The sequence below is a fragment of the Pseudomonas sp. 18058 genome, from assembly GCF_902706155.1.
Lineage (GTDB): Bacteria > Pseudomonadota > Gammaproteobacteria > Pseudomonadales > Pseudomonadaceae > Aquipseudomonas > Aquipseudomonas rustica.
On record NZ_CACSJY010000016.1, the window covers coordinates 57,672 to 114,814 of the forward strand.

51 protein-coding genes, 4 tRNA genes and 1 pseudogene (2 of these 56 cut by a window edge) are annotated in these 57,143 nt (G+C 56.2%); 33 read left to right on the forward strand and 23 right to left on the reverse strand.

Features of this window, described 5'->3' with window-relative positions:
• Together GVL50_RS11210 and GVL50_RS11215 are read right to left on the reverse strand one after the other, a co-directional pair.
• Positions 1-177, reverse strand: partial view of a PAS domain S-box protein gene (locus tag GVL50_RS11210; protein ID WP_159812946.1) — the start only. It extends 3,102 nt beyond the left edge of the window; 177 of the gene's 3,279 nt are visible here — the first part of the coding sequence; the start codon lies at positions 175-177; its stop codon lies beyond the left edge, outside the window.
• A 69-nt stretch (positions 178-246) separates the two neighbouring features.
• Positions 247-1,137 carry a LysR family transcriptional regulator gene (locus GVL50_RS11215; RefSeq protein WP_053118923.1) on the reverse strand — a complete coding sequence of 297 codons (891 nt, stop codon included), beginning with the start codon at positions 1,135-1,137 and terminating at the stop codon, positions 247-249.
• A 147-nt stretch (positions 1,138-1,284) separates the two neighbouring features.
• Between GVL50_RS11215 and leuC the strand changes: the two genes are divergently transcribed.
• From leuC to GVL50_RS11330, 23 genes are all read left to right on the forward strand, one after another.
• Positions 1,285-2,703, forward strand: a complete 1,419-nt coding sequence (gene leuC, locus GVL50_RS11220; protein WP_159812948.1) for a 3-isopropylmalate dehydratase large subunit — start codon at positions 1,285-1,287, stop codon at positions 2,701-2,703.
• A gap of 10 nt (positions 2,704-2,713) precedes the next feature.
• Positions 2,714-3,358 (forward strand): 3-isopropylmalate dehydratase small subunit, encoded by a 645-nt coding sequence (leuD, locus tag GVL50_RS11225; RefSeq protein ID WP_053118928.1) that lies wholly within the window; start codon positions 2,714-2,716, stop codon positions 3,356-3,358.
• A 76-nt stretch (positions 3,359-3,434) separates the two neighbouring features.
• The gene (locus GVL50_RS11230; RefSeq protein ID WP_159812950.1) at positions 3,435-4,202 is read left to right on the forward strand and encodes a class I SAM-dependent methyltransferase; all 768 of its coding nucleotides are present in this window, start codon (positions 3,435-3,437) and stop codon (positions 4,200-4,202) included.
• Positions 4,203-4,256: 54 nt separating this feature from the next.
• Positions 4,257-5,339 (forward strand): 3-isopropylmalate dehydrogenase, encoded by a 1,083-nt coding sequence (leuB, locus tag GVL50_RS11235; protein WP_159812952.1) that lies wholly within the window; start codon positions 4,257-4,259, stop codon positions 5,337-5,339.
• 66 nt (positions 5,340-5,405) lie between these two features.
• Entirely contained in the window at positions 5,406-6,518 is a 1,113-nt protein-coding gene (asd, locus tag GVL50_RS11240) for an aspartate-semialdehyde dehydrogenase (RefSeq protein WP_008083209.1), read from the forward strand.
• 244 nt (positions 6,519-6,762) lie between these two features.
• Positions 6,763-7,773, forward strand: a complete 1,011-nt coding sequence (locus GVL50_RS11245; RefSeq protein WP_159812954.1) for an aspartate-semialdehyde dehydrogenase — start codon at positions 6,763-6,765, stop codon at positions 7,771-7,773.
• Between the two features lie 208 nt (positions 7,774-7,981).
• Entirely contained in the window at positions 7,982-10,648 is a 2,667-nt protein-coding gene (locus tag GVL50_RS11250; protein ID WP_159812956.1) for a FimV/HubP family polar landmark protein, read from the forward strand.
• A gap of 269 nt (positions 10,649-10,917) precedes the next feature.
• On the forward strand, positions 10,918-11,742 hold the full coding sequence (gene truA, locus GVL50_RS11255) for a tRNA pseudouridine(38-40) synthase TruA (RefSeq protein ID WP_178124179.1): 825 nt from the start codon (positions 10,918-10,920) through the stop codon (positions 11,740-11,742).
• A 65-nt stretch (positions 11,743-11,807) separates the two neighbouring features.
• Positions 11,808-12,428, forward strand: a complete 621-nt coding sequence (locus GVL50_RS11260) for a phosphoribosylanthranilate isomerase (protein ID WP_159812960.1) — start codon at positions 11,808-11,810, stop codon at positions 12,426-12,428.
• Positions 12,429-12,784: 356 nt separating this feature from the next.
• Positions 12,785-13,705 carry an acetyl-CoA carboxylase, carboxyltransferase subunit beta gene (accD, locus tag GVL50_RS11265; protein WP_008083214.1) on the forward strand — a complete coding sequence of 307 codons (921 nt, stop codon included), beginning with the start codon at positions 12,785-12,787 and terminating at the stop codon, positions 13,703-13,705.
• Entirely contained in the window at positions 13,702-15,009 is a 1,308-nt protein-coding gene (folC, locus tag GVL50_RS11270) for a bifunctional tetrahydrofolate synthase/dihydrofolate synthase (RefSeq protein WP_159812962.1), read from the forward strand. The genes accD and folC overlap by 4 nt, the downstream gene beginning before the upstream one ends.
• On the forward strand, positions 14,993-15,655 hold the full coding sequence (locus GVL50_RS11275) for an SPOR domain-containing protein (protein ID WP_053118944.1): 663 nt from the start codon (positions 14,993-14,995) through the stop codon (positions 15,653-15,655). Before folC ends, GVL50_RS11275 begins: the two co-directional genes overlap by 17 nt.
• Positions 15,656-15,753: 98 nt before the next feature.
• Positions 15,754-16,314, forward strand: coding sequence for a CvpA family protein (locus GVL50_RS11280; protein ID WP_053118946.1), 561 nt, complete (start codon positions 15,754-15,756; stop codon positions 16,312-16,314).
• A gap of 41 nt (positions 16,315-16,355) precedes the next feature.
• Positions 16,356-17,861 (forward strand): amidophosphoribosyltransferase, encoded by a 1,506-nt coding sequence (gene purF / locus GVL50_RS11285; protein WP_053118948.1) that lies wholly within the window; start codon positions 16,356-16,358, stop codon positions 17,859-17,861.
• Between the two features lie 148 nt (positions 17,862-18,009).
• Complete coding sequence (locus tag GVL50_RS11290; protein WP_159812964.1) at positions 18,010-19,221, forward strand: O-succinylhomoserine sulfhydrylase; 1,212 nt, start codon at positions 18,010-18,012, stop codon at positions 19,219-19,221.
• Positions 19,218-19,994 (forward strand): SDR family oxidoreductase, encoded by a 777-nt coding sequence (locus tag GVL50_RS11295; RefSeq protein ID WP_159812966.1) that lies wholly within the window; start codon positions 19,218-19,220, stop codon positions 19,992-19,994. Before GVL50_RS11290 ends, GVL50_RS11295 begins: the two co-directional genes overlap by 4 nt.
• Before the next feature lie 215 nt (positions 19,995-20,209).
• Positions 20,210-20,285, forward strand: a tRNA-Val gene (locus GVL50_RS11300).
• Positions 20,286-20,340: 55 nt separating this feature from the next.
• Positions 20,341-20,417, forward strand: a tRNA-Asp gene (locus GVL50_RS11305).
• 93 nt (positions 20,418-20,510) lie between these two features.
• Positions 20,511-20,587: transfer RNA gene (locus GVL50_RS11310), tRNA-Asp, on the forward strand.
• Positions 20,588-21,061: 474 nt separating this feature from the next.
• Positions 21,062-23,893, forward strand: a complete 2,832-nt coding sequence (locus GVL50_RS11315; protein ID WP_159812968.1) for a xanthine dehydrogenase family protein molybdopterin-binding subunit — start codon at positions 21,062-21,064, stop codon at positions 23,891-23,893.
• Entirely contained in the window at positions 23,886-24,425 is a 540-nt protein-coding gene (locus tag GVL50_RS11320; RefSeq protein WP_053118958.1) for a (2Fe-2S)-binding protein, read from the forward strand. The genes GVL50_RS11315 and GVL50_RS11320 overlap by 8 nt, the downstream gene beginning before the upstream one ends.
• 2 nt (positions 24,426-24,427) lie before the next feature.
• Positions 24,428-25,663: a cytochrome c gene (locus tag GVL50_RS11325; protein ID WP_159812970.1), complete on the forward strand. Its 1,236-nt coding sequence runs from the start codon at positions 24,428-24,430 to the stop codon at positions 25,661-25,663.
• A 1-nt stretch (position 25,664) separates the two neighbouring features.
• Positions 25,665-26,636, forward strand: a complete 972-nt coding sequence (locus GVL50_RS11330) for an XdhC family protein (protein WP_053118962.1) — start codon at positions 25,665-25,667, stop codon at positions 26,634-26,636.
• A 130-nt stretch (positions 26,637-26,766) separates the two neighbouring features.
• On the opposite strand, the gene GVL50_RS11335 is transcribed toward GVL50_RS11330, so the two are convergent.
• The gene (locus tag GVL50_RS11335) at positions 26,767-28,050 is read right to left on the reverse strand and encodes an FAD-binding oxidoreductase (RefSeq protein ID WP_053118964.1); all 1,284 of its coding nucleotides are present in this window, start codon (positions 28,048-28,050) and stop codon (positions 26,767-26,769) included.
• A gap of 183 nt (positions 28,051-28,233) precedes the next feature.
• Between GVL50_RS11335 and GVL50_RS11340 the strand changes: the two genes are divergently transcribed.
• A tRNA-Val gene (locus GVL50_RS11340) sits at positions 28,234-28,310 on the forward strand.
• A 154-nt stretch (positions 28,311-28,464) separates the two neighbouring features.
• Here the strand turns inward: GVL50_RS11340 and GVL50_RS11345 are convergent.
• The gene (locus GVL50_RS11345) at positions 28,465-28,995 is read right to left on the reverse strand and encodes a hypothetical protein (protein ID WP_159812972.1); all 531 of its coding nucleotides are present in this window, start codon (positions 28,993-28,995) and stop codon (positions 28,465-28,467) included.
• Between the two features lie 520 nt (positions 28,996-29,515).
• Between GVL50_RS11345 and GVL50_RS11350 the strand changes: the two genes are divergently transcribed.
• Together GVL50_RS11350 and GVL50_RS11355 are read left to right on the forward strand one after the other, a co-directional pair.
• Positions 29,516-29,947, forward strand: coding sequence for a hypothetical protein (locus tag GVL50_RS11350; RefSeq protein ID WP_159812974.1), 432 nt, complete (start codon positions 29,516-29,518; stop codon positions 29,945-29,947).
• Between the two features lie 55 nt (positions 29,948-30,002).
• On the forward strand, positions 30,003-30,371 hold the full coding sequence (locus tag GVL50_RS11355) for a Rap1a/Tai family immunity protein (protein WP_159812976.1): 369 nt from the start codon (positions 30,003-30,005) through the stop codon (positions 30,369-30,371).
• A 60-nt stretch (positions 30,372-30,431) separates the two neighbouring features.
• On the opposite strand, the gene GVL50_RS11360 is transcribed toward GVL50_RS11355, so the two are convergent.
• The 4 genes from GVL50_RS11360 to GVL50_RS11375 all read right to left on the reverse strand — a co-directional run bounded on the left by GVL50_RS11360 (position 30,432) and on the right by GVL50_RS11375 (position 33,724).
• Complete coding sequence (locus GVL50_RS11360) at positions 30,432-30,650, reverse strand: hypothetical protein (protein ID WP_159812978.1); 219 nt, start codon at positions 30,648-30,650, stop codon at positions 30,432-30,434.
• Between the two features lie 76 nt (positions 30,651-30,726).
• Positions 30,727-32,052 (reverse strand): hypothetical protein, encoded by a 1,326-nt coding sequence (locus GVL50_RS11365; protein WP_159812980.1) that lies wholly within the window; start codon positions 32,050-32,052, stop codon positions 30,727-30,729.
• A gap of 330 nt (positions 32,053-32,382) precedes the next feature.
• A complete protein-coding gene (locus GVL50_RS11370; RefSeq protein WP_116657253.1) occupies positions 32,383-32,937 on the reverse strand; it encodes a tyrosine-type recombinase/integrase in 555 nt (184 codons plus the stop codon).
• 556 nt (positions 32,938-33,493) lie between these two features.
• The gene (locus GVL50_RS11375; protein ID WP_116657254.1) at positions 33,494-33,724 is read right to left on the reverse strand and encodes a helix-turn-helix domain-containing protein; all 231 of its coding nucleotides are present in this window, start codon (positions 33,722-33,724) and stop codon (positions 33,494-33,496) included.
• Between the two features lie 168 nt (positions 33,725-33,892).
• Between GVL50_RS11375 and GVL50_RS11380 the strand changes: the two genes are divergently transcribed.
• Positions 33,893-34,660, forward strand: a complete 768-nt coding sequence (locus GVL50_RS11380) for an OfxX fusion product (RefSeq protein ID WP_159812982.1) — start codon at positions 33,893-33,895, stop codon at positions 34,658-34,660.
• A gap of 124 nt (positions 34,661-34,784) precedes the next feature.
• Here GVL50_RS11380 and GVL50_RS11385 read toward each other — a convergent pair whose 3' ends face one another.
• The 8 genes from GVL50_RS11385 to GVL50_RS11420 all read right to left on the reverse strand — a co-directional run bounded on the left by GVL50_RS11385 (position 34,785) and on the right by GVL50_RS11420 (position 41,043).
• Positions 34,785-34,988, reverse strand: a complete 204-nt coding sequence (locus GVL50_RS11385; protein ID WP_159812984.1) for a hypothetical protein — start codon at positions 34,986-34,988, stop codon at positions 34,785-34,787.
• A gap of 49 nt (positions 34,989-35,037) precedes the next feature.
• Entirely contained in the window at positions 35,038-35,580 is a 543-nt protein-coding gene (locus GVL50_RS11390; RefSeq protein WP_159812986.1) for a hypothetical protein, read from the reverse strand.
• A 15-nt stretch (positions 35,581-35,595) separates the two neighbouring features.
• The gene (locus GVL50_RS11395) at positions 35,596-35,973 is read right to left on the reverse strand and encodes a hypothetical protein (RefSeq protein WP_159812988.1); all 378 of its coding nucleotides are present in this window, start codon (positions 35,971-35,973) and stop codon (positions 35,596-35,598) included.
• A gap of 1,415 nt (positions 35,974-37,388) precedes the next feature.
• Positions 37,389-38,285: a helix-turn-helix domain-containing protein gene (locus tag GVL50_RS11400; RefSeq protein ID WP_159812990.1), complete on the reverse strand. Its 897-nt coding sequence runs from the start codon at positions 38,283-38,285 to the stop codon at positions 37,389-37,391.
• 531 nt (positions 38,286-38,816) lie between these two features.
• Positions 38,817-39,239, reverse strand: a complete 423-nt coding sequence (locus tag GVL50_RS11405) for a Rha family transcriptional regulator (protein WP_218586037.1) — start codon at positions 39,237-39,239, stop codon at positions 38,817-38,819.
• Positions 39,229-39,636 carry a hypothetical protein gene (locus GVL50_RS11410; RefSeq protein WP_159812992.1) on the reverse strand — a complete coding sequence of 136 codons (408 nt, stop codon included), beginning with the start codon at positions 39,634-39,636 and terminating at the stop codon, positions 39,229-39,231. The genes GVL50_RS11405 and GVL50_RS11410 overlap by 11 nt, the downstream gene beginning before the upstream one ends.
• 10 nt (positions 39,637-39,646) lie before the next feature.
• On the reverse strand, positions 39,647-39,961 hold the full coding sequence (locus GVL50_RS11415; RefSeq protein ID WP_159812994.1) for a Rha family transcriptional regulator: 315 nt from the start codon (positions 39,959-39,961) through the stop codon (positions 39,647-39,649).
• A 125-nt stretch (positions 39,962-40,086) separates the two neighbouring features.
• Positions 40,087-41,043 carry a site-specific integrase gene (locus tag GVL50_RS11420; protein WP_159812996.1) on the reverse strand — a complete coding sequence of 319 codons (957 nt, stop codon included), beginning with the start codon at positions 41,041-41,043 and terminating at the stop codon, positions 40,087-40,089.
• A 930-nt stretch (positions 41,044-41,973) separates the two neighbouring features.
• On the opposite strand from GVL50_RS11420, the gene GVL50_RS11425 reads away from it, so the two are divergent.
• The gene (locus GVL50_RS11425; RefSeq protein WP_053118966.1) at positions 41,974-42,429 is read left to right on the forward strand and encodes a DUF2214 family protein; all 456 of its coding nucleotides are present in this window, start codon (positions 41,974-41,976) and stop codon (positions 42,427-42,429) included.
• A gap of 220 nt (positions 42,430-42,649) precedes the next feature.
• Here GVL50_RS11425 and csrA read toward each other — a convergent pair whose 3' ends face one another.
• On the reverse strand, positions 42,650-42,844 hold the full coding sequence (gene csrA / locus GVL50_RS11430) for a carbon storage regulator CsrA (protein WP_003179932.1): 195 nt from the start codon (positions 42,842-42,844) through the stop codon (positions 42,650-42,652).
• A gap of 250 nt (positions 42,845-43,094) precedes the next feature.
• Between csrA and GVL50_RS11435 the strand changes: the two genes are divergently transcribed.
• Together GVL50_RS11435 and GVL50_RS11440 are read left to right on the forward strand one after the other, a co-directional pair.
• Entirely contained in the window at positions 43,095-43,463 is a 369-nt protein-coding gene (locus GVL50_RS11435; RefSeq protein ID WP_053118968.1) for a sporulation protein, read from the forward strand.
• Between the two features lie 86 nt (positions 43,464-43,549).
• The gene (locus tag GVL50_RS11440) at positions 43,550-44,449 is read left to right on the forward strand and encodes a siderophore-interacting protein (protein WP_159812998.1); all 900 of its coding nucleotides are present in this window, start codon (positions 43,550-43,552) and stop codon (positions 44,447-44,449) included.
• Between the two features lie 54 nt (positions 44,450-44,503).
• Here the strand turns inward: GVL50_RS11440 and GVL50_RS11445 are convergent.
• Together GVL50_RS11445 and GVL50_RS11450 are read right to left on the reverse strand one after the other, a co-directional pair.
• Positions 44,504-44,830: pseudogene (locus tag GVL50_RS11445) on the reverse strand (endonuclease); the annotation flags it as partial.
• A gap of 189 nt (positions 44,831-45,019) precedes the next feature.
• Positions 45,020-46,297, reverse strand: a complete 1,278-nt coding sequence (locus tag GVL50_RS11450) for an RES family NAD+ phosphorylase (RefSeq protein WP_159813000.1) — start codon at positions 46,295-46,297, stop codon at positions 45,020-45,022.
• Between the two features lie 921 nt (positions 46,298-47,218).
• Between GVL50_RS11450 and GVL50_RS29015 the strand changes: the two genes are divergently transcribed.
• Genes GVL50_RS29015 through GVL50_RS11465 form a run of 3 tightly spaced genes read left to right on the forward strand, consistent with a single transcriptional unit; the run spans position 47,219 to position 49,309 of the window.
• Positions 47,219-47,653: a hypothetical protein gene (locus GVL50_RS29015; RefSeq protein WP_256671853.1), complete on the forward strand. Its 435-nt coding sequence runs from the start codon at positions 47,219-47,221 to the stop codon at positions 47,651-47,653.
• A 35-nt stretch (positions 47,654-47,688) separates the two neighbouring features.
• Positions 47,689-48,654: a hypothetical protein gene (locus tag GVL50_RS11460; RefSeq protein ID WP_159813002.1), complete on the forward strand. Its 966-nt coding sequence runs from the start codon at positions 47,689-47,691 to the stop codon at positions 48,652-48,654.
• Positions 48,635-49,309: a hypothetical protein gene (locus GVL50_RS11465; RefSeq protein WP_159813004.1), complete on the forward strand. Its 675-nt coding sequence runs from the start codon at positions 48,635-48,637 to the stop codon at positions 49,307-49,309. The genes GVL50_RS11460 and GVL50_RS11465 overlap by 20 nt, the downstream gene beginning before the upstream one ends.
• A 162-nt stretch (positions 49,310-49,471) precedes the next feature.
• Here the strand turns inward: GVL50_RS11465 and GVL50_RS11470 are convergent, their stop codons facing one another.
• The 4 genes from GVL50_RS11470 to GVL50_RS11485 form a co-directional block, all read right to left on the reverse strand.
• Positions 49,472-50,503, reverse strand: coding sequence for an AAA family ATPase (locus GVL50_RS11470; protein WP_159813006.1), 1,032 nt, complete (start codon positions 50,501-50,503; stop codon positions 49,472-49,474).
• Positions 50,488-52,056, reverse strand: coding sequence for an ATP-dependent endonuclease (locus GVL50_RS11475; RefSeq protein ID WP_159813008.1), 1,569 nt, complete (start codon positions 52,054-52,056; stop codon positions 50,488-50,490). The genes GVL50_RS11470 and GVL50_RS11475 overlap by 16 nt, the downstream gene beginning before the upstream one ends.
• A 146-nt stretch (positions 52,057-52,202) precedes the next feature.
• Entirely contained in the window at positions 52,203-54,569 is a 2,367-nt protein-coding gene (locus GVL50_RS11480) for an RNaseH domain-containing protein (protein WP_159813010.1), read from the reverse strand.
• Positions 54,569-57,143, reverse strand: the 3' portion of a protein-coding gene (locus GVL50_RS11485) for a hypothetical protein (protein ID WP_159813012.1). It continues 497 nt past the right edge of the window; 2,575 of the gene's 3,072 nt are visible here — the last part of the coding sequence; its start codon lies beyond the right edge, outside the window; the stop codon is at positions 54,569-54,571. The genes GVL50_RS11480 and GVL50_RS11485 overlap by 1 nt, the downstream gene beginning before the upstream one ends.

Consider the following 57,143-nt stretch of genomic DNA (forward strand, 5'->3'; position numbering starts at 1 on the left):
CGTGCCCCGCGACCAACTGATCTGCCCGCGCTCGATGTCCCAATACCAGGCGCCGAGCCGGGCGCCGTTGAGCGCCGCGAGCAATTGCGGCGCACTTTCCCAGCTCTGCTCGGAATGCCGTGGATCAATTGCCTGAATGCGCGGCATCGGCGGGATACGGTCAACAGATTTGGGCATTGGTTACGGGCCTTGAGCTGGTTTATGCGTTAGGCACAGGGAAACGCGGCTCTATAGGAGTAGCACAAGTCAGCCGAGAGTCCCTGGCAGATCGATTTGTGCGTCCAGCAAGGCCATAAAGGCGCGAGCCGCGTTCGATAGCGTCCGTTCAGTGTGCAAGATATAGCCTAGCTGGCGCCGCAGCTGTATGCCCGGCAAAGCGATGCTTGCCACCTGATCATCGAGCATCGTGCGCGGCAGCACGCTCCAGGCCAGGCCGATCGAGACCATCATCTTGATGGTTTCCAGATAGTTGGTGCTCATGGCGATGTTCGGCGTCAGGCCCTGAGCCTCGAACAGTCGTTGGACAATATGGTGAGTAAATGTGTTGCCACCGGGGAAAACCGCCGGATGGCCGGCAATGTCCGCCAGGCTGACGGCGCCGTTGCTGATCAGCGAATGCTCCGGGGCGACCACGAAATCCAGCGGGTCGTCCCACACCGGCGTGGCTTTGACCAGCGCATGCGGCTCTGGCGCCAAGGTGATCACCGCCAATTCCGCGCGGCCATGGAGAATCTCTTCGTAGGCCACTTCCGAATCGAGGAACTGAATATCCAGCGCGACCTGTGGGTAACGGCGGGTGAACTCCCTTAATAGCGGCGGCAAACGGTGCAGGCCGATGTGGTGACTGGTCGCCAGGGTCAGCCGGCCGCTGACTTCGCCGGTCAGGTTGGTCAGCGCGCGGCGGGTGTCATCGAGCACGTTGAGAATCTGGTAGGCCCGTGGCAGCAGGGCGCGGCCGGCTTCGGTCAGGCCGACTTCACGGCCGAGGCGATCAAACAGACGCACCTTTAGTTGCTGCTCCAGACCGGCGATACGTTTGCTGATCGCCGGCTGCGTCAGGTGCAAGCGTTCGCCGGCGCCGGAGAAGCTGCCGGTCTCGGCGATGGCAATAAAAGCGTTGAGGTTGGCCAGATCCATGGTGGTATTCCAGTTGGTTATCCAAAGCATAAAAAATATGAATTTGAGTTATTTAATGTAACCCCATAGGATCGACCTCACAAGCCAAAGGGTTATTGAAACGTTCAAGGCCCGGGGCATAGAAACAAGCTGATGAGGAACCGTCTGATGGCCGGCAAAACGCTCTACGACAAGCTCTGGGATTCGCATTTGGTCAAGCAGCGCGACGATGGCTCTGCGCTGATCTACATCGATCGTCACATCATTCACGAAGTGACTTCGCCGCAAGCCTTTGAAGGTCTGCGTCTGGCCGGGCGCAAGCCTTGGCGCATCGATGCCAACATCGCGACCCCGGATCACAACGTACCGACGACGCCAGAGCGCAAGGGCGGCATCGAAGCCATTGCCGATCAAGTCTCGCGTTTGCAGGTTCAGACCCTCGACGACAACTGCGATGAATACGGCATCGTCGAGTTCAAGATGAACGACGTCCGCCAAGGCATCGTCCACGTGATCAGCCCGGAGCAGGGCGCGACCTTGCCGGGCATGACCGTGGTCTGCGGCGACTCGCACACCTCGACCCACGGCGCATTCGGCGCTTTGGCTCACGGTATCGGCACCTCCGAAGTCGAGCACGTGCTCGCCACGCAGTGCCTGGTCGCCAAGAAAATGAAAAACATGCTGGTGCGCGTTGAAGGGCAATTGCCGTTCGGCGTGACCGCCAAGGACATCGTCCTCGCAGTGATCGGCAAAATCGGCACCGCTGGTGGTAACGGCCACGCCATCGAATTCGCCGGCAGCGCGATCCGCGATTTGTCCGTTGAAGGCCGCATGACCATCTGCAACATGTCCATCGAAGCCGGCGCCCGCGTAGGTTTGGTGGCAGCGGATCAGAAGACTGTCGACTACGTGAAGGGCCGTCCATTTGCTCCGAAAGGCGCGGAATGGGACATGGCCGTCGAGTCCTGGAAAGACCTGGTGTCCGACGCCGACGCCAAGTTCGACACCTTGGTTGAGCTCGACGCTACGCAGATCAAGCCGCAAGTCAGCTGGGGCACTTCGCCTGAGATGGTTTTGGCGGTTGATCAGAACGTGCCGGATCCAGCCAAAGAGATGGATCTGGTCAAGCGCGACTCGATCGTCCGTGCCCTGAAATACATGGGTTTGACCGCCAATCAGGCGATCACCGACATTCAACTGGATCGCGTGTTTATCGGCTCCTGCACCAACTCGCGCATTGAAGACTTGCGTGCTGCGGCGGTGATCGCCAAGGGCCGTAAAGTCGCATCGACCATCAAGCAAGCGATCGTGGTGCCGGGTTCGGGTCTGGTGAAGGCGCAGGCAGAGGCCGAAGGTCTCGACAAGATTTTCCTCGAAGCCGGTTTCGAATGGCGTGAGCCGGGTTGCTCGATGTGCCTGGCGATGAACCCGGATCGTTTGGAGTCCGGCGAGCATTGCGCCTCGACCTCCAACCGTAACTTCGAAGGCCGTCAGGGCGCCGGTGGCCGTACCCACCTCGTCAGCCCGGCCATGGCGGCGGCGGCAGCGGTGAACGGTCGTTTCATCGACGTTCGCGAATTGATTTAAGGAGCGCAGCATGAAAGCTTTTACCCAGCACACTGGTCTTGTCGCGCCTTTGGATCGTGCCAACGTCGACACTGACCAAATTATTCCGAAACAGTTTTTGAAGTCGATCAAACGCACCGGTTTCGGCCCGAACCTGTTCGATGAATGGCGTTACCTCGATGTCGGGCAACCGTATCAGGACAACTCCAAGCGTCCGCTGAACAAGGACTTCGTCCTCAACGCCGAGCGTTATCAAGGCGCCAGCGTGTTGCTGGCCCGCGAGAACTTCGGTTGCGGCTCCAGCCGTGAACACGCGCCATGGGCGCTGGAAGAATACGGTTTCCGCAGCATCATCGCGCCGAGCTACGCCGACATCTTCTTTAACAACAGCTTCAAAAACGGCTTGCTGCCGATCATCTTGAGCGACGCTGAGGTTGATGAGTTGTTCAAGCAGGTCGAGGCTGAGCCGGGTTATCAATTGCAGGTCGATCTGCAAGCGCAGACCGTGACCAGCCCGAATGGCAAGGTGTACAGCTTTGAGATTGATGCGTTCCGTAAGCATTGCCTGTTGAACGGTCTGGACGATATCGGGCTGACCTTGCAGGACGGTGATGCGATTGCGACGTTTGAGGCCAGGCATCGGGTTAGCCAGCCGTGGTTGTTTCGCGACGCGTGATTGATTTGAGATTGATGTAGTCAGGGCTTGCTCGCGAAGACGGCAGCCCAAACAACACAACTATCAGGATGTGACCATGACCAGCACCGCCCAACACACCCAGGTCGTACAAAAGCAATTCGGTGAGCAGGCCGCCGCCTACCTGAGCAGCGCCGTTCACGCTCAAGGCACTGAATTCGCGCTGCTACAGGCTGAGCTGGCCGGGCAGGGCGAGGCTCGTGTGCTGGACTTGGGTTGCGGCGCCGGTCACGTCAGTTTTCACGTGGCATCGCTGGTCAAGGAAGTGGTCGCTTACGACCTGTCGCAGCAAATGCTCGACGTGGTCGCCACCGCTGCGATTGATCGCGGTATCGGCAACATTTCCACGGTCAACGGTGCCGCCGAGCGTCTGCCGTTTGCCGATGGCGAGTTCGACTTCGTGTTCAGCCGTTATTCGGCGCATCACTGGAGCGATCTCGGTGTGGCCCTGCGCGAAGTGCGTCGGGTGCTGAAGCCGGGCGGTGTGGCGGCGTTCGTTGACGTGTTGTCACCGGGCAGTCCGTTGTTCGACACTTACCTGCAAAGCGTCGAAGTGCTGCGCGACACCAGCCATGTGCGCGATTATTCTGCCGCTGAATGGTTGCGCCAAGTCAGCGAGGCCGGTTTGCATGTGCGTAGCACTACGCGTCAGCGCCTGCGTCTGGAGTACGCCACCTGGGTTGAGCGCATGCGCACACCCGACGTGATGCGCGCCGCGATTCGTCAGTTGCAGCAGTCGATGGGCAACGAAGTGCGCGAATATTTTGAAATTGATGCCGACGGCTCGTTCAGTACAGATGTAATCGTATTGATGGCTGAGCGCTAAGAATTTTTCCGGGCGCGCCTCAGATGGCGCACCGACTGAAGACACGAGGAAAGCATGAGCAAGCAGATTCTGATTCTCCCAGGTGACGGTATTGGTCCGGAAATCATGGCCGAAGCGGTCAAGGTGCTGGAACTGGCCAACGACAAATACAGCCTGGGCTTTGAGCTGAGCCATGACCTGATCGGTGGCGCGGCCATCGACAAGCACGGCGTGCCATTGGCCGACGAAACCCTCGACCGTGCCCGCGCTGCCGATGCCGTACTGCTGGGCGCCGTCGGTGGCCCGAAATGGGACACCATCGAGCGTGACATCCGCCCTGAGCGCGGCCTGCTGAAAATCCGTGCGCAACTGGGCCTGTTCGGCAACCTGCGTCCGGCGATTCTGTACCCGCAACTGGCCGAGGCTTCGAGCCTGAAGCCGGAAATCGTTGCCGGTCTGGATATCCTCATCGTTCGTGAGCTGACCGGTGGCATCTACTTCGGCGCGCCACGCGGCACCCGTACTCTGGAAAACGGCGAGCGTCAGTCCTACGACACGCTGCCGTACAGCGAAAGCGAAATCCGCCGCATCGCCCGCGTCGGTTTCGACATGGCCATGGTGCGTGGCAAGAAACTCTGCTCGGTGGACAAGGCCAACGTGCTGGCGTCCAGCCAACTGTGGCGTGAAATCGTTGAAGAAGTGGCCAAGGATTATCCAGAAGTCGAACTGAGCCACATGTACGTCGACAACGCCGCGATGCAACTGGTGCGCGCACCGAAGCAGTTCGACGTGATCGTCACCGACAACATGTTCGGCGACATCCTGTCCGATCAGGCGTCGATGCTCACCGGTTCCATCGGCATGCTGCCGTCGGCGTCGCTGGACACCAACAACAAGGGCATGTACGAGCCTTGCCACGGTTCCGCTCCGGACATCGCCGGTAAAGGCATCGCCAACCCGTTGGCGACCATTCTGTCGGTCTCGATGATGCTGCGTTACAGCTTCAATCTGCAGGATGCGGCTGATGCCATCGAAAAAGCTGTCAGCGTCGTGCTCGACCAGGGTCTGCGCACGGGCGACATCTATTCGGCCGGTTGCACCAAAGTCGGTACGCAGGAAATGGGCGACGCAGTAGTCGCCGCGCTGCGGAATCTGTAATCTCTCGGGCCCGCTGCGAAATTCAATACAAAGCAGCGGCCCACTTTTCAAGAAGGTGTAGTTGCGATGAAACGTGTAGGTCTGATCGGTTGGCGCGGAATGGTCGGTTCCGTGCTCATGCAGCGGATGCTGGAAGAGCAGGATTTCGATCTAATCGAGCCGGTGTTTTTCACCACTTCCAACGTCGGTGGCCAAGGCCCGTCCGTGGGCAAGGACATTGCTCCGCTCAAGGATGCTTACAGCATTGATGAGCTGAAGACCCTCGACGTGATTCTGACCTGCCAGGGCGGCGACTACACCAGCGAAGTGTTCCCGAAACTGCGCGAAGCGGGCTGGCAGGGTTACTGGATCGACGCAGCTTCGAGCCTGCGCATGAACGATGACGCAGTGATCATTCTTGATCCGGTGAACCGCAAGGTCATCGATCAGCAGCTCGATGCGGGCACCAAGAACTACATCGGTGGCAACTGCACCGTCAGCCTGATGCTGATGGGCCTGGGCGGTCTTTTCGAGGCCGGTCTGGTCGAGTGGATGAGCGCCATGACCTATCAAGCGGCCTCCGGTGCCGGCGCGCAGAACATGCGTGAACTGATCAAGCAAATGGGCGCGACCCACGCCGCTGTCGCTGATCAACTGGCCGATCCGGCCAGCGCGATCCTCGACATCGACCGTCGCGTGGCTGATGCCATGCGCAGCGAAGCGTACCCGACCGAAAACTTCGGCGTACCGCTGGCCGGCAGCCTGATCCCGTGGATCGACAAGGAACTGCCGAATGGCCAGAGCCGCGAAGAGTGGAAAGCTCAGGCCGAGACCAACAAGATCCTCGGTCGCTTCAAGAGCCCGATCCCGGTCGACGGCATCTGCGTGCGCATCGGTGCGATGCGTTGCCACAGCCAGGCGCTGACCATCAAGCTGAACAAAGACGTACCGATCGCCGATATCGAAGGGCTGATCAGCCAGCACAACCCTTGGGTCAAACTGGTACCGAACAACCGCGATATCAGCATGCAGGAGCTGAGTCCGACCAAGGTCACCGGCACCCTGAATGTCCCGGTCGGCCGTCTGCGCAAGCTCAACATGGGCTCGCAGTTCCTCGGCGCGTTCACCGTTGGCGACCAACTGCTGTGGGGCGCGGCCGAACCGCTGCGTCGCATGTTGCGGATTTTGCTCGAGCGTTGATTGCTTGAAGCAATGAAAGAGCCCGTGCCTTGAAAGAGGTGCGGGTTTTTTTATGCCGATCGTTCCCACGCTATGCGTGGGAATGCATCCCGGGACGCTCCGCGTCCCTTTACAAGCCGAACGCGGAGCGTCCGATGCGGCATTCCCACGCGGAGCGTGGGAACGATCCGGGTGGGCAGAAATTGCCTGTGCGCCAGTCACCCGGTAAAGTGCCGCTCCCCCCGTTTCGCCAGAGGCTCGCACCATGACCCAGACCCTAGATATTGCCGTAATCGGCGCCACCGGTACTGTCGGCGAAACCCTCGTACAAATTCTCGAAGAGCGCGACTTTCCGGTCGGCAACCTGCACCTGCTGGCCAGCAGCGAATCCGCCGGTAGCTCGGTGCTGTTCCGTAACAAAAACGTGCGCGTGCGTGAGGTCGACGAGTTCGATTTCAGCAAGGTCAAACTGGTGTTTTTCGCCGCTGGCCCGGCCATCACCCTGAGTTACGCCGCGCGCGCTCACGCTGCCGGTTGCTCGTTGATCGACTTGTCCGGCGCCTTGCCGGCTGATCAGGCGCCGCAAGTGGTGCCGGAAGCCAACGCCGCGGTACTCGCCAATCTGAAAGCGCCGTTCCAGGTCAGCAGCCCAAGCCCGTCAGCCACCACGCTCGCCGTGGTATTGACGCCGTTGCTCGATCTGATCGACCTGCAATACGTCAATGTCAGCGCCAGTCTGGCGATGTCCGCGCAAGGTCGTGAAGCGGTGACTGAGCTGGCGCGGCAAACCGCCGAGCTGCTGAACATGCGCCCGCTGGAGCCAACCTTTTTTGACCGGCAGGTAGCGTTCAACCTGCTGGCTCAGGTCGGCACGCCGGACGCGAACGGGCACACGCTGCTGGAAAAACGTCTGGTGCGCGAGCTGCGTCAGGTGCTGGCGCAACCTTTATTGAAGATTTCCGCAACTTGCGTTCAAGCCCCGGTGTTTTTTGGCGATAGCTTTAGCGTGACCTTGCAGTCGAAGAAGGCCGTCGACCTGGAAAAGGTCAACGCGGCGCTCGAGGCGGCGCCGGGGATCGAGCTGGTTGAGGCCGGTGATTATCCGACTGCGGTCGGTGATGCAGTAGGGCAGGACGTGGTCTATGTCGGGCGCGTGCGCAGCGGTGTCGACGACCCGGCGGAACTTAATCTGTGGCTGACGTCAGATAACGTACGCAAAGGCGCGGCCCTTAACGCTGTGCAGGTAGCTGAATTGTTGATAAAAGACCTGCTGTAAAAGATACTTGGCAACAATTTGTCGACTGATTCTAGGTGAGCGCTATGCTTGCCCGGAGCAGTTGAAAACGTGTCACCCTCCGGGACTTTCCGGGGCATCAAAGAAATGATCGCGCGCGACATCTGTCGTCGTCGCGCGCAATGCCTTACGGCAGCGACAATCAATATCTTCTCGCTGGCCGAGGAACGTTCAAACAAAGGATGAGGCTATGGTTCAAGTTCGCAAACTGGTGTTAGCAATAGCGGCCGCCTCGGCGCTGTCCTCCGGTATGGCGCATGCCCTCGGGCTCGGGGAGCTGACCCTGAAGTCGACCCTGAACCAGCCGCTGGTGGCTGAAATCGAGCTGCTCGACGTCAAGGATCTCACCGCTGCCGAAGTGGTGCCGAGCCTGGCTTCACCCGAAGATTTTGCCAAGGCCGGCGTTGATCGCCAGGCCTTCCTCAATGACCTGACGTTTACCCCGGTGCTCAACGCCAGCGGTAAAAGCGTACTGCGTGTGACGTCGAGCAAGCCGCTGTCCGAGCCGATGGTGAAATTTCTCGTGCAGGTGATGTGGCCGAACGGCCGTCTGCTGCGCGACTACAGCGTGCTGCTCGATCCGTCGAAGTTCTCGCCGCAGACGGCTGATGCCGCTGCGCAATCGGCGCCGTCGCAAACCGTCACCGCCCCAACCACTGGCGCCACGCACTCGACTCAATACACCACGACCGCCCGCGATACCTTGTGGGAAATCGCTGCGAAGGCGCGTAATGGCGGCTCGGTGCAGCAGACCATGCTGGCGATTCAGGCGCTGAACCCGGACGCCTTTATCGGTGGCAACATCAACCGCTTGAAAACCGGTCAGGTGCTGCGTCTGCCGGATTCGACACAAAGCACCGCGCTGCCACAAACCGCCGCCATTGCAGAAGTCGCTGCGCAGAACGACGCCTGGCGCTCGGGCCGTCGTTACGTGGCCAAGCCTGGCACTGGCCAGCAGCAGCTGGATGCGACCAATCGTGGTCGTGGCAATAGCGGCGCTGCGCCAAATACCAGCGACAATCTGAGCCTGGTGTCTGCCGAAAGCGCCAAGGCGCGCGGCAAAGGCCCGGCCGGCGATGCCAAGGCGCTGAGCAACAAACTGGCGGTCACGCAGGAAAGCCTCGACACGACCCGTCGCGACAACGAGGAATTGAAGAGCCGCGTGTCCGATCTGCAAAGTCAGATGGACAAGCTGCAAAAACTGATCGAGCTGAAGAACAATCAACTGGCGAAGCTGCAGGCTGAAGGCTCGGGCGCTGCGCCAGCCGCTAATGCTGCAAATCCAGCGGTGCCTGCGGTGCCTGCGATTACCGCCGAGTTGGCCGCGACACCGCCTGCGACTCCGGCAGAAGCTGCTGCGTCGCCAACCCCGGAATCGGCGATTGCACCGCCAGTCGATGCGCCGGTAGCGCCGACTGCCGAGCCGAAGCCGGTTGTTGATGATGAGAAAACCTTCAACGAGCTGCTGACCAATCCCGTTCTGTTGGGGCTGATCGGTGGCGGTGCGGTGGTTCTGCTGCTTCTGCTGTTGCTGCTGGCGCGTCGCCGCAAAGCTCAGCAGGAAGCCGAGAAACACATGCGCATGGCGCGTGCCTTGTCCGAAGAACAAGAGTTCTCCGCTGAACAGGATCTGCCGGAAAGCAGCTTCGAAGGTCTGGAAACACCAGCCGCCAGCGTCACACTCAATACCCCGGCTCCGGCGCCAACGCCTGCACCGGCAGCGGTCGTTGCGCCAGTGGTCATGGCCACGCCGATTGCTGCGCCGCTGGTTTCTCCAGCCGCCGAGCGTTCCGATGACGTCCTCGACAAAGCGCAATCGCACATCAACGCCGGTCGCTTGAATCAGGCAGCGGCGTTGCTGGAGGAGGGCGTCAGCCTCGAGCCGCAGCGCAGTGATCTGCGTCTGAAACTGATGGAAGTCTACGGTCAGCAGGGCGATCGCGATGCGTTCGTTGCTCAGGAGCGTCAACTGGTGGCCAATGGCGATAACTTCGCCAAGGTCGAAGAGCTGAAAAGCCGCTTCCCGGCCATGGCCCTTGTCGCTGCCGGTGGCTTGGCCGCTGCCGCTGTTGCTGCCGAACTGGACGCGCAATACGTCAAAGACTTGCTGCTGGATGAGCCGGAAGCACCTCCTGCTGCCCCGGCACCGGCGGAAGATGATCTCGACAGCGCGTTTGACCTGAGCCTGGACGATCTCGACAACATCACGCCGATCGAGCCTGCGCCTGTTGTTGAGCCGCAAACGCCGGAAGCACTGGCCGAACTCGACGAATTCCCGGCGGATGACGACCTGAGCTTTGAAGCGGTGCTGCAACAGCAGACCGACATCAAAGAAAACCTCGACGATCTGTCGGACTTCGATCTGGATCTGGATCTCGGCGCCGAACCGTCGCCAGCCACTCTGGCCGAAGACGACTTCCTGCTGGATCTGGACGATGGCGTGAAAGACCTGTCGCCGGTTGAACCGCCCGTCGTGGCTGACGTACCGCAGGACGATCTGGAGCTGCCGGCCGATTTCGATCTGTCGCTGGCGGACGAGATGGATTCCAATCCACCGGCCGAGCCTGATGCGTTCGCGGCGGAGCTGGATGACGTCAACGCTGAACTGGATCGTCTGTCGCAGAACATCGCCGAGCCGACGTTTACTGAGGCGGATGCGGCGCTGGACGCTGATCTGGGCGAAGACGATTTCGACTTCCTCTCCGGCACCGACGAAGCGGCGACCAAACTCGATCTGGCTCAGGCCTACATCGACATGGGCGACAGCGACGGCGCGCGCGACATCCTCAACGAAGTGTTGACCGAGGGTGACGAGAAGCAACGGGGAGAGGCCAAGGACATGCTTTCGAGCTTGTAATCAGTCCAGCGGTAAACGAAACGGCAGCCCATAGAGGCTGCCGTTTTTGTTTGTGCGGAATTCATTGGTGCCTGATCCTCCGCTTTCGCGAGCAAGCCCGCTCCCACATTTGGAATGTATTCCCCTGTGGGAGCGGGCTTGCTCGCGAAGGCATTGTTACAGGCGACAGAGAACCTCTGGTATCCCTGATCCACAGCCTTATAATGCCCGCCTTTGCAAAAACAGCAGGCTGTCCCACCTTGGCAAACATAGATAACCCGGTCGCCGAAATGGCCCCCGACGGCTTTTACCGCGTTGCGCTGGGCGTTGAATACAAAGGCTCGCGCTACAGCGGCTGGCAGCGCCAGTTGACGGGTGTGGCCACGGTGCAGGAAGAGCTCGAAAAAGCCCTGTCGAAAGTCGCCAACTCGCCGGTTTCCTTGCAGTGCGCCGGGCGTACCGACGCCGGTGTGCATGCCTGCGGGCAAGTGGTGCATTTCGATACCACGGTCGATCGCTCGCTGAAAGCCTGGGTCATGGGTGCCAACATCAATCTGCCCCACGACATCAGCGTCAGTTGGGCGCGGGTGATGCCGGCGCATTTCCATGCGCGGTTCAAGGCCATCGCCCGCCGTTATCGCTACGTGATCTACAACGATCAGATCCGTCCGGCGCACCTCAACGAAGAAATCACCTGGAACCACCGCCCGCTCGACGTCGAGCGCATGGCCGAAGCCGCGCAGCACTTGATCGGCACCCATGACTTCAGCGCGTTTCGTGCCGGCCAGTGCCAGGCCAAGTCGCCAATCAAGAAGATGCACCACCTGCGCGTCACTCGCCACGGCAAGATGATCGTCCTCGACATCCGCGCCAACGCCTTCCTGCATCACATGGTGCGCAACATCGCTGGCGTCCTGATGACCATCGGTGCGGGCGAGCGGCCGGCCGAGTGGATGAAGGAAGTGCTGGAAAGCCGTGAACGCCGCTCCGGCGGGGTGACGGCGCATCCGTACGGCCTGTATCTGGTGCAGGTCGAGTACCACGATGAATTCCCGTTACCCGAGCGTTTTATCGGGCCACATTTCCTTACGGGATTCTCGGAACTTGACGGCTGACGCCCTCGAACGCTTTTGTTACCATCCGGGACTTTCCCGGATTTTGCCTTGGAGTTTTTCTCGACATGTCAGCCGTTCGCAGCAAGATCTGCGGGATTACCCGCATAGAAGATGCGCTGGCCGCCGTCGAGGCCGGGGCGGATGCGATCGGATTCGTGTTTTACGCCAAGAGCCCGCGCGCAGTGTCCGTGCAGCAGGCGCGGGCGATCATCCAGGCGTTGCCGCCGTTTGTGACCACCGTCGGCCTGTTTGTTAATGCCAGCCGCTGCGAGTTGGGGGAAATCCTCGATGCGGTGCCGCTGGATCTGCTGCAGTTCCACGGTGATGAAGTCGCTGAAGACTGTGAAGGCTGGCATCGCCCGTACATCAAAGCGTTGCGGGTCAAGGCTGGCGACGACATCGCTGCAGCTGTAGATGCCTACCCAAGCGCCAGCGGTGTGTTGCTCGACACCTATGTTGAAGGCGTGCCCGGCGGAACCGGTGAGGCGTTCGACTGGTCATTGATTCCGCAAGGTTTGAGCAAACCGTTGATTCTGGCCGGTGGCCTGACCCCGGAAAACGTCGCGGGCGCCGTGGCCCAGGTAAAACCCTACGCTGTAGACGTCAGCGGCGGGGTAGAGGCGAGCAAAGGCATCAAGGATCACGCAAAAATTCGCGCATTTATCCAAGCAGTAAAAGAGAAATAGGAACCAGCAGGAACCTGTAGGAGCTGACGAGTGCAACGAGGCTGCGATCTTTTGATCGTAAAAAACAAGATCAAAGGATCGCAGCCTCGTTGCACTCGTCAGCTCCTACAAGTTCCTACTAGTTCTTACAGAGTGGCGGTGCCGATATTGATGTGACGGCTGGCAGTCTGCCGCCGTCCATCAATGCACTTGCACAAAGCAAGCGTGGCTGAGGGTTGTCCGGATTGCACGCAGGTCATGTTTCGCGCTGACCGTGGCGGTTCACCAACCATCGCCGCACACATGAATTTAGCTCAAGGGCATACGCGGGGTTGCGAATCGAAAGGTTCGGGCCGCCGGTACTGGAGAAAGAAAGCATGAGCAACTGGTTAGTAGACAAACTGATCCCTTCGATCATGCGTTCCGAGGTCAAGAAGAGCTCGGTGCCTGAAGGTCTGTGGCACAAATGCCCGTCTTGCGAGGCTGTGCTGTATCGTCCGGAGCTGGAAAAGACCCTGGACGTTTGCCCCAAGTGCAACCACCACATGCGCATCGGCGCACGTGCGCGCATCGACATCTTCCTCGATGCCGAAGGTCGCAACGAACTGGGCGCCGATCTGGAGCCGGTTGACCGTCTGAAATTCCGTGACGGCAAGAAGTACAAGGATCGCCTGGTGGCTGCGCAAAAGCAGACCGGCGAGAAAGACGCGCTGATCTCGGTCAGCGGCACCCTGCTGGGCATGCCGGTGGTGGTTTCGGCGTTCGAATTCAGCTTCATGGGCGGTTCCATGGGCGCCATCGTTGGTGAGCGGTTTGTCCGCGCTGCCAACTACGCGCTGGAAAATCGTTGCCCGATGATCTGCTTCGCCGCTTCCGGCGGTGCGCGCATGCAGGAAGCGCTGATCTCGCTGATGCAGATGGCAAAGACCTCGGCTGTGCTGGCGCGTCTGCGTGAAGAAGGCATTCCGTTCATCTCCGTGCTGACCGACCCGGTCTACGGCGGTGTTTCCGCGAGTCTGGCGATGCTCGGCGACGTGATCGTCGGTGAGCCGAAAGCCCTGATCGGTTTTGCCGGCCCGCGCGTTATCGAACAAACCGTGCGTGAAAAACTGCCGGAAGGCTTCCAGCGCAGCGAATTCCTGCTGGAACACGGCGCGATCGACATGATCATCCACCGTCAGGAACTGCGCCCGCGTCTGGGTAACCTGTTGGCACAAATGACTGGCAAGCCGACGCCGAAATTCGTCGCCGCGCCGATCGAGCCGATCGTGGTTCCACCGGTACCTGCTGGCCTATGACCGAGCGCACCCTTGGCGAATGGCTCGCCTACCTTGAGCAGTTGCATCCGTCGGCCATCGACATGGGCCTGGAGCGTTCGCAACAGGTAGCGTCCCGCATGGGGCTGGGCCAGCCGGCGCCTCGGGTGATTACGGTCACCGGCACCAACGGCAAAGGTTCGACCTGCGCATTCGTGGCTTCATTGCTGCGTGCGCAGGGCCTGAGCGTGGGTGTCTACAATTCTCCGCACCTGCTGCGTTACAACGAGCGGGTGCAGCTCAATGGCGTCGAAGCCACTGACGCACAGCTGTGCGAAGCTTTTGCTGCGGTCGAGGCCGGGCGCGGCGACACTTCCCTGACGTACTTCGAAATGGGCACCCTGGCGGCGTTCTGGCTGTTTCAACAGGCAAAACTCGACGCTGTGGTGCTGGAAGTAGGGTTGGGCGGGCGTCTGGACACGGTCAACGTAGTCGATGCTGACATCGCGCTGGTCACCAGTATTGGCGTCGATCATGCCGATTACTTGGGCGACACCCGCGAATCCGTGGCTTTCGAGAAGGCCGGGATTTTCCGTCAGGGCAAACCTGCCTTGTGTGGCGATCTGAATCCACCGCAACCGTTGCTCGACAAGGCGCGCGAACTGGCCTGTCCGTTCTTCCTGCGCGGGCGTGATTTCGATCTCGGTATCACCGATCAGCACTGGCAGTGGCGCGGTACCGATGCGCAGGGTCAGGCTGTCGAATTGCACGACTTGCCGCTGCTCGATCTGCCGATGGAGAACGCCGCGCTGGCGTTGCAGGCTTATCTGTTGCTCGGTTTGCCGTGGCATGCCGAGCAGATCATTGCCGCCTTGCAGGCGACTCGCGTGGTCGGGCGTCTGGATCGCCGTTCGTTCGAGTGGAACGGCAAACGCCTCAATGTGTTGCTGGATGTGGGGCATAACCCGCACGCGGCAGAGTATCTGGCCCGTCGGCTGGCCTCGCGGCCACCGGTCGGCAAGCGTCTGGCAGTGTTCGGTTTGTTGGCCGACAAGGATCTGGATGGTGTTGTCGGCGAATTGAATGCTAGTGTCGAGCATTGGGCTGTCGCGCCGCTGGATTCGCCGCGCGCACGTCCGGTGGCCGAATTAAACGCGGCATTGGAGAACCTTGGTGCGTCGGTCACGTCTTACGACAGTGTCGCCGCCGCCCTGGACGGTCAATGCGCAGTGGCGACAAGCGACGACGAGATTCTGTTGTTCGGATCATTTTATTGTGTCGCCGAGGCCCTTGAATGGTTGGCCCGGCGCTCCACGGAGGAAGCGGCAAATGGCTTTGCTGGATAAAGCGTACAAGCAGCGCATGGTTGGCGCTCTGGTGCTGGTGGCGTTGGCGGTGATTTTCCTGCCGATGCTGTTTTCGCGTCAGGACGAACAGCGTCAGGTTGTCGTGGAAGCGCCAGCTGCCCCGCAAGCCCCGGCCGTGCCGCAAGTGCAGGTCGAGCCCGTCGCCGTGCCTGAGCCGCAAGCCTTGCCGCAAGAGCCTGTGCCGACGGACGAAGAGGTCGCCGAGCAAGAAGCACCTTCGGCACCGATCGCCGCCGCACCGGTAGTGCCAGCGCAGATCGTCAAACCGACAACGCCGCCGCCAACCTCAAAACCGATTCCTGCGCCTGCTCAGCCGATTACTGCCGGCCCGAGCGCCGCAGCGAGCAAGCCGGACACCACGCAAAGTCGCGTCGATGCCAACGGTCTGTCGGTGAGCTGGTCGGTGCAACTGGCTAGCCTGTCGAGCCGTGCCAGCGCCGAAAGCCTGCAGAAAACCCTGCGCAGCCAGGGTTACAACGCCTATATCCGTACGGCCGATGGCAAGAATCGGGTGTTTGTCGGCCCGCTGATCGAGCGCGCTGAAGCCGATCGTTTGCGTGATCTTTTGAGCCGTCAGCAGAACCTCAAGGGTTTTGTCGTGCGCTTCCAGCCTGAGCGCGGCTAAAAACTATCGCCTCGATTGAAATGCACTGACAATCGCAGCTTACCGAGAGGCATGCGCTCTGCTAAAATGCGCCGCCTTATCCGTCTGTAGGCTGCACTGTGCCATTTACCTGGGTTGACTGGGCGATCGTTGCAATCATCGCCATCTCCGCTTTGATCAGTTTGAGCCGCGGCTTCGTCAAAGAAGCATTATCGCTGGTGACCTGGATCATCGCAGGAGTCGTCGCCTGGATGTTCGGTGGTTCATTGTCCGAGTACCTCGCCGGATACATCGAAACCCCATCGGCTCGCGTGATCGCAGGCTGTGCCATCATGTTTGTCGCCACACTGATCGTGGGCGCAATGATCAATTATCTTATCGGCGAGTTGGTACGCGTCACCGGGTTGTCCGGGACCGATCGATTCCTCGGCATGGCCTTCGGCGCAGCGCGTGGCGTGTTGCTGGTGGTTGTGGCGATCGGGCTGTTGAGCCTGGGCCCGGTACAGCAGGACGGGTGGTGGAAAGAATCCCAACTCGTTCCCAAGTTTCTATTGGTCGCCGACTGGTCCAAAAACCTGATCCTCGGGTGGAGCAGTCAGTGGCTTGCCAGCGGAATCAGCGTACCCGCTGATATTCCGTTCAAGGAGCAACTCTTGCCGTCGGCGAAAACGCCTCAGTGAGTGTTGTTCAGTTCAGATCCATTAAGTAGGGGTTGCGTCGCATGTGTGGCATCGTCGGTATCGTCGGTAAGTCGAACGTCAATCAGGCGCTGTATGACGCGCTAACCGTGCTCCAGCACCGCGGCCAGGACGCTGCCGGTATCGTGACCAGCCATGATGGCCGGTTGTTCCTGCGCAAGGACAATGGCCTGGTGCGTGACGTGTTTCAACAGCGTCACATGCAGCGTCTGGTCGGCCACATGGGGATCGGCCACGTCCGTTACCCGACCGCGGGCAGCTCGACTTCGGCCGAAGCCCAGCCGTTTTACGTCAACTCGCCTTACGGCATCACCCTGGCGCATAACGGTAACCTGACCAACGTTGAACAGTTGGCCAAAGAGATCTACGAATCCGATCTGCGTCACGTCAACACCAGTTCCGACTCAGAAGTGCTGCTGAACGTGTTCGCTCACGAGCTGGCCCAGCGCGGCAAGCTGCAACCGACCGAAGAAGACGTGTTTGCCGCCGTGACCGACGTGCACAACCGTTGCGTCGGCGGTTACGCGGTGGTCGCGATGATCACCGGTTACGGCATCGTCGGTTTCCGTGACCCGCACGGCATCCGCCCGATCGTGTTCGGCCAGCGTCACACCGACGAAGGCGTCGAGTACATGATCGCCTCGGAAAGCGTTTCCCTGGACGTGCTCGGTTTCACCCTGATTCGCGACCTGGCGCCGGGCGAAGCGGTCTACATCACTGAAGAGGGCAAGCTGCACACCCGTCAGTGCGCGACCAATCCTTCGCTGACCCCATGCATCTTCGAACACGTTTATCTGGCGCGTCCGGATTCGATCATCGACGGCGTGTCGGTGTACAAGGCTCGTCTGCGCATGGGTGAGAAACTCGCCGAGAAGATTCTGCGCGAGCGTCCAGAGCACGACATCGACGTGGTTATCCCGATTCCGGACACCAGCCGTACTGCGGCACTGGAGCTGGCGAACCACCTGGGCGTGAAATTCCGCGAAGGCTTCGTCAAGAACCGTTACATCGGCCGTACCTTCATCATGCCGGGCCAGGCAGCGCGCAAGAAGTCGGTGCGCCAGAAGCTCAACGCCATCGAGCTGGAATTCCGCGGCAAGAACGTGATGCTGGTCGACGACTCGATCGTGCGTGGCACCACGTGCAAGCAGATCATCCAGATGGCCCGCGAAGCCGGCGCGAAAAACGTCTACTTCTGCTCGGCTGCTCCGGCGGTGCGCTTCCCGAACGTGTACGGCATCGACATGCCAAGCGCTCACGAGTTGATTGCACACAACCGTTCGACCCAGGACGTGGCGGATCTGATCGGCGCTGACTGGCTGATCTATCAGGACTTGCCTGACTTGATCGAAGCGGTCGGTGGCGGCAAGATCAAGATCGAGAGCTTCGATTGCGCGGTGTTCGACGGCAAATATGTTACCGGCGACGTCGATGAGGCGTATCTGGACAAGATCGAGCAGGCGCGTAACGACTCCTCGAAGATCAAGACCCAAGCGGTCAGTGCGATCATCGATCTGTACAACAACTAAGTAATCACCGGCCTGTAGGAGCAAGGCTTGCCCGCGAAGCTTTTGGCGCTGCCAGAGGCCCCATCGCGGGCAAGCCCTGCTCCTACAAAGGCATCACGCCTCCGGGCCGGTTTTGTATCTATTTCAGAACAGGGCAAGGAGTGACAGCATGAGTCAGGAATGGGATGCCGGTCGGCTGGACAGCGACCTTGAAGGCGTAGCGTTCGATACCCTGGCCGTACGTGCCGGTCAGCACCGTACGCCGGAAGGTGAGCACGGTGATCCGATGTTCTTCACCTCCAGCTACGTGTTCCGCACTGCCGCCGACGCGGCCGCGCGCTTTGCCGGCGAAGTGCCGGGCAACGTTTACTCGCGTTACACCAACCCGACCGTGCGCGCGTTCGAAGAGCGCATTGCCGCGCTGGAAGGCGCCGAGCAGGCCGTTGCCACCGCAACCGGCATGGCCGCGATTCTGGCGGTGGTGATGAGCCTGTGCAGTGCTGGCGATCACGTGCTGGTCTCGCGCAGCGTGTTCGGTTCGACCATCAGTCTGTTCGAGAAGTACTTCAAGCGTTTCGGCGTGGAAGTCGACTATGTGCCACTGGCCGACCTGTCGGGTTGGGATGCGGCAATCAAGTCGAACACCAAATTGCTCTTCGTCGAGTCGCCGTCCAATCCTCTGGCTGAGCTGGTCGATATCGCCGCGCTGGCAGAAATCGCGCACGCCAAAGGCGCGATGCTGGTGGTCGACAACTGCTTCTGCACGCCAGCCTTGCAGCAGCCGCTGAAAATGGGCGCGGACATCGTCGTGCATTCGGCGACCAAGTTCATCGACGGCCAAGGCCGTTGCATGGGCGGCGTGGTCGCCGGTCGCAGCGAGCAGATGAAAGAAATCGTTGGTTTCCTGCGTACTGCCGGGCCGACCCTGAGCCCGTTCAATGCGTGGATCTTCCTCAAGGGTCTGGAAACCCTCAACCTGCGGATGAAGGCGCACTGCGCCAACGCCCAGCAACTGGCCGAATGGCTAGAGCAGCAGGACGGCATCGAGAAAGTCCATTACGCCGGTCTCAAGAGCCATCCGCAGCACGAACTGGCCCAGCGTCAGCAGAAGGGCTTCGGTGCGGTGGTGAGCTTTGAGGTCAAGGGTGGCAAAGAGGGCGCGTGGCGCTTTATCGATGCCACCCGCCTGATTTCGATCACGGCGAACCTGGGCGACAGCAAAACCACGATCACCCATCCGAGCACCACCTCCCACGGCCGTCTCGCGCCGCAGGAACGTGAGGCGGCGGGTATTCGCGACAGCCTGATCCGTATCGCGGTCGGTCTGGAAGATGTGGCGGATCTGCAAGCCGATCTGGCGCGCGGTCTGACAGCGCTGTGATCGAGTTGTCGACCCCGAAACCCGGCACCCATGGCCGCGTTGCGCTGGTCACCGGTGCCGCGCGCGGTATCGGTCTGGGGATTGCGGCATGGCTGATCAGCGAAGGCTGGCAAGTTGTGCTGACGGATCTGGATCGTGCGCGCGGTTCGAAAGTGGCGAAGGTGCTGGGCGAAAGTGCATGGTTTATCGCCATGGACGTTGCCGACGAAGCTCAGGTCGCGCTCGGTGTGGCTGAAGTGTTGGGGCAGTTTGGTCGTCTCGATGCGCTGGTGTGCAACGCGGCGGTGGCTGATCCGCACAACATCACCCTGGAAAGCCTCGATCTGGCCTACTGGAATCGTGTGTTGGCGGTGAATCTCAGTGGGCCGATGTTGCTGGCCAAGCACTGCGCGCCGTACCTGCGCGCTCACAACGGTTCGATCGTCAATCTGGCTTCGACCCGTGCGCGGCAATCGGAAGCCGACTCTGAGGCGTATGCGGCGAGCAAGGGCGGGTTGTTGGCGCTGACGCATGCGTTGGCGATCAGTCTGGGGCCGGAGATTCGTGTTAACGCCGTCAGCCCGGGCTGGATCGATGCGCGCGATCCTTCTGCGCGTCGAGCGGAGCCTTTGGCTGATGCTGATCATGCTCAGCATCCGGCGGGCAGGGTAGGGACGGTCGAAGACGTGGCGGCGATGGTTGCATGGTTGCTGTCGAGGAATGCCGGGTTTGTCACCGGGCAGGAATTCGTCGTCGATGGCGGTATGACGAAAAAGATGATTTACAGCGAGTAGATCGTCTTTTTCCCTGCGTTTGCGTGAAATGAGCTGACGCCTTCGCGAGCAAGCCCGCTCCCACATTTGGAATGCATTCCCCTGTGGGAGCGGGCTTGCTCGCGAAGGCGCTCTCGCAGGATGGAAACAATTTCGTCTTTTTTAGAAAAACTTCAATCCTGCTATTGACTTAGGTTCGCTACCTGCGTAAATTTCGCGGCCTCGGAGATGCAAACGGGTGATTAGCTCAGCTGGGAGAGCGTCTGCCTTACAAGCAGAATGTCGGCGGTTCGATCCCGTCATCACCCACCACTCCCGAGAAACTTGCGTAAGCAAGAACGTAGGCTGAAAGTGCCTGCACCGACGCGCAGCGGTAGTTCAGTCGGTTAGAATACCGGCCTGTCACGCCGGGGGTCGCGGGTTCGAGTCCCGTCCGCTGCGCCATATTGTACAAATCAGACTTGTCTGGTTTGCGATTGAAAAGCACCGAAGCTTTCAATCAAAACGAGTTACTTGAGCGCAAGCTCAAAGCGATACGCAGCGGTAGTTCAGTCGGTTAGAATACCGGCCTGTCACGCCGGGGGTCGCGGGTTCGAGTCCCGTCCGCTGCGCCATATCTGCTTCAAGGATCACTGAACGCCTTGAAGCACCGAAAGCAACCGTTGGTTGATTCGGAATCGATAGCAAAGACCCTGGTCGAGAGGCCGGGGTTTTTTGTGTCTGAAATTTGACCTCCGCTCCTATCACGTAACCCGGCTCCTCGTAGGAGCTGCGGCACGCTGCGATCTTTTGATCTTGATCGTAAAAAACAGGATCAAAAGATCGCAGCCTCGTTTCACTCGACAGCTCCTACAAGGGATGCCTGTAACCATCCTGCGGTGACACGTCGCATTGTCTTTTTTGATTCTTTAGTCAGAAATTTGTATCTGGTTGTTTGCTGCGAGCGCAGAAACCTTTAAAGTTAACCTTTCGGTCAGCTTTGCACTGTCATTTCGTCCTTCGTTTAGCCAAGAAGGGCTTCTGCAAGACTCGAGATTCCCCAGTAGATAACCAGAAGGGCGGATGTATAACCGTCCAGAGGATGATCCATGTCCAACCGTGAAATAACCCGGCGCTCGTTCCTCCAGGGCGGGCTGGTGGCGGGTGTGAGCGTCACACTTACGCCGCTCAGCACCCAGGCGCTGGCTGCCTTGATGGAAAACAGCGTGACCGTGCCGTCCGAAAAATGGCTCGGCAACAATGGCAAAGCGCGCCAGCGTAACGATGCCTTGTCGAAAGTCTGCGGCAGCAAAGTCTTTGCCCGCGACATCCGTTCCAAGGACATGCCGGGCTGGCCCGAGCAGCAAGGCCACGCCATGCTGCTGAAAACCATCAAGGCCGACCATATCTATGCCGGCTACGACCTGTCGTGGCTCGGCGCCGATCTGCAGCCTGACCGCATCGTCACCGCTGCCGATCTGGACAAGGACGGTATCGTCTTCCCTGAGGAACATGCGCCGGATCCGCTGCTGCCTGAAGGCAAAGTGCCGATGTTCATCGGTCACCCGGTAGCGATCCTGATCTGGAACGACTTCGAGCGTTTCCGTCAGGCCAAGAACAAACTCAAATTCAATGACAAAGCGATTCGTTACGGCGCCAAAGTGCCGTTCTACGAAGGCGATCCCTACGGCAGCTTCCGCTACGTGCGCGTGGGCGGCCCGACCTCGGCAGATGAAGACGAATTCGCCAGCCTCAAGGATTCGATCCTGTTCCCGATGCTGAAAAACCGTCGCCCGGTGTGGAATTCCCAGCCGAACCTGCACGGTAATCTCACCGAGCGTGGCCTGTTCTACGCCGATCGCATGAAGGGGCAGATCAACACGCCGCCGGACAACTGGCTGGTGTTCGATGAGCGCTACAAGACGCCGTCGATCGAACCGGCCGCCATGGAGCCGGACAACGGCAACGGCTGGTACGACCCGAAAACCAAGACCCTGCATTTCGTGGTGGCTACCCAGTGCCCATTGGAAGCGGCGACCGAGACCGCGAAAATGATTTCGCCGTCGCGCTTCGGCCTGGACAACCTGAACATGCACCCGGGTTACACCGTGGGTTACGGTTCCAAAGACCACAATATCTTCGTTTACTACGCAGCCCTCGCTGCGCTGTACGGCGCCGGTGTTCCAGTGCGTCTGGCCAACGACCGTTACGAGCAGTTCCAGAGCGGCATCAAGCGTCACCCGTTCGACATTCGCTACAAGTTGGCCGTGGACAAGAACGATCAGACCTTCAAGATATTTCTCGCTGACATGAGCGTCGACGGCGGTGGCCGGATCAACTACAGCCCGTCAGTAGCCGCTGTGGGCGCCACGGCTGCACAGTCGATTTACTACATGCCGCAGAACGACCTGCAAGTCACCGCGTATCACTCGCGTGGTGTTGAAGCGGGTTCGATGCGCGGTTACGGCACCCTGCAAAGCATGGCGGCGACCGAAATGATGGTCGACGAAATCGCCGATCGCCTGAACGTCGATGCCATCGAACTGCGCCGCAAGAACGCGCTGCGTTCGGGGATGAAAAACACCCAGGGCGCGATCCCGGCCGGTGCTCTGCGTTTGCACGAGATTCTCGACAAGGCCGCTGCACACGAAGTCTGGAAAAACCGCGACGCGATCAAGAAACAACGCGAAGCCGCTGACCCGGATAACTGGTACGGCGTTGGTTTCGCCATCTGCCAGAAAGACTTTGGCACCGGTTCTGAAGCGCCGATGGCCAGCATCGAATTCACCGCTGACGGTCGCATCACCTTGCGCCACATCGGTATCGAAATCGGCACCGGCATGTCCACTTCGCAAGCCTTGGTCGTCGCCGATTTCCTCGGCAGCCCGGCCCACGAAGTGAAGACTGGCGAAACCGAATGGAAGGAAATGCAGCTGATCACCAGCGGCAACCCTTACATCATGAGCCAGGCCGACCAAGATAACCTGCTGCGCAACCCACGCTGGGTCGGCAAGTTGGCCTCGGCGTCGTCCGCGACCAACTCGGCTTACTACTTCAGTCACGCCACCCGTGAAGCAGCCCGCGTGTTGTTCAACAACGGCTTGTGGCCGGCGGCCATGGAAATCTGGCGTCAGGGCCCCTACGGCGGCCAAGCCAACCCATACGTCGTGCGTCGCGAAGATGCGCACTGGGTGGATGGCAAGCTGACTGCCAACGGCATGCAGCCGCTGACCTTCGAAGAACTGGCCAAGCACGCTCACGAGCGTGGTCTGGTCACCGGCGCCACCGTTCATGCGTTCAACCGCTGGAGCTGGGCTGAGGCCGAATACAGCATCGACGGCGTGCGCGAGCGTCTGCCGCTCGACGGTCTGGCGGTGAAATACGGTGATGGTGCGCCGAAAGCCAAGAAAGCGTTGATGACCACGTCTGGTTTCCATCTGCTGGATCGCCAGAACATCAACTACCCGGTTGTTCAGTTGAACAACGCTGCCGTGACTTACTACAGCCCGGTCGCCACGCTGGTCGAGCTGAAGGTCAACAAAGGCTCGCTGGATGTTGAAGTGCTCAACCACCATTCGTGGGTCGAGTGCGGTCGTGTGTTGGTTGAAGAATTGGTCAAGGGCCAGCTCGAAGGCGGTATCGCCATGGGCATTGGTCACGCACTGATGGAAGAGATGCCGCTGTACGAAGGCGGGCCGGGGGAGGGTGACTGGAACTTCAACCGTTACCGTCTGCCGATGGCGCGTCACGTTGCCGTGTGGAAACAGACGTCGGAGATTCTCCCGGCACTGTCGCCGAGCGATCCGTCCAAAGGCATCGCTGAAGTGGTGATGATCCCGGTTGTCGGGGCCATCGGTAACGCCGTGGCGCATGCCATCGGTAAACGTGTTCGCGATCTGCCTATCACTCCAGCGCGCATCAAGGAGGCCCTCAATGGCTAACCGTCCGCTTCAACTGACCCTCAATGGTCAATCCGTCGGCCCGGTGGACATCCCTGATGACCTGCCGATGATCGACTACCTGCACGAATACAAAAACCTCACCGGCTCGCGTCTGGGCTGCGGTCAAGGTATCTGCCACGCTTGCGTGGTGATTGTCGATAACCCGGACGGCACCAGCGAAGAAGTGCGCACCTGCATCACCGGCGCGCATTATTTCGAAGGCAAGAAAGTCCGCACCATCGAATCCCACGCCAAGCGTGACGAAGCGGGCCAGGTCACTGAGCTGAACCCGATCCAGCAGCGTTTCGTCGATGAGTTCGCCTTCCAGTGCAGCTACTGCGCGCCAGGCTTCGTCAACGCCGCGACCGTGCTGGTCGAGAAGCTGCAACGTCAGCCGACCGTGCAAAGCAAACTCGAGCAAGTCATCGAAGACAGCCTCGGCCATCACATCTGCCGTTGCACCGGGTACGTGCGTTACTACAACGCCACCCGCAACGTGCTGACCGATCTCGGCCTGGTCAAGGAGGGTTAAGCATGAAGCTTTTTCTGACCCGACTGACCCTGGCGGTCGGTCTGGCTGCGCCGGTGTTGTTTGCTCACGCCGATGATCACGTCAAACGCGGCGAGTATCTGGCTCGCGGCGCTGACTGCATGGCGTGCCACACCGCACCGGGCGGCGCGCCGTTTGCCGGCGGGCTGCCGATCGTCTCGCCGTTCGGCACGATCTACGGCACCAACATCACGCCGAGCAAAGAACACGGCATCGGTTTGTACAACGATGACGAGTTCTTCGCCGCGCTGACCGAAGGCAAGCGTCGCGACGGTGCGAACCTGTACCCGGCGATGCCATACACCTCGTATCACCTGATGCCGCGCGAAGATTCGGACGCGATCCATGCGTACCTGAAAACCATCGAGCCGATCGAGCGCGCGGCGCCGGTCACCAGTTTGAGCTTCCCGTTCAACGTGCGTCTGGGCCTGATGGGCTGGAACGTGCTGTACGGCAAAGCACTGAAACTGGAGCCGGCCGAAGGCAAAAGTGAAGCGTGGAAGCGCGGCCAATACATGGTCGAAGTTCTCGGCCACTGCGGCGAATGCCACACGCCACGCGGCCTGCCGGGCGCGATGGAACTGGACAAGCGCCTGACGGGCGGCATCCTCAATGGTTATCTGGCGCCAAGCCTGCTGGCCACTGATCTGGCCGCGCGCGGCTGGAACGAACAGGATCTGAGCACGTTCCTCAAGCACGGCATGAGTGCGCAAGGCACGATGTTCAACGAGATGTTCCCGGTGTTCCACAACAGCACTCAGGGTTTGAGCGATCAGGATCTGGCGGCGATGGCGACGTTCCTGCTTGGCGACAAACCGCCGGCAGCCAAAGCGCTGGTTGAAGTGCCGGTCGAGAAACTCAGCGCCAGTGCCCAGCGCGGTCAGCAGGAATACCTGAACGTCTGCGCCGGTTGCCATGCGGTCGGTGGCGAAGGCAAACCGCACATCGCGGTGGCCATGCGCGGCAACACCACGCTGCGTCTGGAAGATCCACGCAACCTGCTGCGCGTGATCGAGGACGGTATCGGCGAGCAGAAATTCTCCGGTTTCGAGCGCATGCAGCCGATGCCGGGGTTCGCCGACAAACTCAAGCCTGAACAACTGACCGATCTGCTCAACTACCTGCGTCAAGGTTGGGGTGGTCAGTCGGCTGAGCTGGCGGTGGGCGACGTGCAGAAGCTGCAAGCTGACGCACCGTCCATCGAGCACAAGGCGCACTGACATGCAGCATCTCGATCTGCAAGTGGTTCGGCGAGCGCTGGAGTGGTCGGTGGCGGGGCAGCGCATTTGGCTCTGCACCGTGCTGACCACCTACGGCTCGGCGCCGCGCGCGCCGGGTTCGCTGTTGGCGGTGAACGAAGGCGGGCAGTGGATCGGGTCGCTGTCGGGTGGCTGCGTCGAGGAAGACTTTCTTGAGCGCGTCGCCGAAGGTGCATTTCTCGATGCGATCAACGTCGTGCGTTATGGCGAAGGCGACGATCCGCGCTCGCGGGTCAGCCTGCCGTGCGGCGGCATTCTTGATGTGCTGGTAGAGAAATTTGACGCTGACTGCGAGGTGCAGGCGCATCTGCGTGAATTGGAATCGGCGCTGCTTGGTCAGCGTCGATTAATTCGCGAGGTCGATCTGGCCAGCGGTGCGCGCAGCCTGTTCGCTGATCGCGAGCAGGGTGCGCGCATCGAGCGTGAGATTGATCGGGTGCGTATCCGCATCGGCGCGGCGCAACGTTTGTTGCTCGCCGGTTACTCCAGTGTGGCGCAGGCGTGTGCCGAGTTTGCGGTCGGCCTCGGCTTTGAAGTGATTCTCTGCGATCCGCGCGATGAAGTGCTTGAAGGTGTGGTGCTCAATGGCGTGGAAATTCGTCGGCAATTGCCATCGGTGTTTATTGCCGATGGTGGCTGCCACCGTGATACGGCGGTGGTGGCGCTGACCCATGATCCGCGCATCGACGATCTGGCGATGATGGAAGCGGTGCGTACCGAAGCGTTCTACATTGGCGTGATGGGTTCGCTGCAGACATCGCAGAAACGCTTTGAGCGCCTGCGCCGGATTGGCGGGCTGGGGGAGAGTGAGTTGGCGCGAATTCATGCGCCGATCGGGCTTAACCTTGGCAGCAAGACGCCAGCGGAGATTGCCTTGGCGGTACTCGCCGATATCCTGCGGATTCGTAGCGGTATCGCTCGCGACCAGCTCTGATTAGGTGGTAGGTGCATTTGTGGCGAGGGGATTTATCCCCGATGGACTGCGTAGCAGTCCCATTTTTTGGGGCCGCTGCGCGACCCATCGGGGATAAATCCCCTCACCACAGGGTTTCCATAGCTCGAATTTAAAAACCGTACTTATCCCGCAACCCGTAATACCAAGCCCCTAACGCCGCAAACGGCGTGCGCAACATCTGCCCGCCCGGGAACGGGTAGTGCGGCAAATCCGCAAACGCATCAAAACGCTCAGCCTGACCGCGCAATGCCTCAGCCAACACCTTGCCCGCCAGATGCGTGTACGTCACGCCATGACCGCTGCAGCCCTGCGAGTAATAGATGTTGTCACCCAGCCGCCCAACCTGCGGTAAACGCGACAAGGTCAGCAGGAAATTTCCTGTCCAGGCGTAGTCAATCTTCACATCCTTGAGCTGCGGAAACGCCTTGAGCATTTTCGGACGGATGATCGCCTCGATGTTCGCCGGATCCCGGGCGCCGTAAACAACGCCGCCGCCGAAGATCAGACGCTTGTCGCCGGTCAGTCGGTAATAGTCGAGCAAGTAGTTGCAGTCCTCGACGCAGTAATCCTGCGGCAACAGCGCTTTCGCTAGCTCATCACCCAGCGGCTCGGTGGTGATCACCTGCGTACCGCACGGCATCGACTTCGCTGCCAGTTCCGGCACCAGATTGCCGAGGTAAGCGTTGCCCGCAACGATGATGAACTTGGCCCGCACCTTGCCCTGCGGCGTATGCACGACCGGGTTAGCGCCGCGCTCGATACGCACAGCGGGCGATTGCTCATAAATGCTGCCGCCCAACGACTCCACAGCGGCCGCTTCACCCAGCGCCAGGTTCAGCGGATGAATGTGCCCGCCGCTCATGTCGAGCATGCCGCCGACATATTGATCACACGCCACCACTTCGCGAATGCGGCGCTGATCCAGCAGTTCAAGTTGCGTATGGCCAAAGCGCTCCCACAGGCGCTTCTGCGATTCCAGATGACCCATCTGCTTGGCAGTCAGCGCGGCAAACACGCCGCCGTCCTTCAAGTCGCACTGAATGTTGTACTTGGCCACACGCTCACGAATGATCCGCCCACCTTCAAACGCCATCTGCCCGAGCAGTTGCGCCTGCTTCGGACCGACGCTGCGCTCGATCACATCAATGTCGCGGCTATAACTGTTAACGATCTGCCCACCATTGCGCCCCGACGCGCCGAAACCAACCTTGGCCGCCTCCAGCACCGTCACGCGAAAGCCGTTCTCCAGCAGAAACAACGCCGAGGACAGCCCGGTATACCCGGCGCCGATCACACAGACGTCCGTCTCCACGTCGTCCTGCAAAACAGGACGGGGCGGTACGGCATTGGCCGACGCAGCGTAATAAGACTCTGGGTAAGGGGTGTTCGCCATCCTGCAGCCTCTGTTTAATATATTTTACGAGTGCATCGATCCTACCCGAGTTGAAAAACCTCCGCCAGCCACCGGAAAATCCTCGTCGCCGACTCGAAATTAAATATTTTGCATATTCATAGGGTTAGGTGAAAAAAAGGTGTTGACACCCCTCCGGAATTCCGTAGAATGCCGCCTCACAGCAGGCACGTAGCTCAGTTGGTTAGAGCACCACCTTGACATGGTGGGGGTCGTTGGTTCGAGTCCAATCGCGCCTACCAAACAAAATCCGCTCTGCTGGGCGGTCTAGAAGGGCCCACCGAAAGGTGGGCCCTTTTTTGTTGTCTGGAATTCAAGCAGAACGTTCACAAAATATATGGTTCGTTCACACTGGGCAATGTGAACGGACAATCGAGTGGAGTTGACGGTGTGAAGCTACAGGCCCGCAGGTGAGGCTTGTCGCATTTGGTCTAAGTAAAACTCTCGACCTCGGTGGGTCAGATCAATGTACTCGTAGCCCATGGTGTCCGTTGCGCCAGTAATCAGTTGATACCCCCCTAGAACGTCGAGTGCGTGGTGGGTGGTGATTCTTGGTAGGCGGGTGTGCTCAAGCAAGTCAGTGAACGTAAGATTCTCCCCTCGATTGACCGAGCTCCCCACGCAGAGGAACACCTGCAGTTGTTCATTGCTCAAGGGATGTGAGTTGACTACTTCAGCGTGCGGTTCATATCGGGCGTAGATGAGCATCAGCAGTGGTATCGCCAATACGGTCGTGATCACTAGCAGCAGCAATAGAAACCAGACCGGTACCGAGACGTCACGTGAGAGCCACTCTCCGAGCGCCGTGAACCAACTCCACAGACCATCAATTGCTGGGCTGAATACCGATAAATTAAGTTGTGTCTCTACCCACTTCGTTATGGGCACGGCGGCCACCGTGGCTGCTATCCACCAAAACACCTTCATCACTGTGTTCCATCTGGTCTTTCCAGTAGTTTTCGTAGCTCGCATTTCTTCACCCTGTCCTCGCTCGATGTTTTTGATGGTAACCGCCGAATTCGTTTGAAAGCCAGCCAGAACGGCGCATCTAAGCAATAGAACTCTTGGAGCTTTACTAGGGTTTATTGTGCTGGCTGTATATACAGTGTTAAGTTTTTACTGCGATGGAAGCTTTGATTGATGACTCGGGGTTCGGTCTCGGAATGCCCGGGTGTTTAGAGATGCTGAAGCACCAGTGTGATCTGCGCTGTGCCGAGCTGTGAGCCGTCCGTCGAACCGGCGGTTGATTCACAAGGGCGTCGCTGGACTGATTCTCCTGCACCGGAAAAGAATGAATAGGAGTCGGCGCAGATGAGCTTGAGCTACGGGTATGGCGCCTACTCGCTTCACGGGAAAAGTTGAGTCCAGGGTAAGCTATTGGTGCGATGGCAGTTGGCCACGGCAAGCGGTAGGATGATCTACTACCAGCAGATAATAAGGATGGAAGATGGACAGGGCCGGAGAACGCGTAGAATTGCTGATCACCTTGCATAAGGGTGAAGCGAGTAAGCTGGATTACTTCATTCTCGGTGTCACGCTAGCGATTTGTGCCTATCTCGCCCAGACGAATCCGTACGCACAGTTGGGTGGAAACGAAGAGACATTGTTACTTTGCACTCTACTCGTGTTTGCTTCGAGCGCCGTGTGTGGATTCAAGCGTCTTGAGGCAACCACTGAATCATTACGCTTGAACGCCCTTGCACTACAACAGGAGAACCCAAGTCTCAGGGCGTTTATGCTGGAAAAAGTCAAAGAGCGAAGAGCAGCGTCACGATATTACTTGGGGCGAAATTACCTTCTCGCTGCCGGGTTGATCTGCTACCTCGCTACCAAGGTATGGGCTACTTATCAAAGCAATGGGTGGATACTGGTTCATTGAGTGAGGTAGGTGTCTACGGTACATGCCATGCACCTTTAACTGAAAGGAGTCGCAATTGAAGGTATGGATAGCGGGGATTGCATTGGTGGGGGCGCTGGCAAGTGGAGTTGCTCAAGCGGACGGTAATAGCCTGTTGACGCAGTGTCAGGCGTCTGTTCGATTCATGAACAACGACAACGACAGTACGAACGATTTTGGGCAGGGGAAGTGCTTTGGAATCGTTGAGGCCGTGATTGCGACGACGGTAATCCGCAATGAACAAATGCCTAAAGAGTCAAAGGTATGTTTCCCTAGCGGCGGTATAACAAACGGTCAAGGCATCCGAATTGTCGTCAAGTATTTGCAGGAAAACCCGTCTCTCTTGCACCTTTCGGACACGCTTCTAGCCATGATCGCTATAGGGCAAGCATATCCCTGTGAGTGACCAAGAATCGCATTTGGCTAATCTTCTTTGTCTGGAGGACAGCCGCCAAGTGGATTGATCCTAGGACTGGCGAAGCCGCATGATGGCGCGCGTGATAGCTTGCGCATTCTTATCCAGCGTTTCCATTGCCGCTGTTGCGTTAGCGGCAGCACTCACTACTCCATTCTCAGAGAGCCACTTTGTCACCTCTTCAATGGCTGCACAGATGGCGTGCTGATTGTGCAGAAGCAGTGTCAGTGCGTCCGCCGTCGCGATGTTGGTATCTGAGCTATCCGGCATGGCTATCGTCCTTGAGTGATGGTGCGAGAAGCCTAGATCAATCCTACGGAGACTGGCGCCTGTGTTATCAGTAATCTCATTGCTTTGCCAAACGATGCCAAATGTAGCTGGGACGTTTTTTTGTTAACTGGAGTTCTCGCAAGGCGGGCAGGCTTTCACTCACACCTTGCATCGCAGAAATAACTAACGAAGATACAAGAGGAGCCACCGAGCCAGTACATATTGCCAGTCCTACGCCACAGAGTGAGGTTGTCGTACCCTTCACGAGGCCTGAGCTGATTTGGCCAACTACGCTTCGAACCTCATCTACCTGAGGCATAATTTCTTTCTGAAAGAGCGCGCGAGACTTAGCTGCAAACTTTTCTTCATCAACTCCGTGAAGCTCTTCGCTAACTGAAGTAAGCGAGTTATTGAAGCGTTCAAATGCAGTAGGGTATTTGTCGCGCAACTCGATAATGGTATGTGGGGACTCTATATTTAAGAAGCTATCATTGAGGTTGAGGAACCTAACGCACGGTGAGATTTGCTTTGCTCCCTTGGTGTTGGATAGTGAGAGAAGCGTAGATTCGAATTCGGATTCGGTGATGTACGTGTATCCAAGTTCCTGGGCGAGGGAAACCTGATTGCAAATTGCTTTCAAACGGGCAATGACGGCTTGGTTGGTGGCTTGATAAGCCCATTGCTTAAACTTTTCTTCGGATAATACTCCGTCTTTGTCCCAGTGCTGTTGGTAGCTAACTTGATCACCTTCAAATTTAGCATTCTCGATTGTCGTAAACTTGAATAAGCCAACCCCCGAGTAAAGCCGATCATTCGCAAAGCCTACATTCAACGCCGTGCGGCGCTTGACGCTAGCATTCTCGCGCATAACTAACATTCTTCCCTCGTTATCCATTACCACTGACTGAAGGACTGCGTTAGCGTGGGCGTAATCATGGATCGCTGGTGATATTGATGATCTGAACGCATCCTTCGAGAAGAATATAGGGATCTCTTCGCTAGGTTTTTCGTAGTAACTGATAGGGTACACGTTAACAAAACCGCCTCTTATAAGCGGATGAAGCCAGCTATAAAACTCAAGGCCGGCTTGTAGGTCGTCAATACTTATACTAGATCGGAAAGAAATCAGTGGGTCGTCTAGAGTGACTCTGTTGTAGATAAGTAAAGAGGAAAGAGTGTTCTCTTTGGAGAACTTCGAAGACCATGTGCTGAACTGTGCGTTGAGCTTCCCGTCCGTGGAGTGTTTTTCAACCTCGGTATAAATACTTCCTTGTCTTGATATTGCGAAATGCGAAAACCTTCTAGACAGTTCCTCACTGGACACCTTTTCTAAGTCGATAACGTCGCCATTAGACTTAAGTAGCTCGCACTCAATCAGCAAATCTAATGCTTGGTTGCTCATGTTTTCCTTACGATCTTTCTTGGCCGTTAACGGCAGGTATCCTTCTAGTATAGCGTGCGTTTAGAGGTGGTGAAGGGCACGTTCATTGGCCGGCGTAACGTTGGATTTTCAACGCGGCATGGTTGTCCTTTGCCGATATCGCACTCTCTTTCTTACTGGAAATATCAGAGGGTCACCCGCCGAGACGGTGAAAGTCCTGCTCAGACGAGGTTGATCCTTAATGCCATCTCTGTGCCTCCACTCAGTTAGTCGCCAAAATCGGCAAATATCCCAAGCATGGAAAAGCCGCCCGCAGGCGGCTGGTGTGACGCTGTCGGGCTCCACAATGGTCTAGAACACGAACTCATGGTATGTGGCGTCGACTTCCGCTTGAGTGATGCCTATATACGCCATGGTTACAGCAGGGCTGGAATGGTTCAGTACCTTGCAAATCTTCTCAATGGACACCCCACCTTTGTACATTAGCCATCCACGAGTCTTTCGCATCGAGTGAGTACCAAGTTGCAGGCTCATCTCGTCACCTACAGCCTTGAAGGCGTTGGCTACAGCGATGCGGCTTACTGCCTTGCCCTTAGCCCGGTTGCTGTCCACCTCAAACAGGTAAGTGTGCGTGGGGTGAGCAGCCCTGCGGCGGCCTACGATGGTCTTAACAGAGCTGTTCAAGTCAATGATGCGGGTCTTACCGGTCTTGCCTTCCTTGATCACCAGCTTGTCACCATGCACATCTTCGAAGGTAAGGCTGAGGAGGTCGCTGATACGTAGGGCAGTATTGACCCCGAACCGCCAGATGTCTGCGTACAGGGAATTGCCCCTGGCGTTCTTGGTCAGCTTGCGGGAGATGGTTTCGGCTTCACCCTCTGTTTTTACCGCTTCTACGATGTTCATCTCTAATTAACACTCCATGGCTTTATCCGCCGATGTGTTAAGTAGAGCACGTTTCTGCGGGTTTAGTCCAGTATTTCCGTGGGGTCGCTTATTAACACAATACCATTCTGTAAATTAGATCGTTTCTGCGGCTGCACCTGAGCAGGTACGTAAGTCCGTTTGTGGTGTGGGTTTTTCGTTTTCCTCCGCCGCCTTGGCCGTGGGGGTGCCCCTTATCCTGACCGTCGCGGTGTAGTCATGGTGTGCAACGACTTTGCAAGTGCCGTGCAGGCCGTTGGGTGTGTAGTGCAGGATGATCCGGCGATGCCGCCCCGCTGTAGTACAGATCCGGCGATTGCTGGTGCCGTAATCAGACTGGTGTAAGTAAATCTGTCGTATACGGCGGGAAAATGCGTGTCGAGGAGACTTCGCTTGACCCGAATGTAGCTTGGGCCTTGGAAATAGGGACTTTGGTAAGGGGGGAGTGGTGCTGGGGCCCGGACGGACGCCAGCGAGGGATTAGGTGTTGGTTAGTTCTGATCAGTTACTTGTAAGGCTCCTCGGGAGATGCCCTGCCTTACATTCCTTCAAACAGATCCGAGATGCTGACGCCCAGAGCATCCGCGAGCACCTTGATGGCATTGATAGAAGGGTTGGCACCACCAGTTTCAATGCGGGACATATACGTCCTTGCGAAGCCGCACTTGTCAGCGAACGCTTCCTGACTCATGTTCATGGCGACACGCAGCTCCCTTATACGGGTGCCGAACTGGTGTTGAAGCGCTGGGGAGGGTAGTGGTGCAGGCATTCCCCAATGCTGGATCCATGTGCTGTAATCGTGAACACACTAATCGTGACATTCGGGGCTGATCAGTCGGTCTGCCCATTGCCCGTAGGCGCCGCTTGCATTGCGAGCTGTCAGTCTGGTGGGGGCTCGGCAAGCCGCACAGGCGAATGAACGCTAAGGAATCGCAGCGTGAGACTGAAGATCAAAGGTGAAATTACTCAAGAGCAGTTGGCGAAGGCCTTGGACGAGGCGGTGAAGGTCCTGGAGTCCCTCCAGCCGGGTGCTAAGTTCTACGGAGCCAACTTGTATCTAACCCCTTACGATACAGACGGGGATTTGCTGACTATCGTGGATGAGCGTCATCATCCACTCGTTCTAGAGATTACCGCTCAGTCCGGAACGATTGCCAAGCCAGCCCTGACTGCAGAAGCTCAGCAACGCCGGGATGCCGTTCGTGAGGCAAAGCGCCAACGCGCGAATCAATTAGCTGAGCGAGATCGCCAGGAGCTTGCTGAGTACAATCGCAAACGCCAGGTTCAAGCTGTCCAGATAACGAAAGCTCAAATAGCGTTCGGTGCCTTAAACAAATTAACGTCAAAGCTGCTGGCGTCGGAGCCGCAGGTGCTGGTTGATGGATTCAATGAAGCCATCAGGGTAAGTTGGCATAGCCACGAGCCCAAAGAGCCGCACGGCCCACGCAAGGGCGAATTGAAGCCGTTACCAAAGTTTTCGATTGTCGATGGCAAGCTGTCGTTGTTCGCAGCTTCATGGAAGAACCCGAGGCTGCTACTCAATCCTATTGGCAACCTGAACTCGAACCTGATTGCACCCGTCTGGACGCACGACGCTTGGTTGGTCGCCGTCGACAGTTTCTTGAGGGTCATGAGGGACATGGGCGGCACACTACCGGAAGAAATCTTCGGTGATCACTTGCCTAAGGGGATCGCTGCTGACTGACCGTTCCGATGCGGGCGCGGACTGCTATGGACGCCACTGTTACAAGCCTGTTACATCCGTAACCTGTTCTGTTGGCGGTGGGGCTTGGGGGGCTAGGTGGCGGATCGCCCCCGGCACCCCAAGGTCAAGAAGCGATTGCTGTGAAGCCTGAGAAGTAGTCGGCATCAGTGGTAACGAAGCAGAGGGGGGCTGCATTCTGAATCTCCGGAAGGAGTCGGGACGAGTTCGCTACGCCACTGTCGGACGACGTGATGATGTTCCCCATCCGCTGGGTCACATCCCGCACCAACATGCCGTTGGCATCGAAGGTTTGTAAACCTGCTGGCATTAGGTCTTCCTTGAGTCTGACTCGATGTGAGTCTTGAATTGTTCCGGCTTCACGCTGCCACCTCATCGGACTTGGCAGCCTTGGTCTTAGGCGGTTTGCCGTAGGCCATCAACAGATCGGCAAGGGCAAACTCTTCCTCGGACACTTGGTGAGCCGCTGCGATCTTGGCTGCTTCCACTGCTGCTTCCCTCTCACGTCGTGTGATGGTGATTTCCATCTGGCGACGCGTCTCTGCAACGTTGCGGGCATAGCGGTTGGCTGCGTATTCAGCCTTGGCCTCATCTGCAACGATAAGAAGGTCATCCTCAATCATTTTCTGTGACTTTCGGAGATTGACGCTGAGATACAACGGCTGGCTTACGGAAGTTACAACGGTGTAACCGGCGATCATCCATCCTGCCAGCTCGTTCAGGGCTGCGGTTAGAGGCTTCTCACTTACCCAGGCTACGTTTACGCCTAGTTGTGGGTAGGCCAGTGAAGTGCAGTGCCGGAAGTAGGCCGTCTCCTTATCTTTGGTTAGTTTCTGAAGTTCTTGCTCGGTGTGTTTGAAGAACTCAACGGTGTCGATGCCGTAGTTGTACTGTGCTGTCATATTTGTTCTCGATTACTAACGTGAGCGATGCTGTTTTAAGGCCGCTATAAAGCGTTCTTTTGCGTTGGATTTGCTCGCTGATGCGTTGGTGTCTTTTGTCTTACCAGCGGGCTTCTGGGGCTTCGGTGAAGGCTTGTAGGATGCCTTGACTGGTGTCTTGGTGGCGTTAACTTTTGCCGCTCGTACCCTTGCCCGGTGCTCTGATAGGTCACTGATTGTCGCTATAGTTCCTTGGGGAAATACTGCATCCTCAAGAGCGTCCAAGTAGGTCAATTCATCTTGGGTGGCCTCGATGTAGTCGAAATTGCTGGATGAGGTTGTGGGCAAGTGTAGGTAGTAGGACATGATCGCCCCGTTGCTCTTGTCTACTTCGAGCCAGATGTTGTCAGTCATTGCGTTGCTTCCGGTTGTGGTTGGTAGTTGTTTTCAAGTTCTTGTGCGATGTACTGCTCTTCAAGTTGCTTCTGAGTCAGCTTGTTGCGTGCCCTCCATTCACGAACTTGACATTGAACTGAGTCAAATCTGGATAAAGAGGAGCGGCTATAAAACTTCCTGCCGCAAGATGTGCAGGTGTGTAGCCGTAATCGGCGCTGTGCCATAGCGGGTTACCTATTGAATGAATGTATGTGTAAGTTCCCGAAGGAATAGAAAGCCTGCTCTCAGGACGAGGCGCGGATTAGAGTTGCGTGCGTACTTGTTATGAGCACGTGCAGGATCACTTCGTTGTGAAATAAGTTGGTTTATTAGTGGTCAGTTGTCGCTGCATCCCCTGACCCGGGCATTACCGTGAAGGCTCGCATCAAACCTGTTCGGTACAGCTTACTTTCCAATGGAAACGATCATCTTGCCCCGGATCGTTAACGGGCCTATGCACCCAGTTAGTTGAACTGGGTGGTGCAAGCTGGGGGGGTGTGAAAGTGTTGCGGGAAGGGTATAAGATTGTTTGCTTTACTACTATGTAGTATACAGCAATATCTCTAGTTGTCAATACATACATGCAATAAAAGTTGCACTATTTTGCGATCTGTGAGTGTAATTTAGTTGTCTGTTGTCTCATGTTGTCACCGTTAAGTTTGCGCCGGATTATAACGCATCCGGCAAGGTGCTTACTGCATCTTGGCATGTAAAAGTTATCAATTGGTTGCTGTTCTTCAGTGACGAAGTGGGGCAGGGTAAGCCCCATAAGTCTTTGATGCCATCCCAGGATGTAAGCTGTGACGTATCGTCACGTTATATAAACTTGAAGGTTCGAGCACTAGAAGATGGTGGTACTGCACCACCTCTTCCTAGCTTATAGATTTGATATCTTGCCTCACGGCCGAGGGGCAATAAGGGGGCAGGGCAAGATAGCCCCCGTGCATATATGCTGTGACGTACACGTCACGTGGCAATCATTTAATCAGCTTTTGTCAAGGTTGATACATCTAGAGATTAGAGAAGGAGGGTTGGTGGGTGAACCACCACCTGTTCTTGACGTTAATTGTGCATTGTAACTTGTGCCCATAGGCACAGGCTATCAATAGTTACTAAGTCACCATTATAACTTGCATTGATGGTCGTGGCTGGTGTCACAAGTTTCTAAGCAAGGTTAGAAGCAATAGCGAAAGGGCTGTCTGCCCCATCTTTCCCCTTAATTATATAGAGTTGTAATTCGTGCCTCGGGGCACAGGCTATTGCTAGTGACGGTGACGTCACAAGTTGAATGTAACGTAGAGGTGGTTAATCTCAAAGCTCCGCTTTGGCGATTCGTTCACTCACCATGCTGGACATGGCGAGTCTCACTCTATATATCTGTCGCTAATCAACCATCATTGACCACCCCCTGCGACTACCCCTGCTGCCTGTGCCTCGCGATCCCACTTCTTGACCGTATTCTTGGATATGCCCAGTTCCCTTGCGGTGGTCTGGATTGGAATCCCCGCCCTTATCATCTCCAGCGCCCGTTGTTTCTTTGGTTGCTGTGCGGTGGCGGCTGGCTTAGTCTGGTCGTCATCGGATGCCCAAAACTTGTCGAAGTCGATATCCACATCAACGGTTCGAAGAATTTCTGGGTTGCGTTCAAGGTGCAATGCAATGCCACGCAGTGCTGTTCTCGCCGCTTCAACCACTCTTTGTAGCTGTCGCGTGCTCATCGGCTGCCTGTCATGGTTGATAAGGTACTCTGCTGCTGTGGCCACTGAAAGTTCGGGTAGGCGCAGCAACCGTTTCACATCTGCGAGAGCGACGCTGTGTTTTCCATTTATTACACCAGGTCCGGTACAGATTGCCCCAAAAGCAAAGTCGTCTAGCCAAGGCGTGGGTCTTCCTTCCAGCCTGAATGTACTCAATGCAGCGGCCAGTGGGTTAGTAATGACTTGAGGTTTCTTCCCAGCCTTGGACTTGTGCTCGGTCTTCGGAATAGGTTGCTTCGGTATCAGGACAACAACCGGAGCAAGATACTCTGACGGCGTTGGTCTGCATTCTAGGGGCAGGGGGCTGCCATCTTCGGCGACGTACCAGTACTTCTTGACGCCGCCACACTCTATAGGCTGATCCTGGGTCTGCTCGGGTAAATAGAGTGTTCTTATATAGACTCCATAATACTCTTTCGTGACTTTGTCGTAGATAACGTCCGCGATGGTCGCAGTGCGTGTTGATGCTACCTTTATGCGGAGTTGCTGAGCTGGGCAATCGTTACTTTCCGGCGTAGTAGTGTTCGTTTTCATATGTGTTATTCCTAGTGGTAGTTCATTTCATAGGCAAACCCTCTGTGTGTTCCGGCTATTATCGGTTGGGAACGCGTGACCCTTATTGCAGACAGCACGATACCCGCTCTGCTCAGCGGCCTATTGGCTTGAACATGCGAGGTGGTTGTCAGGTAGGGGAGGTGTTGCGGGTGCCAGCATCTGTGGCTGGGGATACGAATGTTACATGGTTGAAACGGGGCGTCAACAAAATAGTTATGGCTCGATTAACGATGGAATTTAAACTTAACCTATCGCCCCCTTGGAAGAGCATGCTACTCCCGTTGTTGTGACAAAGTCTTTAATCATGCGGTAACAAATATCAACGGTTCCGGTCGACGAGTTTGGGTTGATTCGAACTGGCTTGCCCGTAACTAGCGATATCGCGCAGCAAGGTTTTAGTTGTTCGATTTGACTTCATGCAGAACTTCTGGAAGTTAAACGCGCAAGTCGAATCTACAAGTTGCTTGTACGCCTCTCCCTTCGGTGCCTCTTCAGCAATTTTCTGATCCTTTACATCAACTTGGTGCATAAGTACCGCACGTTGCTCTCCCTGTTCGGCAGCCAGCGGCAGAGCACCTTGGAGCGTGGTCGGCACTTTGAATTGTTGCTTGGCTTGTCCCCCTCGGCTTCCAATTCACGCCAGCGGTCGATTACTGCGGCACGCATTGGGGGGCTGTAGCCGGTAAGCAGGATGTCTACTTCCCGTCGCGGTAAGTTGAAGCATGTTTGTTCCCGCTTGTAGGCATCCAAATAGATGCCAGCAAATCTGCTGGCATCTCCCCCTCCCGAGTCCTCCAGCATATTGCGGATATCGCGCATGATGTGGACGGCTACGCCGTGAGTTACCATGCGGGCGTAAGCACGGATCACTTTCAGGTGGTAGGACGCGCTGATCCACATCGCATAGGCGTAGACCTGCTCCTTAAGGCGCATGTGCCGCCAGTACGGCCACGTTTTGAGGTAATGATGTAAAGGCAGGATATCGTGCCTTTTTGACCTCATCCAAGAAGTCTTGGGTGGAGTAAAGGCCAACCCACAGGTTCAGTTTGTGGCGATTCTCTCCACCAGATGCCTTATGCACATCATTGAGGCAATAGCGGCCTTCGGCATCTTGCTTGACGGTGATTCCGTCGATTACAACTTCTTGTATCTGGTAGTCAGACAGGTTTGTAACATCTGGGCAGTTCTGGGCCACGACAACGCTGGGGTCGCGCTTGCCCTGATCGCCGGAGAAGACGTAGACCTTCGACACTTGGCCGCTTGCCTTTCTAAGCTCCCACACTGCGGGAGCTTGAATAACACCCCGCTCGACAAGGAGATCAATGCTCACGCGAATATGGTTATAGCCAAGCAGCAGGCAAAGCAGAGCGGCTGGATCGTTCAGGTTCGCAACAGGGATTGTTGGCCACCTGCTCTTCCAGTTGACGCAGGCGAACCACAACCGCGTGCCGCAGTGGGATGCTGTAGCCGTTAATCAGGGTTTCAGTAAAATCGAGTGGCAGGTTGAAGCATGGACGATCCTGTTTATTTTTATCTTTATAGCTCCCCTGAAAACTCAGGGCGGGTAAATTTAAGCCCTCCAGCATTGCCCGAATGTCTACCATCACGTTGTCGTGACGCTTCTCTGTCAGATCAGAAATCTCTAGGCTGCTCATGGTTACAACGTCCCCGTTGGCAGGCTTCAGTTCAAACGCCGGGACAGTCAGGACAGTGGTCGCTGTGGCCAGTGATGATTTTCAGCAACCAACGCCCTGGTGCGTTGGTTGCTGAAGGGGGGAGATCAGTCGATTAGATGTAGAACGTCTCTGACATTAAGATGTGAGTATCGCGCTACCGAGCGAGTATCCCGATGGCCTGACACGATCATTATCTGCGCGTTGTTGAATCCTTTCTTGGCAACATTGGTGATTCTGGTGTGACGCAACTGGTGCAGACGGACACTGCTATCTAAGCCGGCTTTGACTCGTGCCAATCGCACAGCCTGAGTTACGGCGTGCGGTGTAACTGTAAACACTTGGCCGTTCGGGTGGCGTCCCACTGTGGCCCACAGTTGGGCAAGTTGGAGAATTTCCACAGCACGGTGGGTCAGAGGGACTGATCGTGTTCCGTTCTTCCCATCAATCACATCGACAATGCGGTCTTTCAGGTGCAGGCAGTCTTTAGTCATTCTCAGAATTTCTGATCGACGCATGGCGGTTTCATATGCCAGTTCGACTATCAGTTTCATGACGGGGGATAGCTTCGCAAGTAGCTGCTCAAGCTCGCCTGCTCGAATCACTTTGTCAGATGAACGGTCAGGCTTTGGCAGTGCGATTTCACTGACAGGGTTGTGGATGTCGATTAATAGGCCGCGTTTGGCGAACCTGTAGAAGCGGGACATAAAAGCAAGCTGCGTCCTGCACGTGGACGGCTTTACCTTCTTCAAACGCATAATTTTGAAATCGTTGATCATCTGCGGGGTGATTTCGTGGATGGGCTGTGTGAAGTGTCTACCCAGATGCTCCACAATTTTCAGTGCATGGTCGTAGCTGCCTTTTCCCTTGAGCAGGCTTTCGCAGTAGGTCATGCCCAGCGTATATATAGTGTGATGCTTTCGATCTACCGTTACGGCCTCGACCTGTCTCGCCCATGATTCTGCTTCGGCCTTCGTGCTGAAGGTTTTCGACTGGGGGGATTTGCCCTTCACCCGTACCTGAGCATTCCAGTTGCCGGATGGGAGTAAGCGGAAATTTGCCATTTTTGACGCCTCATGATGTGAATGGGCGTTCTGAGAAATCCAAGAGCACCAGGGCTTGGAGCTTGCTCCTAGCAGACCTTGACATGGTGGGGGTCGTTGGTTCGAGTCCAATCGCGCCTACCAAACAAAATCCGCTCTGCTGGGCGGTCTAGAAGGGCTCACCGAAAGGTGGGCCCTTTTTTGTTGTCTGCGATTTGCAAAAGTCGTTGGAGCAGGAGTATTCGCCAATCCTGACTGCTGCCACAGACAGATCCAGTCGATTATTTACTCTACGCTGCAAACCCAGCGATGGTTATGCCGGTAGGGCGCTCGGATGAATGCAACGTCTGATACCAGAGTCATGCCGCGTTGCTGGAGCGCTTCGGTCAGTTGTACGAGTGTCTCTGCTTCGATAGTCATTACTGCACCTCGTCAGATTTACTGCGTTCACAATTCTTGACCGAATGCCGAATCAGGTAATTCATTTTTTCTGCCTGAGTGAGTTGTTCGGTGTGGAAAGTGATTAAGTCGAATGCAGTCGACCTTTCCAAGGAATATGCTCCGGGGTTGCTCGTAAAAACTGGTCGAGTTGTGAATCTATAAATTCGAACCAATGCTTGGTAAGCGATCACCGTTCGTCGCCGAGGCCATGAAAAATAATACGTATATTGAATGGGTTACGGTTTTATTTAACCAACCGGTTATCAAAAACACCTTGTTACAGACTGTGAATTTCAGTAACATCCGCCCCGCGTTCACCACCACGGTTTATGCATTTTTAAATCCCAAGCTTCCATCAGCTGCTTGGGATTTTTTTTGCCTGCGATTTGGCTTTTCCCTTCTTCGTGCGCAAGGACGTAACAAGTCCTACATACCTGCGCGAGCAAACCCCTACTTTTTCGACTACTACTGACTGGCCGATTTTCTGCTCTTGTTCATGGGAGTGTCTCGATGCTGGTTCACTGGTTTCTTGCAGCGGTTCATCTACTGGCGTTTGCCCTGGGCTTCTGGGCGGTACTGACGCGCGGGACGGCGTTCAGTCGACTCGCTGCCGGAACCGGAGAGGTGAAGCGGGTTTTGCTCGCTGACAATCTATGGGGTGTCTCTGCGTTGATCCTGCTGATCACCGGCGGGATGCGGGCCTTCGGTGGGTATGAAAAAGGCACCGACTATTACCTGCATCAGCCGCTGTTCCATCTGAAGATGACGTTGTTTGTGCTGATTCTGCTGATGGAGCTCGCGCCGATGATTACGTTGATCAAATGGCGGATCGCTTTGGCAAAGGGCAAGCCGATTGATACCGGGCGGGCAAAAATCTATGCACGAATCAGTCACGCTGAAGCGCTATTGCTGGTGCTGATGGTTGTCGCCGCAACAGGAATGGCGCGAGGGGTGACGTTCGGCTAGGAGGGCGGATTCCCCGTGCTCTCTCGGAAACGTCCGACATCCAGCCTTAAGATTGGCGGGTAGTATCGGATTCAACAGAGGGCAGGGTGGATCAAGCGGGGCGGGAAAGCATATCAAGCGCCGTGGCCAACGAAGTGGGGGTGGATGGCAGGACGGCGCATGAATCTTTAGCCAGTCATTGCGTTCGGGCAAGCTAACTGGCTACTGACTGCTGTGAGGCTCAGGGCGTTTGTGGCTTGTCCGGTGCGGTCAGGCCAGCTTGAATGCGCTGATAGATCTCTTCACGGTGTACGGCAACGTTCTTTGGAGCGTTGATGCCGATGCGAACCTGTTGGCCGCTTACGCCCAGAATGGTGATCGTAATGTCATCACCAATGTTTATGCTTTCACCGACTTTGCGGGTGAGTATCAGCATGGTCTTCTCCTTGATTGCTTTGTAGGGCACCTGATTCAGACAGTGCAGAGGTCGGTGGTACGTATAGATTAGTGCGAAGTCTCACAGTTTGGGTGCCTCTTTCTGACGCGCAGATGCGGCATTAATTCCCAGGGCGTAACTATACAGAGGCTGCAATCATCATTCTCGTTGTTTTGTGCCCATTTTGCGGGGCTCGCGAAGTATTTTTGAATGTTAAGATCGCGCCTTTGAGAATTTCGAGGAAAGCGTTGTGCGCAAATTGGTCTGGATGGTCGCGGCACTGGTATTGGCCGGGTGTGGTGAAGGCAAAAACGTTGAGGCACCGAAACCACAAACGGCAGCAGTGACGGCGCCAGCAGCGGCGGCTGCACCGCAATGGGATCTCGAAGTGCGCGGCGAAACCCCGCAGGCTGTCAGCGACCTGAGCGGCTGGTTGATCGAGCACGCTTTTATCCCGACGGTGATCAAAGACAGCAGCGGCAAACCGCGCATTCTGATCGGCCCGTTCAATTCGCAAGCCGACGCCGAAGCGCGAAAAGTAGAAGTGGATGCGGCATTGGTAAAAGCCAAGAAACAAAATATTGAATCGGTGGTGATCGAGCACCCGATCACGCCGTAAGCCTGCCTTTCAGCGGAGCGACCTAAAGGTCATCGGATCTGACTCGTCTTATACGAACCAGTCACGATTTCCCAAAGGAGCTCCGCATGGCCTCCAATCCCTACAAGCTGTTCGATGTCACTCTCCAGCGCAAAACCCAGCTGAGCCCGCACATGATGCGGATCACCCTGGTTCATCCCTCGGTCAACGACATGGCCACCTGGGCGCCGGATCAACGGGTGAAACTATTTTTCCCTGCGGCCGACGGTTCGCCGGCCAGACTGGCTCAAGGTGAAGGCTGGTACGCGCGCTTCAAGGCAATGATTGCTGATCGACGTCCGGCGATGCGCACCTACACCATTCGCCATTTGCGCGCCGAACAAGGCGAAGTGGATATCGATTTCGTCCTGCACGGCGAAACCGGCCCGGCCTCGCGTTGGGCACTTCGTGCGCAACCGGGGGATTCGATGCAGATCCTTGCGCCCGACCGGCGCTTCTCGGCCAATGACGCCGGAGGCTTCGAATGGAAGCCGCCGCAAGTCCTCAATCAGGTTCTGCTGGTCGCCGACGGCACCGCATTGCCGGCTGCCATGGGCATTCTTGATGTGTTGGCCGCGAAAGCCGCTCCGCCCCAGACTCAAGCGTTCTTTGAAGTCGACAGCGCTCAGGACATGCTGCCAGTTCCCGATTGGCCGGGGCTGACCGTGGAGTGGCTGATCCGCGAGAAAACCACCGCTGGTACATTGATGGTTGAGGCGGTGCAAAAAGCCGTTCCACCCATCCACACCTCATCCATGGGTCGGACTGTCGAACTCGCCGACGTCGATATCGACAAAGAAATACTCTGGGAAATCGCCGAAACCGCCGCCGAAGGTTTCTACGGCTGGATCGCTGGAGAAAGCGCGGCAGTGATGAGCTTGCGCAGGTACCTGATCAAAGACTGTGGCATCCCGCGCGAGTCGCTCAATCTGATGGGTTACTGGCGCTACAACAAGGCCGGCAGCTAGCCACAAAAAAGGCCTCGAACATCACGTTCGAGGCCTTTCTTTTTGCGCGTTCGATCAACCGCAGGCTTTCATATTCACCGGGCCGACAAACTCATTGCCGCGTCCCATCACGCACGCCACGCTTTGATTGCGTTGACGCTCCCAGTCTTGCACCGGGTAAGTCTTGTCCCACGCTTCATACAATTGCCGATCCTGTTTCGAAATGCGTAAGCCGTATTGCTTGCTCATGTAGAAATAGGTGCGGGCGATCATGCCGCGAATCGATGGGCGGGGCATGACCTTCTTTGCTTTGAAATCGACCTGGGTCAGGCACGAACCGTATTGACCGGATTGCACCGGCAGCCAGCCGTAGCTGAAGTTGCTGCGGTCACCGTTGACCTCGTTATCTGTTATGGCATTTTGTTGACAAAAAACCTAGGCAACAAAATAATTCAATTTCGTCAATAACTTAAATGGCGATATCTCAAGCCTATACCTCTTCTTTACCCTGTCAACGTTGACCAAGTGTCGCTGGTCGGAAGCCGACCAACGGTTATTCGGTCGTCGTCACGCTAGGCAAAAACGTTAGTCTCAGCGCAACCCGAGGCGGTTGCGAGCCAAATCACTTAGGAATAGATCCTCACTGTATTTGTACTCACGCGCCTGAGTAATGATTGCCGTGATCTTGTGGTATCGCAGTGAGTCGGGTATGCAACAGAGTCTCGCGGCTGGCTCGAACGGTTGTGCCGCCTTCACCTTTGTGGCTTCACCTTCATCCTCCTCAAGAGGAAAGTTTCGTCCGCTCACGATGCTGGCTTCCGGAAACAAAACGACATTTGTGCCTGTCTCGCCGGTTTGCACGGAAGGGAAGACTAGGCCATCGACTTCGCGACCGAAGCGAAGTCTCAGGTACTCGAACACAACCTGACTCGATAAATAACTGAGCTCGTCACCAGGCCCCTTAGGCTTGGACATCTTTTTTACCAGGGAGCTAATGAACGTCTTAAGGTGCATCGCTTCTAGATAGCCCTTATCCAGAATGCTGAGGTGAGGAGCATCAACGCGGTCAAGCTTAGTCAAGTCGAGCAAACTGAGTTGCTCGATGGGCGTCATTGCAATGCTTACAACGTTATCCCCGGTGATGGCACGGATCTCGCTCAAACATGTTTCGCGCTCAAGGGCACAATAGATTGTCGATATCCCATTGGGTGTCATTCGTTGACTGCTGGCCCTGTCTTTAGGGGGAGGGCCAAGCTCGCTCGCAGGCGCTTTAATTATTTTCATAACCTGCTCGCGTGTTGACGCTGAACGGGCACGGTAAAGCGGTTCTCCGCGAGTAATTGTTCGAACGCACTCAGGTTTGAGTGCGCCGTCCTGACTGCAAAGGATGTCAAAAACCGAGTCTAGGAATTTCCCTGCGCTAGCATTGAAGAATCGATGTGTGTGCCTGATCTCTTGGATGAACCTGTTCCATTTGTCCTCAAAAAAATTTCTCTCCAATTCCCCCTCATCGGCAAAATAATGACGATCCATATCTCGATCGTTGATCGTGAAAACCTTAGGCGCATAGTCATACAGATCGTCGAAAAATAGCTCTTCCCCCAGTTCGGCCCATTCAGAAAGGACTACGTCGAGATAGGCAATCGGAATCTCATCTGACCCACCCTCGAACAGCATCCAGTACTCATATTGGGAAAGATCGTCTTCCGTAGCGGTGTTATGAGCGACACGATCCAGGATTTCTTGAAAGAACTGCTCTTTCTCCAAAGCAGTACCTTCATTTCCACAGTAGTGGCAGACACCGTCCTCACCAGTATCGTGGATGAGGTTTTTCAGCGTCTGGTGGGTAACGCAATCGGAACAAATCATTTCTTCTCCAAAGCTACATTAGCTGTTGCCCATCATGAGGCTGAGAAGGCCGGCAATCGGCGCTCCCGACCGACCCCACGGCTGGATCGCCAAGGATGCAGTGGCGGTGATGAGACTGCGTAAATACTTGATCAAGGAGCGCGACATGCACGGTAGTCACTCAACTTGATGGTCTACAGGGGTAACAAAACTGGAGGTTGAAACGAAAAAAGGCATTGGAGTATTAAGCACGAGGCCATTGTATTGTCAGCGAGCGTCTAACCGATGGCTTTTTATGTCGATCTGTCCGATAACTCGTTGCCGTGCCCTATGAATGGGCAATGATGGCCCCCTTGATTCAGTACTTCCAGATAGTCTTTCTACTTCACAATTTTTGGAATGGATTCGATGCGTTCTCTCCCTCTCGCTTTCGGGATTGTTCTATTCACCCTATGTGCCACAACCGTAGAAGCTAAGACAATCACCAAGAACCAGGCTGAAATGTGTCATTGGGGGGCGCAGATCGCCAGAAGTGCCCAACAATCGAAGCTCTCCGGCAAAACGCTTTTTAGCACGCGCAGACATTTCCAGCAGAGTAACTATTCGCAGCCGTGGATGAAGAAGATGGCTATTGGAATCACTGAGCAGACTTTCTCCAGTCGAAGCAGGGTGAGCCCCAAAACAGTAGAGCAGACCTATTACCAAGGCTGCACACGCCATGAGTTGGCACGTAAATGATGAGAGGCCGGCCGGAGGCATCGATCACCGGCTGTCTTGAACCTCGCTAACCGCTGCCACTTGGTCAAGCTACCAATTTGCCCAGAGTACGAACATCGATTTAAGTCGTGGCTCAGAGCGGAAGGTTAGCCCTCTTTAGTGGCCTAATGGTATCGTCTTTGATCGAGCCGAATCCGTCGGCCATGAATGAAAGGAGGTTTGTTGATGGGTTCGATGCAAAACAATCTTGCGGTATCTCCATATCTGACTAAGGCAGCCACTGCGCGAACAGGGGATGACAAGATCCCAGGCTACTACTCCAATGAATTGGATATGTGGGTTGTGGACACAGCTGAAGGCCCCAAGCCAATCATTGCTGAGGGTGCTCTAAGCGAGCTGCTTACCAAGACGAAGGTCAATGCAGAGCAGGATGATGAAGCGATGTGGATGTTGGAGATGATGACAAAGACGGCTCATAATATCGAACAAGACGATGATCGTCCTTGGGAGCAAAGTCATCTTCTTCAGTTAATGACCAAGACGGACACTATTTCTGAGCGAGATGACAATTGTGAGGCTAATCATCTGCTTGAGTTGATGACCAAAACTGAAGCACAGCAAGAGCGTGACGACAACGGTAATCCAGTGTTTGGATTCTAGACCCGCTTCGCTAAGAATTGATTGAAGGGGTGGTTATGCTGTTGTTGGTAACGAATCGTCGCGATATCACGATGGACTACGTAGTAGCAGAGCTGCTGCGACGAAAAATAGCGTATTTCCGGTTGAACACAGAGCAGCTCCCTGAAGCGCTTTGCTCAATCGCTGGTTACCCTCGTTCCGCATGGTCGGTTTCCTTGGGGGACAGGTCAATTCGAGGTGATCAAATCACTGCGGCCTACTTCCGCCGTCCTGGGGCACCTGTCCTCGCCGCCGGTTTTACTGATGCAGGGGAGCAGGCTTATATCGAAGCAGAGTGGGGCAGCTTTCTAAAAAGCTTATACAGCCGGTTAGATGGAAAATGGCTCAACTCTCCCACGAACATCTTCTTGGCTGAAGACAAGCCCCTGCAATTGGTGTTTGCCCATGAGGAAGGCTTCAACTTACCCGCGACCGTAATCACGAATGATATCAAGTCAGTTCGACGGATAGCAGAGGATGGGCCTGCAATCGGGAAGCCTCTTCGCCAAGCGGTTCTTGCTGGTGAGAATGAACGGGTGATTTTCACCTCTCGCTTAGACAGAATCGAAGACGACCAAAGTCAGTCAATCGCACTCGCACCGTTCATTGCACAGACCGAGATCGTGAAAAAGTATGACGTCAGGGTGACGGTCGTAGGTGAAAGGGTTTTTGCGACTGCAATTTGGTCACAGGGTCACCCTGAAACTGAAGTTGATTGGCGGCAGGGCAGCCGTCCAGATTTGAAGCACGAAACTCTGAAGCTTCCTAGCGAGGTTGAAGAGCAATGTCGCTGTCTTCTGAAGCGTCTTAATTTGCGCTTTGGCGCCATTGACCTCGTGTGCGATCGCGAAGACAAGCTGTGGTTCTTGGAAATAAATCCTAACGGTCAATGGGCATGGATTGAGAATATGACTGGTTATCCCATTGCCTCAGCTATCGTGGATGAACTTCTAAGGACTGGTCATGATCAAGTTCAGGCGTGAATTGGTTTGGCCTGTTCTTGAGCCTCTGACACTTGAGCAGGAACACGAAGACAGTCAACGAACTGAGCGCATCAAGTCATCCATCATCAAGGGCGACTGGTCGAAAAGCGGTGAGGTTGCACTAGAGGAAGCTAGGCGCCTTTTTGATGCTGAGGTTGACAGGCGAAAAGGAGCCGACGCTAAAGCTGGGATCTATCTCGCAGCGATCACGGCGTTGATACCTGTACTTGTCTCGTTGTTGCCAAATTTGTGGAGTGACAAGATCAACAAGGGGCTTGGCTTTATTTCACTGATCATATTCGCGGGAGCGGTGACCTATCTGTTGACTGCCGGGGCATGGGCATTCAGAACGCTGAAGGTGGCTGGTTTTGCTCTGGTAGGGCCAAGCGAAATTGCTGACAGTTGGAATAAGTCTTCTCCACCGGCGCAGCTCGCAAAACATTTAGCTCGTGCAACCCTATACAACTATCCGCTGGGCAACAAAAAGGTCGACGGGATCAAAATGACCCACGAGTATTTGCTTCGTGCTTTTCTCAGTTTCACGTTGTTGATGGTCATTCAGATAACGTGGCCGGTGGGCGCATGGATGGTTGAGACGGTTGGAAAGCTGCTAGAGCCAAAGATCACTGTTCCACTGATCATGTGCTTCTCATAGGCGGGTGTCACAGCAGGCGGTGTGTGGAGAAAGCTCAAGGCATGGTTGGGGATTTGAGCGTCACCCCAAGCGACTAGTATTACCCGTTGCAAGATACGTTGTGTCAGTCTCTGACAGCGCTGGTTGGCTCAATGGACATGAGCCAAGACCAGCGGATTGGGGTTATTGCTTGAATGGCTTGAACAGCTTTTGGGGCACAAAGAAAATCCCGCCATTGGCCCGTGAACAAGCAACGTAAAGCTTGTTCCTGGTCTGGGGTTTCGTTTCGTGTAACTTGCCTTTGAGATATTGTCCCCACAATTCAGTGCCCATGACGATGCACACGTCGTTGTAGTTATCCATGCCTTTGCTCGCGCCCCAGTTCTGCGAGTAACAGCCGTACTTGTAGTGCTCCTGTAAAAAGAGCTTAACGATTGCTGGATCAGCATGAATCGCGTGCGCTGTCGCTTTGTCCTCCACGGCAACGACTTCGCTGATTCGATCTTCGTGCGCACCGATGTCGATGCGCAGGTAGGTGGTGATGAAGTCACATACTGTTTTCCCGCAACGCCAGCTTCGGCTCAAGGTTTCCTTGTCTATCTTTAGCCCCGCCGCGCGAAATCTTTTTTCATACTTGACCAAATCATTGTGAAGGCTTCTGTTGATCAGGGCATCCCTGCTGGTATCGAACGTGTGCTGATAGAAGTCGCCGACCAACAGGATGTTCACCTCGGCCTTGCAAATCGCAGTCAAGAGGTTGAAGTCGTTCCCGGCGAAGTCTTGGACTTCATCGACGTACAGGCTGTCGTAAAAGCGTTCAATTCGAGCGATGACATCCGGTATGGCCTCCATCTGCTCAATGAGTTTCGCTAGCCGGTTGTGATAAAGCCTACCCGTGGAGTCTTTGTAATGTTTGATATCCGAGCGCTTGAGTCTTCCCGAAAAATCGGGTGGACGCCTGAAATTGAGCCCCCTGGTGGCCAACTGCATTTGCATCAGTGGCCGATAGCAAAACCCATGCAGAAACGAGAAATATGTCATCAGCGTAATGTTGGATGGAATCAGCCCGAATTTCTGGATGATCTTGTTGCGTAGGTGCCGATGATTGTTGTCTGTGTAGGTTATGATCAGGGCACGCTTTTCCAGGCTAAGGCGGTCAATGAGCAGGGTTGTCTTGCCTGAGCCGGCGACTGCAAAAATCACGCTCTTATCCATTTGATCGCCTCCTGGATATATTTCGGAGCGACCAAGTCGGCGGATTTTTTCATCAGCAGCTCAAAGGCCGCATCCGCCTTGTTCTTCAGCATGTATTCCTGAACGGTTAGCGTCTTGCGGCCGGCGGCAAACAAGTCATCACAGGTGGCCTTGTTATCCTGGTAAAAGCCGATCTCGAAGGTCGACCGGGTGATGTCTTCATCAGCAAAGATTTTCGCATGATCGGAGAGACAGCCTTTGTAGTTTTCAACGCAGTTTTGCTGGTAGTCGCCGTCGTTGTCGCGAACAGCCGCCACCTTGATGCCCAGTAGCTTGGCCAGTTCCAAGTAGCGCTTGAAGCTCGTCCCACCGATCGAAATGATATGCACTTCATCAGCTTGCGGCGTTGCACCGCCTGAATGCCGTTTGTACAACTCATCGACCAGGATGAATTCCGCGTCACCTTCCACTAGGACGACCTTCTTGGAAAGTGCAAACTCAAGAACGTTATTGTCGGGCGCTTTCATGAAAAAATTGGCGGTGTCTTCGGTCAGATCTTTCAGCTGGCCTGATTTCTGACCTGTACCCAACAGCAGTGCATGACGAAGGTCGAGTCGAGAGCTGATGTGACTGCTGTGGGTGGCGATAAACAGCTGCGTCCCTTCTGTATGAGCGAGTCGTTCAACGAGCCGTTTCATATTGGTATGGCTCAGATGGTTCTCAGGCTCTTCAAGCAGCAAGACATGCAGGCCGCCTTGAGCTTCGTGCTTGCGCAGCGCGAACTCGGTCTTGATGAAGCACTGTTCACCTTTGCCCCGATTCTCGATGGCGATTCCTTCCTTGGTAATAATTAGATCGGTTTCGAGGTTCGAGCGCGTGCTGGTTCTGAGGCCAAATTGGTAGGGGTCAAGCTTCTCGTTCAACGCGGCTAGATTTATGTTACGAAAACCTTCTTTGCCCCTCCGGTACAGGTTTTCGAGTCGATACCGGTCAGGCACTTCAGCATTGAAGCTGAACACAGTGCGAGTGTATTCACGCGCTGCGTATTCACTGTCGATGCTGGAGCTGTCGAGCAGCAGGTGCTTCACGGGACGTCGATAACTCACATGAGGTGCTGCTGCAAACGTCCAGAATTTTACGGCGTAGTATTCATAGGGAAAGTTTTCTGGATCGTCTTTAAGCAGCTGGACGATGGTGGGGCCGAACTCTCCAATCAGAGGGACGATTTCCATACGCAGTCCGTCTGTCTCTATGCCGAGCAAGTTCTGAGTTCCGTAAAAGCCCTGATCTTCACCTTCCTCAAGGAACACGTCCACGATGACGCTCGGCAGCAGATCGATTGTCTTTGGCCCGTTCAGAAAGTTGCTAACTGCCGCGCGGTTGAGCAGTGCTTCATGTCCGATTGTTTCGACACGGCTGCGGCTTGCACTCAAAGTGAGATCTAGCGCGAGCAGCACACTGCTTTTCCCCGTCTCATTGTCCCCGATGATCACATTGGTGCCGGGATCAAAACTGAGCGTCAGGTCACTGAAGCTTTTGAAATTTTTGAGCACCACTTTTTTGATAGTTGGCATTATCGTTCCTTCTTAGCCCTGTGGATTTAAGTCCGATCTGATACACGCAGGAATACATTTTTCTGCCCATTTGGCCCCATAGGCCTCGGGCCTTCAATCCTTGATGCCATCAAAAAAAGTCAAAAACAAACAACAAGAGCTCCAAATCAGCTCCCCCGATTGGCCTCTGCCTTCCTATGCATTTCCAGGATCGGATGGTCTCCTGCGATCTGTGCGCCCAAGTGCATTAGCCCGGGCAGACGCAGGTGGCCATCCCAGAAGGGCGCGTTCCTGCAGAGCAAAGCAACTTGCTCCGCCGTGGCAGTGGTCGAGGCAAAAGTACCTGGGTCAATAATGGTGATTTCCGTGACACCCAACTGCTGCCAAGGATCTCGTAAGTCTCGATCCGAAACGTCGTACCGGGTGTTGTGACGCTGTGATCGAACGGTGCCGAACTGCTTGGACGGTGAAATGAAGTAGTAAACGTCCGGATTTTCGCAGGACTGGAACACGCCAACTTTGGTGCCAATGTAGTGAGGCGTGTAGGGAGAGAACGTTTGGTTGCCGCTGACTTGTGCGACATCCTCGTCTGCTCGGATCCGGACAATCGCCGCGCCTTGTGGCACGGGAGGAAGGCCCTGGCCAGGGCTGTCTTTGAGTCCACCGTAAAACGTGCGCAAATTGCTATCCAGGCAAACAATCAATGGGCCGTCAGCGGTGCTTGTTGGAACCAGAAATGATTGGGTGACCAATTTCCTCAGCGTGTCCGGCGTGAGTAATGAAGTCGTAGCATGGATAGCCGTCAGGCCATCTGTATAACTGAACCACTTACCTACGAAGTCAGAACCGGGGTCGAACCAGAATACTTCAGGGCTGCGAGAGCCCAAGGTAGCTCGGGTGATGATGGGGAGTAATGTCGACCACCCCTTATCTTGAAACCGATCAACTATTATAGAAAGCACCGTGGTGTTTTCGGGCATCGCTTTGATTCTTGGGGTGGGGGCCGGGAGATAGCCGCTCAAGCGGATCGCTTCGATGAGCGAGTTGAGGGCCTTGAAGTCCCTGGCATCCTGGGTCTTCAGCTTTTTCTTTGGCTCATCGGTAGGGTCGGTGTGCATGATGAATTGGGTGGCAATCCCATGCTCTGCCAAGACGCGGCGAATCAAGTGTTTGGGATCTTTTTCCGGTGCCAATGCGGCGGCAGCCGAACTGGTTTCGATGATCGCTACCTGAGTCGGTTGCTGCTTGGCAGCGGGAATTACATGACTCAACAGCCACTCTTTGAGCACATGACTCAACAGCCACTCTTTGAGCACATGACTGTCATGTTCTCCCGCGAGCATGCGCTGTGCGTCTGGAACATCCAGTCGCGTCAGCGTTATCAAAGGCGGTGTCACCTTGCGAAAGAACTGACTGTCCACCGCTAACGATCGGCTAGCCGCGTGCAAGCGCAGCATCAATTCGGAATGTGCCGCGAGCACCATCACAGCCAGGTTCACCACTTCTCCTGTGGCTTCTGTTCTGACTTCTTTCATGCTGGCGACCGCTTTTTTTGCCAGTAGAGCAGAGGTGCCCGGCAGGCTGCGCAAGAGATGGAAACTGGCCTGATCGAGAAACTGCGGGCCGGGGCCGGAGGCGATCAAGGGTGTGGAAGGCGGCGTGGAGGGGATAGGCCGGACGTCGCTGTCGATGGGGATGTTGCCTTCGCTTATGTTTGGGAACGTAGGGACACCCATGAAAGTCAGCAGCTTTTCCACGGGGTGTTCGTAAAACGTCCTCCACTGATCATCGACGCGTCGAGTTTTTATCTTGGCCTTTACGATAAGGTCACCTACTTTGACCCAAGTGTGTTTTTTCTTGCCGGCCCAGCTAGGCATGATCTGACTCAGCTTCACTCGCAATTGCAGGTACGGCTTATCTCGGCCACGCAGCAAAATCAGTTTCGGCTCAATGGCGTGGAGTGCACTGGCGTATCGGACGTCGTTCTCTGAGACGATGGGGTCATCCCATGCGAGAAGCGTCGTGTCTGCCGACTGGTACAGTTTGATAGGCCGGCTGGCTTGCATTGGATTCTTGATGAGCGCTTGGCCAACCAGCCAAGGGATCACGGTATATGCCAAGGACGAGATGTCGCCAGGCATTACCAGGCCGCTCGCTGGCAGCGGTACAAGGCCTGTGACCACCAGCTTTCCTTCAAACCCTTCAAGCTGTTGGTTCCAGATCCTCAGCACATCCATCGACCAGAGATGCAGCGCCTCGTTGATCCTGTCTATAGGGACGGGATTGAGCAGAAGAATCGCCGAGACACCGCCGTCCTTTTGGGGGAACAAATTCACTTTGACGGGCCCACCGGACAGCACCGCGAGCATTTCTTCCAGCCCTGTTGTGGGCAGGCCCGGATGAGGCTTGGGCGTCAGTCCCTGGAGGGCCTGCCAAGCGTCAATGTAATGCGTGCCGACTTGAACGCGATACGCCTCGCCCAGTTGTGTAGGGTCAAATTTGAACAGGGTCGTGCGCAGTTCAAGCGTCTTCATCATGCTTCCTTTCTCGATTGAATAATGTACTGCTGAACAGCCGTCGCGATGCCGGCGTGGTGAAGTTCGAACTGTCCCCAGTCACCGTCATGCTTAAGCCGCGCAACGCTGTCTGCGAGCATCTGTGGCCATGTTGTCCGTCCTGCCAGGAAGGCGGCGTCTGCGAAGTAGCAAGTGACGGGTGTACCGCCCCGACGTCCTCGACCGATGAGTTGAGTCAGGCTCACTAGGATGTTCATGATGGTGTAGTGACGAATGTTGTGCGGCTGCTGGGTAAACGCCGGAGGTGAGGTGCGGATGCGCTGCAACAAATCGTTCGAAAGGTTGCGCTCCTGCATCATCACTTCGCCTGGACTGATGCGTGGCAAGACGGTATTGGCGGTTTCGTAGCAGATATGGGCGAGGTTGTTATTGGGGCTGTCCGAGGACGGCAGCGGGCGAACACAAATCACGACGCCGCCGATGGCTGAGAGCCCATCGGCGTTGACGATATTGTGGCCTCGCGCCATAGGCCCCAAGGCGCTGACCAGTACAGTCTTGTCCTTGTGTTTTCCCGACGTAAACTCGGCGAGATCGTCATAGATGAGCGTGTGCTGGCTGGTAAGTGATGAAGGTTTGTATTCCCTTCTTCTCCCTCGCACCCAGCCTACTGACTGTCCAGGGCCTCCTGGCATATTGGCCAGCGTCATGGCGAGGGCTTCGGCATCTGAATCGCTGTTGGTGACCAGCAGGAGTCGGGCTCTGTCCTGAGTGACGGGATCTTGGCTGAGGCTTTCGAGCCGTGTTTGCACCCATGGCCAGATTTCCTTTGCGAGCTTCGTCACGCGGTATTTGCGCTCGAAATAGGGCGCACCTGATATGGCGGTGGTCAGATTCACATCCTTGAAGGTGACTTGGCCTTTGGCATCCGGAACGTCGATCAGATCCAGTGCCTTCAAGTCGAACGAACTGGCACCTGGGAAGTAAGCCGTGGCGGAGAAGCCAATGAACAATCGTTTTACGCCGGCATAACCCAGCGCGCTCACATCAGGCAGAGAGAGAAGGGTGCCGTGCGGATCGCCTCGCATGGCCACGACATTCAGGGTCGATTCGTCCTCGCTACTGTCTTTGCGTTTGAAACCAAAAACAGCGCGCTGCAGTGGGCCGTTCGGACTGGGGCTCAGCGGCTCTGGGCCGGTGATGCTTCGCCGGACTTCATACGCAAAGGGGATTTCTGCGTTGACGAAAGCCGGGAGTTCCACTTGCAGATTGCGAAGGTGTGTCTCGATGATGAACAGCGTGCCTCTCAGGATGAGCGATGCTTTGAGGCGTATACGCTCGTGCTCCTTGAGCGGCACCGGCAACTGGCCGTCGGCAGAGAGTGAAGTGATGAGATGACCGAGTTCGGTGGCGAGCGTTTCAAGCCTATGTTCACCATCGTTGGTGCGCCAATTGGCCAGGTTGCGGCTCAGGGATTCAAGGTAGGGCGGCAAACTTCCTACATTGTTGCTGAAGAGGTGCTCCAGTGTTTCGCGTTCGATTCCAAGGGCACTCATGATGAAGCTGTCATTGGCTTCGGGCCAAGTGGTTTCCTTGATTGGCCACTCGAAATAGCGTTCTTGCTGAAGGTTCATCAACTGACTGACGCTGAGCGTGCAATAGGTCAGCGCCCAGTTGACTCGGAAAAAACTACTTCGATCGATCCCCGAAATTTTGGGTCGACTGACAACATTATTAAACAGGCGTAGCAGCGGGCTGTTGTCACCTAGGTTACCTAGCTGGAGCTCGATCACACTGCTGTCGATGGCCGTTTTAAGCAGGGCATCAATCTCATCCACCAGAAAGACCGGGGAGGTTCGCAGCAGGATTTCGATCAGGCTTCGCGGGCCTGGAAACTGTTCAGCGTCGGACAGGGGAATGCGTGTGGTACCCGACAGCAGCGCATGGTGGTTGATGACCACGATGTTCGCCTCGATGGCTTGCGACAGCATCCGGGTTTGACCGCATTGAAACAGGAATGGGCAATGCTTCAGTCGCTTTGAAGATTCGCTCTCATCGTTCTTGATCGTCGACACCTGAACGTTGAAGCAAGGCTCAGTGCCAGGCTCTATGGCCTTGAGATCGCCCGAGTAGGCATTGAGCAAACAGGCGTAATCGTAAGGGTGGTCAACACTGCGTTGTGCGAAATGCATTTCTGCTCTTTCGTGAATACGAGTCGCGGAATGCAGCGGTGCGACCGTTAGATCCTTGGCAGTAACCGCTACTGACTGTTTGAGCGCCTGCACGGTGTTGGCCAGTTCGACCAAGGTCGGTACGGCAATAACGACTTTGTGTCCACGGCGAGCAGCGTCAATGGCCATTATGAGCATGACGACACTTTTGCCGGTGCCCGTTGGAGCATTGACCCGATAGAAACTGCCGGAGTTGGCCGCGCGCGTGGCTTGCTCACCCCAGATGTTCTTCAGGGACGTGGCGTGCTGGCTGTGAAGGCTGGATTCCAAGTCCAGCTGCTGGGCTAGGCGTTCAAGCGCCTCGTAGTCCCAGCTTATTTCGGGGACAGCTGAGGAGGGGGCAATGTTGATGTGCTGGATGCGC

Bases quoted from the DNA above. Each gene is read 5' to 3' on its own strand.
- GVL50_RS11215 (WP_053118923.1), bottom strand. From the start codon at position 1,137: ATGGATCTGGCCAACCTCAACGCTTTTATTGCCATCGCCGAGACCGGC.
- leuC (WP_159812948.1), top strand. From the start codon at position 1,285: ATGGCCGGCAAAACGCTCTACGACAAGCTCTGGGATTCGCATTTGGTC.
- leuD (WP_053118928.1), top strand. From the start codon at position 2,714: ATGAAAGCTTTTACCCAGCACACTGGTCTTGTCGCGCCTTTGGATCGT.
- GVL50_RS11230 (WP_159812950.1), top strand. From the start codon at position 3,435: ATGACCAGCACCGCCCAACACACCCAGGTCGTACAAAAGCAATTCGGT.
- leuB (WP_159812952.1), top strand. From the start codon at position 4,257: ATGAGCAAGCAGATTCTGATTCTCCCAGGTGACGGTATTGGTCCGGAA.
- asd (WP_008083209.1), top strand. From the start codon at position 5,406: ATGAAACGTGTAGGTCTGATCGGTTGGCGCGGAATGGTCGGTTCCGTG.
- GVL50_RS11245 (WP_159812954.1), top strand. From the start codon at position 6,763: ATGACCCAGACCCTAGATATTGCCGTAATCGGCGCCACCGGTACTGTC.
- GVL50_RS11250 (WP_159812956.1), top strand. From the start codon at position 7,982: ATGGTTCAAGTTCGCAAACTGGTGTTAGCAATAGCGGCCGCCTCGGCG.
- truA (WP_178124179.1), top strand. From the start codon at position 10,918: ATGGCCCCCGACGGCTTTTACCGCGTTGCGCTGGGCGTTGAATACAAA.
- GVL50_RS11260 (WP_159812960.1), top strand. From the start codon at position 11,808: ATGTCAGCCGTTCGCAGCAAGATCTGCGGGATTACCCGCATAGAAGAT.
- accD (WP_008083214.1), top strand. From the start codon at position 12,785: ATGAGCAACTGGTTAGTAGACAAACTGATCCCTTCGATCATGCGTTCC.
- folC (WP_159812962.1), top strand. From the start codon at position 13,702: ATGACCGAGCGCACCCTTGGCGAATGGCTCGCCTACCTTGAGCAGTTG.
- GVL50_RS11275 (WP_053118944.1), top strand. From the start codon at position 14,993: ATGGCTTTGCTGGATAAAGCGTACAAGCAGCGCATGGTTGGCGCTCTG.
- purF (WP_053118948.1), top strand. From the start codon at position 16,356: ATGTGTGGCATCGTCGGTATCGTCGGTAAGTCGAACGTCAATCAGGCG.
- GVL50_RS11290 (WP_159812964.1), top strand. From the start codon at position 18,010: ATGAGTCAGGAATGGGATGCCGGTCGGCTGGACAGCGACCTTGAAGGC.
- GVL50_RS11315 (WP_159812968.1), top strand. From the start codon at position 21,062: ATGTCCAACCGTGAAATAACCCGGCGCTCGTTCCTCCAGGGCGGGCTG.
- GVL50_RS11320 (WP_053118958.1), top strand. From the start codon at position 23,886: ATGGCTAACCGTCCGCTTCAACTGACCCTCAATGGTCAATCCGTCGGC.
- GVL50_RS11325 (WP_159812970.1), top strand. From the start codon at position 24,428: ATGAAGCTTTTTCTGACCCGACTGACCCTGGCGGTCGGTCTGGCTGCG.
- GVL50_RS11330 (WP_053118962.1), top strand. From the start codon at position 25,665: ATGCAGCATCTCGATCTGCAAGTGGTTCGGCGAGCGCTGGAGTGGTCG.
- GVL50_RS11335 (WP_053118964.1), bottom strand. From the start codon at position 28,050: ATGGCGAACACCCCTTACCCAGAGTCTTATTACGCTGCGTCGGCCAAT.
- GVL50_RS11345 (WP_159812972.1), bottom strand. From the start codon at position 28,995: ATGAAGGTGTTTTGGTGGATAGCAGCCACGGTGGCCGCCGTGCCCATA.
- GVL50_RS11350 (WP_159812974.1), top strand. From the start codon at position 29,516: ATGGACAGGGCCGGAGAACGCGTAGAATTGCTGATCACCTTGCATAAG.
- GVL50_RS11360 (WP_159812978.1), bottom strand. From the start codon at position 30,650: ATGCCGGATAGCTCAGATACCAACATCGCGACGGCGGACGCACTGACA.
- GVL50_RS11365 (WP_159812980.1), bottom strand. From the start codon at position 32,052: ATGAGCAACCAAGCATTAGATTTGCTGATTGAGTGCGAGCTACTTAAG.
- GVL50_RS11370 (WP_116657253.1), bottom strand. From the start codon at position 32,937: ATGAACATCGTAGAAGCGGTAAAAACAGAGGGTGAAGCCGAAACCATC.
- GVL50_RS11375 (WP_116657254.1), bottom strand. From the start codon at position 33,724: ATGCCTGCACCACTACCCTCCCCAGCGCTTCAACACCAGTTCGGCACC.
- GVL50_RS11385 (WP_159812984.1), bottom strand. From the start codon at position 34,988: ATGCCAGCAGGTTTACAAACCTTCGATGCCAACGGCATGTTGGTGCGG.
- GVL50_RS11390 (WP_159812986.1), bottom strand. From the start codon at position 35,580: ATGACAGCACAGTACAACTACGGCATCGACACCGTTGAGTTCTTCAAA.
- GVL50_RS11395 (WP_159812988.1), bottom strand. From the start codon at position 35,973: ATGACTGACAACATCTGGCTCGAAGTAGACAAGAGCAACGGGGCGATC.
- GVL50_RS11400 (WP_159812990.1), bottom strand. From the start codon at position 38,285: ATGAAAACGAACACTACTACGCCGGAAAGTAACGATTGCCCAGCTCAG.
- GVL50_RS11405 (WP_218586037.1), bottom strand. From the start codon at position 39,239: ATGCGCCTTAAGGAGCAGGTCTACGCCTATGCGATGTGGATCAGCGCG.
- GVL50_RS11415 (WP_159812994.1), bottom strand. From the start codon at position 39,961: ATGAGCAGCCTAGAGATTTCTGATCTGACAGAGAAGCGTCACGACAAC.
- GVL50_RS11420 (WP_159812996.1), bottom strand. From the start codon at position 41,043: ATGGCAAATTTCCGCTTACTCCCATCCGGCAACTGGAATGCTCAGGTA.
- GVL50_RS11425 (WP_053118966.1), top strand. From the start codon at position 41,974: ATGCTGGTTCACTGGTTTCTTGCAGCGGTTCATCTACTGGCGTTTGCC.
- csrA (WP_003179932.1), bottom strand. From the start codon at position 42,844: ATGCTGATACTCACCCGCAAAGTCGGTGAAAGCATAAACATTGGTGAT.
- GVL50_RS11440 (WP_159812998.1), top strand. From the start codon at position 43,550: ATGGCCTCCAATCCCTACAAGCTGTTCGATGTCACTCTCCAGCGCAAA.
- GVL50_RS11450 (WP_159813000.1), bottom strand. From the start codon at position 46,297: ATGATTTGTTCCGATTGCGTTACCCACCAGACGCTGAAAAACCTCATC.
- GVL50_RS29015 (WP_256671853.1), top strand. From the start codon at position 47,219: ATGGGTTCGATGCAAAACAATCTTGCGGTATCTCCATATCTGACTAAG.
- GVL50_RS11460 (WP_159813002.1), top strand. From the start codon at position 47,689: ATGCTGTTGTTGGTAACGAATCGTCGCGATATCACGATGGACTACGTA.
- GVL50_RS11465 (WP_159813004.1), top strand. From the start codon at position 48,635: ATGATCAAGTTCAGGCGTGAATTGGTTTGGCCTGTTCTTGAGCCTCTG.
- GVL50_RS11470 (WP_159813006.1), bottom strand. From the start codon at position 50,503: ATGGATAAGAGCGTGATTTTTGCAGTCGCCGGCTCAGGCAAGACAACC.
- GVL50_RS11475 (WP_159813008.1), bottom strand. From the start codon at position 52,056: ATGCCAACTATCAAAAAAGTGGTGCTCAAAAATTTCAAAAGCTTCAGT.
- GVL50_RS11480 (WP_159813010.1), bottom strand. From the start codon at position 54,569: ATGAAGACGCTTGAACTGCGCACGACCCTGTTCAAATTTGACCCTACA.